59 protein-coding genes are annotated in these 56,108 nt (G+C 68.3%); 46 read left to right on the top strand and 13 right to left on the bottom strand.

The annotated features are described in order from the left end of the window. The coding region (locus CFN17_RS13955) for an HNH endonuclease signature motif containing protein (protein WP_208748371.1) at positions 1-479 on the top strand (479 nt) is incomplete at its 5' end. Positions 480-572: 93 nt separating this feature from the next. On the opposite strand, the gene CFN17_RS13960 is transcribed toward CFN17_RS13955, so the two are convergent. Further along, positions 573-1,037, bottom strand: a complete 465-nt coding sequence (locus CFN17_RS13960) for a hypothetical protein (protein ID WP_208748372.1) — start codon at positions 1,035-1,037, stop codon at positions 573-575. A gap of 133 nt (positions 1,038-1,170) precedes the next feature. Between CFN17_RS13960 and CFN17_RS13965 the strand changes: the two genes are divergently transcribed. The 16 genes from CFN17_RS13965 to CFN17_RS14040 all read left to right on the top strand — a co-directional run bounded on the left by CFN17_RS13965 (position 1,171) and on the right by CFN17_RS14040 (position 18,153). Further along, the gene (locus CFN17_RS13965) at positions 1,171-1,554 is read left to right on the top strand and encodes a hypothetical protein (RefSeq protein WP_208748373.1); all 384 of its coding nucleotides are present in this window, start codon (positions 1,171-1,173) and stop codon (positions 1,552-1,554) included. 207 nt (positions 1,555-1,761) lie between these two features. Further along, complete coding sequence (locus tag CFN17_RS13970; RefSeq protein ID WP_208748374.1) at positions 1,762-2,745, top strand: bifunctional riboflavin kinase/FAD synthetase; 984 nt, start codon at positions 1,762-1,764, stop codon at positions 2,743-2,745. A 56-nt stretch (positions 2,746-2,801) separates the two neighbouring features. Continuing rightward, complete coding sequence (gene kynA / locus CFN17_RS13975) at positions 2,802-3,656, top strand: tryptophan 2,3-dioxygenase (RefSeq protein WP_208748375.1); 855 nt, start codon at positions 2,802-2,804, stop codon at positions 3,654-3,656. After that, a complete protein-coding gene (gene kynU / locus CFN17_RS13980; RefSeq protein ID WP_395925146.1) occupies positions 3,653-4,915 on the top strand; it encodes a kynureninase in 1,263 nt (420 codons plus the stop codon). Before kynA ends, kynU begins: the two co-directional genes overlap by 4 nt. 197 nt (positions 4,916-5,112) lie before the next feature. Beyond that, positions 5,113-5,382 (top strand): 30S ribosomal protein S15, encoded by a 270-nt coding sequence (gene rpsO, locus CFN17_RS13985; RefSeq protein WP_208748376.1) that lies wholly within the window; start codon positions 5,113-5,115, stop codon positions 5,380-5,382. A gap of 248 nt (positions 5,383-5,630) precedes the next feature. Continuing rightward, complete coding sequence (locus tag CFN17_RS13990) at positions 5,631-7,880, top strand: polyribonucleotide nucleotidyltransferase (RefSeq protein ID WP_208751505.1); 2,250 nt, start codon at positions 5,631-5,633, stop codon at positions 7,878-7,880. Between the two features lie 123 nt (positions 7,881-8,003). Further along, positions 8,004-9,347: a pitrilysin family protein gene (locus CFN17_RS13995; protein WP_208748377.1), complete on the top strand. Its 1,344-nt coding sequence runs from the start codon at positions 8,004-8,006 to the stop codon at positions 9,345-9,347. 107 nt (positions 9,348-9,454) lie between these two features. Beyond that, positions 9,455-9,940: a DUF1579 domain-containing protein gene (locus CFN17_RS14000; RefSeq protein WP_208748378.1), complete on the top strand. Its 486-nt coding sequence runs from the start codon at positions 9,455-9,457 to the stop codon at positions 9,938-9,940. A gap of 202 nt (positions 9,941-10,142) precedes the next feature. Then, the gene (locus CFN17_RS14005) at positions 10,143-11,333 is read left to right on the top strand and encodes a substrate-binding domain-containing protein (RefSeq protein WP_208748379.1); all 1,191 of its coding nucleotides are present in this window, start codon (positions 10,143-10,145) and stop codon (positions 11,331-11,333) included. Positions 11,334-11,340: 7 nt separating this feature from the next. Continuing rightward, entirely contained in the window at positions 11,341-12,105 is a 765-nt protein-coding gene (locus CFN17_RS14010; RefSeq protein ID WP_208748380.1) for an ABC transporter ATP-binding protein, read from the top strand. Continuing rightward, entirely contained in the window at positions 12,102-12,899 is a 798-nt protein-coding gene (locus CFN17_RS14015) for an ABC transporter ATP-binding protein (RefSeq protein ID WP_208748381.1), read from the top strand. The genes CFN17_RS14010 and CFN17_RS14015 overlap by 4 nt, the downstream gene beginning before the upstream one ends. Then, entirely contained in the window at positions 12,896-13,771 is an 876-nt protein-coding gene (locus CFN17_RS14020) for a branched-chain amino acid ABC transporter permease (protein WP_208748382.1), read from the top strand. The genes CFN17_RS14015 and CFN17_RS14020 overlap by 4 nt, the downstream gene beginning before the upstream one ends. Continuing rightward, a complete protein-coding gene (locus CFN17_RS14025) occupies positions 13,768-14,958 on the top strand; it encodes a branched-chain amino acid ABC transporter permease (protein WP_208748383.1) in 1,191 nt (396 codons plus the stop codon). The genes CFN17_RS14020 and CFN17_RS14025 overlap by 4 nt, the downstream gene beginning before the upstream one ends. Beyond that, positions 14,955-16,577, top strand: a complete 1,623-nt coding sequence (locus tag CFN17_RS14030) for a class I adenylate-forming enzyme family protein (protein WP_208748384.1) — start codon at positions 14,955-14,957, stop codon at positions 16,575-16,577. Before CFN17_RS14025 ends, CFN17_RS14030 begins: the two co-directional genes overlap by 4 nt. Next, a complete protein-coding gene (locus tag CFN17_RS14035; protein ID WP_208748385.1) occupies positions 16,574-17,251 on the top strand; it encodes a TetR/AcrR family transcriptional regulator in 678 nt (225 codons plus the stop codon). Before CFN17_RS14030 ends, CFN17_RS14035 begins: the two co-directional genes overlap by 4 nt. Then, entirely contained in the window at positions 17,248-18,153 is a 906-nt protein-coding gene (locus CFN17_RS14040; RefSeq protein WP_208748386.1) for an alpha/beta hydrolase, read from the top strand. Before CFN17_RS14035 ends, CFN17_RS14040 begins: the two co-directional genes overlap by 4 nt. Positions 18,154-18,225: 72 nt before the next feature. Here the strand turns inward: CFN17_RS14040 and CFN17_RS14045 are convergent, their stop codons facing one another. Next, complete coding sequence (locus tag CFN17_RS14045) at positions 18,226-18,507, bottom strand: hypothetical protein (protein ID WP_208748387.1); 282 nt, start codon at positions 18,505-18,507, stop codon at positions 18,226-18,228. A gap of 139 nt (positions 18,508-18,646) precedes the next feature. On the opposite strand from CFN17_RS14045, the gene CFN17_RS14050 reads away from it, so the two are divergent. Continuing rightward, positions 18,647-19,756: a helix-turn-helix transcriptional regulator gene (locus tag CFN17_RS14050; RefSeq protein ID WP_208748388.1), complete on the top strand. Its 1,110-nt coding sequence runs from the start codon at positions 18,647-18,649 to the stop codon at positions 19,754-19,756. A 43-nt stretch (positions 19,757-19,799) separates the two neighbouring features. Here the strand turns inward: CFN17_RS14050 and CFN17_RS14055 are convergent, their stop codons facing one another. Further along, positions 19,800-20,066, bottom strand: a complete 267-nt coding sequence (locus CFN17_RS14055) for a MoaD/ThiS family protein (RefSeq protein WP_208748389.1) — start codon at positions 20,064-20,066, stop codon at positions 19,800-19,802. Between the two features lie 7 nt (positions 20,067-20,073). Further along, positions 20,074-21,213, bottom strand: coding sequence for a GTP 3',8-cyclase MoaA (moaA, locus tag CFN17_RS14060; protein ID WP_208748390.1), 1,140 nt, complete (start codon positions 21,211-21,213; stop codon positions 20,074-20,076). A 132-nt stretch (positions 21,214-21,345) separates the two neighbouring features. On the opposite strand from moaA, the gene CFN17_RS14065 reads away from it, so the two are divergent. The 9 genes from CFN17_RS14065 to CFN17_RS14105 all read left to right on the top strand — a co-directional run bounded on the left by CFN17_RS14065 (position 21,346) and on the right by CFN17_RS14105 (position 29,118). Continuing rightward, positions 21,346-22,119, top strand: a complete 774-nt coding sequence (locus CFN17_RS14065; protein ID WP_222612636.1) for a response regulator transcription factor — start codon at positions 21,346-21,348, stop codon at positions 22,117-22,119. Then, complete coding sequence (locus CFN17_RS14070; RefSeq protein ID WP_208748391.1) at positions 22,106-23,359, top strand: cell wall metabolism sensor histidine kinase WalK; 1,254 nt, start codon at positions 22,106-22,108, stop codon at positions 23,357-23,359. The genes CFN17_RS14065 and CFN17_RS14070 overlap by 14 nt, the downstream gene beginning before the upstream one ends. 38 nt (positions 23,360-23,397) lie before the next feature. Beyond that, complete coding sequence (locus CFN17_RS14075; RefSeq protein WP_208748392.1) at positions 23,398-25,017, top strand: molybdopterin-dependent oxidoreductase; 1,620 nt, start codon at positions 23,398-23,400, stop codon at positions 25,015-25,017. Positions 25,018-25,042: 25 nt separating this feature from the next. Continuing rightward, positions 25,043-26,266, top strand: a complete 1,224-nt coding sequence (gene glp, locus CFN17_RS14080) for a gephyrin-like molybdotransferase Glp (RefSeq protein ID WP_208748393.1) — start codon at positions 25,043-25,045, stop codon at positions 26,264-26,266. Then, positions 26,254-26,790, top strand: a complete 537-nt coding sequence (moaC, locus tag CFN17_RS14085; RefSeq protein ID WP_208748394.1) for a cyclic pyranopterin monophosphate synthase MoaC — start codon at positions 26,254-26,256, stop codon at positions 26,788-26,790. Before glp ends, moaC begins: the two co-directional genes overlap by 13 nt. After that, positions 26,787-27,299, top strand: coding sequence for a MogA/MoaB family molybdenum cofactor biosynthesis protein (locus tag CFN17_RS14090; protein ID WP_208748395.1), 513 nt, complete (start codon positions 26,787-26,789; stop codon positions 27,297-27,299). Before moaC ends, CFN17_RS14090 begins: the two co-directional genes overlap by 4 nt. Next, positions 27,289-27,795, top strand: coding sequence for a molybdenum cofactor biosynthesis protein MoaE (locus CFN17_RS14095; RefSeq protein WP_208748396.1), 507 nt, complete (start codon positions 27,289-27,291; stop codon positions 27,793-27,795). The genes CFN17_RS14090 and CFN17_RS14095 overlap by 11 nt, the downstream gene beginning before the upstream one ends. An 82-nt stretch (positions 27,796-27,877) precedes the next feature. Continuing rightward, positions 27,878-28,636, top strand: coding sequence for a 4-hydroxy-tetrahydrodipicolinate reductase (gene dapB / locus CFN17_RS14100; RefSeq protein WP_208748397.1), 759 nt, complete (start codon positions 27,878-27,880; stop codon positions 28,634-28,636). Between the two features lie 5 nt (positions 28,637-28,641). Continuing rightward, complete coding sequence (locus CFN17_RS14105) at positions 28,642-29,118, top strand: hypothetical protein (RefSeq protein ID WP_208748398.1); 477 nt, start codon at positions 28,642-28,644, stop codon at positions 29,116-29,118. A 45-nt stretch (positions 29,119-29,163) separates the two neighbouring features. Here the strand turns inward: CFN17_RS14105 and CFN17_RS14110 are convergent, their stop codons facing one another. The 6 genes from CFN17_RS14110 to CFN17_RS14135 form a co-directional block, all read right to left on the bottom strand. Beyond that, positions 29,164-30,417 (bottom strand): heparan-alpha-glucosaminide N-acetyltransferase domain-containing protein, encoded by a 1,254-nt coding sequence (locus tag CFN17_RS14110; protein WP_208748399.1) that lies wholly within the window; start codon positions 30,415-30,417, stop codon positions 29,164-29,166. Positions 30,418-30,593: 176 nt separating this feature from the next. Continuing rightward, positions 30,594-31,211: a hypothetical protein gene (locus CFN17_RS14115; RefSeq protein ID WP_208748400.1), complete on the bottom strand. Its 618-nt coding sequence runs from the start codon at positions 31,209-31,211 to the stop codon at positions 30,594-30,596. A gap of 48 nt (positions 31,212-31,259) precedes the next feature. Then, positions 31,260-31,850: a DUF6286 domain-containing protein gene (locus tag CFN17_RS14120; RefSeq protein ID WP_208748401.1), complete on the bottom strand. Its 591-nt coding sequence runs from the start codon at positions 31,848-31,850 to the stop codon at positions 31,260-31,262. Further along, positions 31,847-32,263 carry an Asp23/Gls24 family envelope stress response protein gene (locus CFN17_RS14125; RefSeq protein WP_208748402.1) on the bottom strand — a complete coding sequence of 139 codons (417 nt, stop codon included), beginning with the start codon at positions 32,261-32,263 and terminating at the stop codon, positions 31,847-31,849. Before CFN17_RS14125 ends, CFN17_RS14120 begins: the two co-directional genes overlap by 4 nt. Beyond that, positions 32,260-32,439, bottom strand: coding sequence for a hypothetical protein (locus tag CFN17_RS14130; protein WP_208748403.1), 180 nt, complete (start codon positions 32,437-32,439; stop codon positions 32,260-32,262). The genes CFN17_RS14125 and CFN17_RS14130 overlap by 4 nt, the downstream gene beginning before the upstream one ends. 56 nt (positions 32,440-32,495) lie before the next feature. Beyond that, a complete protein-coding gene (locus CFN17_RS14135; RefSeq protein ID WP_208748404.1) occupies positions 32,496-32,999 on the bottom strand; it encodes an Asp23/Gls24 family envelope stress response protein in 504 nt (167 codons plus the stop codon). A 192-nt stretch (positions 33,000-33,191) separates the two neighbouring features. Here CFN17_RS14135 and CFN17_RS14140 point away from each other — a divergent pair, with 192 nt between their 5' ends. The 11 genes from CFN17_RS14140 (at position 33,192) to CFN17_RS14190 (ending at position 43,822) form a co-directional block, all read left to right on the top strand. Further along, on the top strand, positions 33,192-33,788 hold the full coding sequence (locus CFN17_RS14140) for an RNA polymerase sigma factor (RefSeq protein WP_208748405.1): 597 nt from the start codon (positions 33,192-33,194) through the stop codon (positions 33,786-33,788). Beyond that, positions 33,779-34,393, top strand: coding sequence for an Asp23/Gls24 family envelope stress response protein (locus tag CFN17_RS14145; protein ID WP_208748406.1), 615 nt, complete (start codon positions 33,779-33,781; stop codon positions 34,391-34,393). The genes CFN17_RS14140 and CFN17_RS14145 overlap by 10 nt, the downstream gene beginning before the upstream one ends. Next, positions 34,386-34,775 (top strand): Asp23/Gls24 family envelope stress response protein, encoded by a 390-nt coding sequence (locus tag CFN17_RS14150; RefSeq protein WP_208748407.1) that lies wholly within the window; start codon positions 34,386-34,388, stop codon positions 34,773-34,775. Before CFN17_RS14145 ends, CFN17_RS14150 begins: the two co-directional genes overlap by 8 nt. Next, the gene (locus CFN17_RS19985) at positions 34,756-35,346 is read left to right on the top strand and encodes a hypothetical protein (RefSeq protein ID WP_261792210.1); all 591 of its coding nucleotides are present in this window, start codon (positions 34,756-34,758) and stop codon (positions 35,344-35,346) included. The genes CFN17_RS14150 and CFN17_RS19985 overlap by 20 nt, the downstream gene beginning before the upstream one ends. Positions 35,347-35,372: 26 nt before the next feature. After that, complete coding sequence (locus CFN17_RS14160) at positions 35,373-36,137, top strand: carbon-nitrogen hydrolase family protein (protein WP_208748408.1); 765 nt, start codon at positions 35,373-35,375, stop codon at positions 36,135-36,137. Between the two features lie 104 nt (positions 36,138-36,241). Beyond that, entirely contained in the window at positions 36,242-37,150 is a 909-nt protein-coding gene (gene dapA, locus CFN17_RS14165) for a 4-hydroxy-tetrahydrodipicolinate synthase (protein ID WP_208748409.1), read from the top strand. A 60-nt stretch (positions 37,151-37,210) separates the two neighbouring features. Next, a complete protein-coding gene (locus CFN17_RS14170; protein WP_208748410.1) occupies positions 37,211-38,902 on the top strand; it encodes a ribonuclease J in 1,692 nt (563 codons plus the stop codon). A gap of 185 nt (positions 38,903-39,087) precedes the next feature. After that, a complete protein-coding gene (locus tag CFN17_RS14175) occupies positions 39,088-42,036 on the top strand; it encodes a DNA translocase FtsK (RefSeq protein ID WP_208748411.1) in 2,949 nt (982 codons plus the stop codon). A 26-nt stretch (positions 42,037-42,062) separates the two neighbouring features. Next, positions 42,063-42,701, top strand: coding sequence for a CDP-diacylglycerol--glycerol-3-phosphate 3-phosphatidyltransferase (pgsA, locus tag CFN17_RS14180; RefSeq protein WP_208748412.1), 639 nt, complete (start codon positions 42,063-42,065; stop codon positions 42,699-42,701). Then, complete coding sequence (locus tag CFN17_RS14185; RefSeq protein ID WP_208748413.1) at positions 42,698-43,216, top strand: CinA family protein; 519 nt, start codon at positions 42,698-42,700, stop codon at positions 43,214-43,216. Before pgsA ends, CFN17_RS14185 begins: the two co-directional genes overlap by 4 nt. A gap of 153 nt (positions 43,217-43,369) precedes the next feature. After that, positions 43,370-43,822, top strand: coding sequence for a helix-turn-helix domain-containing protein (locus CFN17_RS14190; protein ID WP_066434909.1), 453 nt, complete (start codon positions 43,370-43,372; stop codon positions 43,820-43,822). Positions 43,823-43,878: 56 nt separating this feature from the next. Here CFN17_RS14190 and CFN17_RS14195 read toward each other — a convergent pair whose 3' ends face one another. Beyond that, positions 43,879-44,412, bottom strand: coding sequence for a MarR family winged helix-turn-helix transcriptional regulator (locus CFN17_RS14195; protein WP_208748414.1), 534 nt, complete (start codon positions 44,410-44,412; stop codon positions 43,879-43,881). Between the two features lie 41 nt (positions 44,413-44,453). Between CFN17_RS14195 and CFN17_RS14200 the strand changes: the two genes are divergently transcribed. The 6 genes from CFN17_RS14200 (at position 44,454) to dapF (ending at position 50,323) form a co-directional block, all read left to right on the top strand. Next, a complete protein-coding gene (locus tag CFN17_RS14200; protein WP_208748415.1) occupies positions 44,454-44,690 on the top strand; it encodes a DUF3046 domain-containing protein in 237 nt (78 codons plus the stop codon). 315 nt (positions 44,691-45,005) lie between these two features. After that, a complete protein-coding gene (gene recA / locus CFN17_RS14205) occupies positions 45,006-46,058 on the top strand; it encodes a recombinase RecA (RefSeq protein ID WP_208748416.1) in 1,053 nt (350 codons plus the stop codon). A gap of 121 nt (positions 46,059-46,179) precedes the next feature. Beyond that, complete coding sequence (locus tag CFN17_RS14210) at positions 46,180-46,665, top strand: regulatory protein RecX (RefSeq protein ID WP_208751507.1); 486 nt, start codon at positions 46,180-46,182, stop codon at positions 46,663-46,665. Between the two features lie 83 nt (positions 46,666-46,748). Next, a complete protein-coding gene (gene miaB, locus CFN17_RS14215) occupies positions 46,749-48,347 on the top strand; it encodes a tRNA (N6-isopentenyl adenosine(37)-C2)-methylthiotransferase MiaB (protein WP_208748417.1) in 1,599 nt (532 codons plus the stop codon). Positions 48,348-48,398: 51 nt separating this feature from the next. After that, positions 48,399-49,319, top strand: a complete 921-nt coding sequence (miaA, locus tag CFN17_RS14220; RefSeq protein WP_208751508.1) for a tRNA (adenosine(37)-N6)-dimethylallyltransferase MiaA — start codon at positions 48,399-48,401, stop codon at positions 49,317-49,319. 50 nt (positions 49,320-49,369) lie between these two features. Beyond that, positions 49,370-50,323 (top strand): diaminopimelate epimerase, encoded by a 954-nt coding sequence (gene dapF / locus CFN17_RS14225; RefSeq protein ID WP_208748418.1) that lies wholly within the window; start codon positions 49,370-49,372, stop codon positions 50,321-50,323. Here the strand turns inward: dapF and CFN17_RS14230 are convergent. Further along, positions 50,304-50,918 (bottom strand): class I SAM-dependent methyltransferase, encoded by a 615-nt coding sequence (locus CFN17_RS14230; protein ID WP_208748419.1) that lies wholly within the window; start codon positions 50,916-50,918, stop codon positions 50,304-50,306. The two genes, dapF and CFN17_RS14230, sit on opposite strands and share 20 nt — an antisense overlap. 541 nt (positions 50,919-51,459) lie before the next feature. On the opposite strand from CFN17_RS14230, the gene hflX reads away from it, so the two are divergent. Together hflX and CFN17_RS14240 are read left to right on the top strand one after the other, a co-directional pair. Continuing rightward, the gene (gene hflX, locus CFN17_RS14235; protein ID WP_208748420.1) at positions 51,460-53,070 is read left to right on the top strand and encodes a GTPase HflX; all 1,611 of its coding nucleotides are present in this window, start codon (positions 51,460-51,462) and stop codon (positions 53,068-53,070) included. Then, positions 53,063-55,222, top strand: coding sequence for an ATP-dependent DNA helicase (locus CFN17_RS14240; protein WP_315968636.1), 2,160 nt, complete (start codon positions 53,063-53,065; stop codon positions 55,220-55,222). The genes hflX and CFN17_RS14240 overlap by 8 nt, the downstream gene beginning before the upstream one ends. 7 nt (positions 55,223-55,229) lie before the next feature. On the opposite strand, the gene lexA is transcribed toward CFN17_RS14240, so the two are convergent. Beyond that, on the bottom strand, positions 55,230-55,979 hold the full coding sequence (gene lexA / locus CFN17_RS14245) for a transcriptional repressor LexA (protein ID WP_208748421.1): 750 nt from the start codon (positions 55,977-55,979) through the stop codon (positions 55,230-55,232). Positions 55,980-56,108 lie beyond the last annotated feature (129 nt).

Below are 56,108 nucleotides of genomic sequence, written 5' to 3' on the forward strand. Positions count from 1 at the left end.
GCACCACCGGCACGGACGGCCGGGGCGGCACAGACAGCCCAGGTGGGGCTCTGCCGGGGACCGGTTCGCTGCTGTTCACCGGCCCGGTCACCGCCTCGACCGTCCGGAAGATCGCCTGCGACGCGGACATCATCCCGGTCCTGCTCGGCACCGCAGGACGGGTCCTGGACATCGGCCGGGCCTCCCGGATCTTCCCGCCCCACATCCGCAAGGCCCTGATCGCCCGGGACCAGGGCTGCGCATTCCCCGGCTGCACCATCCCCGCCTCCTGGTGCGAGGCCCACCACATTGACTACTGGTCCCGCGGCGGCAGCACCGGCACCGAAAACGGCACCCTGCTCTGCTCCCACCACCACCACCTGATCCACAAAGAACAGTGGACCATCCAGGTCCGCGCCGGCATCCCCTGGTTCATCCCGCCACCCCACATCGACCCCGCCCAAACACCCCGACGCAACAACTACTTCCGCCTCGAATAGTTGACGGCATGCCCCGGCCAGTCCCGGCGGCGGGGTCAGGAGGAGCGGCGCGGCCGTTATTTCGACAGCGCGGCCGTTAGGCGGACAGGGTCGTCAGGACGGCCTGACCGTCACGAAGGGGAGGGGTGTGCCAGTGCCGAAGGGCACGGCGCCCTGGTCCGGCGTCATGGTAAACCAGTAACCGTTCTGCTTGTTGGCGTAGATCAACATCCGCCGGCCACCGTCCAGCGGATCGCCCTCCGGGTAAGACACGCCCTGGGTGCACGTCGCCGGCATGGAGGCAATGAGGACTGACGTCGGCTGCGGGCCGCCTTTGAAGACGGCTTCGACCTGCACCTCATGAATCTGCGCGCTATAGCCGTAGATGCGGGTTTCGCCATCCCGCCGCACCGGGGTCCCGACAACTACCAGGGCGGCGTCCTCGAACAAGTCCTGCGGCCGGTCGAAATGCACCCAGTCTGCGCAGACCTCGGACGTTGTCCCGGGCGCTTGGCCACAACCGGATACCAGCGCGCAGAAGAGCAACCCCAATCCGGCGAGGTGCAGTTGCTTCCGCATGCTCAGAAACTAGCTGCTCCGGGTGGCCGCGGTCCAGAGCAGCCGCCGGCAAGCGCGGCCCCAGCGGTGTCCCGGCAAGGACCGGCCGAAAGACCCTGAGTGTTCCAGGTGCCCGCGGGCCTAGGCTGGGATCATGGACCAGCGCCGGACGTTACTGCGGGCCGTGAAGTCGTTCCACACCTTTGCCTGGTTCACGATCGAGGCCTGCATGGCCTACGTCCTCTACACCGGCATCAGGGGTCAAACCGACCGCAAGACCGGCGCGGCCGCCGCCGTGGTCGCCGTCGAAACGCTGGTCTTCGCCGCCAACGGCTTCCATTGCCCGCTGACCGCCGTCGCGAAGGATCTCGGCGACGATACCGGCTCCGTCACCGACATCTACCTGCCGCGCTGGTTCGCCCGCAACCTGCCCGGGATCCATGTGCCGCTCCTCATTGCGGCCGTGGTGCTGCACTGGCGGAACCTGCGGATCCGCGCGGTCCGGGACAGCCAGCGCCGGCTGCTGCTCGGACGGTAGCGTCCTTCCCGCCCGCGGTGACGTGCCGCCTCTTGCCGAAGAACCCACCCGTGCCTGCTCCGGGCCCGCTCCGGTGCCGGGCAATCCGCTGGGCGGACCGTCGGGCAAACCGTCCGGGCGCGCCCCCGATAACGGGTAATCTTAGAGAGTTCCGGAGCCGGCACGGTCCCTCCGGGCGTTCATGGCAGGCAGCAAAAGGCGAGGTTGATGGTCCACATCTGGAACGATCTGTCCGAGGTCCCGGCAGGCTTTGGTCCGTCGGTTGTCACGTTCGGCAATTTCGACGGCGTGCACCGCGGCCACCAGCAGGTGCTGTCGCAGCTGATCCGTACCGCCCGCCTGAACCACGCCCGCGCCGTCGCGATCACGTTCGATCCGCACCCCGCGCAGGTGCACCGACCCGAGGCGGCCCCCGAGCTGATTATGGGACTGGAAGACAAGCTCGTGGCCCTGGGCGAACTCGGCCTCGACGCCGTGCTGGTGATGAAGTACTCGCTGGAACTCGCCAGCCTCACCCCGGAAGAATTCGTCACCACGGTCCTGGTCGACGCCCTGAAGGCGAGCCACGTTGTGGTCGGCCACGACGCCCGGTTCGGCCGCGGCAATTCCGGCGACCTGTCCACCATGCAGGAGCTGGGCAGAAAGCTCGGTTTCGAGGTGCTGGTGATCAGCGAGTTCGGCTCTGAAGGCTTCCCCATTCACGACGACGACGGCACGGACCGCCGCTGCTCGTCGACCTGGGTGCGCGAGGCCCTGCGCGCGGGCGACGTCGCCACCGCCGCCGCCGTCCTGGGCCGGCCGCACCGGATGCGAGGCGAGGTGGTACATGGCGCGGCGCGCGGCCGCGATCTCGGATTCCCCACGGCAAACCTGGCCCCGACGGCGACCGGGTACATCCCCGCGGACGGGATCTATGCCGGCTGGCTTGTAGACCAGGCCGGCACCCGCTGGCCGGCGGCCATCTCCGTGGGCTCCAACCCCACGTTCGACGGCGTGAGCCGCCAGGTCGAGGCCCATGTGATCGACCGTCCGGAAGAACCGGTGGAGAACTTCGATCTGTACGACCAGACAGTTGTCGTCGAATTCGTCTCCAGGCTCCGCGGCATGGTGGCGTACCGTGGGCCTGAGGCCCTGGTGCAGCAGATGCGCCTGGACGTCGTCCAGGCCCACAACATCCTGTTCGCCCGCTGACAACAGTCCCGGCCCGGCGCTGAATCACACCTATGTGGCAAGGAAGGCAAATAGACGTGACCATCGAGAAAAACACGAGGGAGCTGGATCGGGACATCGTCCGCGATTTCAGCGAGCGGATGAGCTACGCGTCCTATCTGCAGTTGCCCACCCTGCTCAGCGCCCAGAAGCCGGTCAGCACCCCTGAACACCACGACGAGATGCTGTTCATCATCCAGCACCAGACCACGGAACTGTGGCTGAAGCTGGTGCTCCATGAGCTGCGCAGCGCCGCGGCGTGGCTGCGTTCGGACGACCTCGGCTCGGCCCTGAAGGCGATCGCCCGCGTCAAGCACATCCAGAAGACGCTCACCGAGCAATGGTCGGTGCTCGCCACCCTCACGCCCACGGAGTACTCCCAGTTCCGCGGCTTCCTGGGCAACTCCTCCGGCTTCCAGTCCAGCCAGTACCGCGCCGTTGAGTTCCTCCTCGGCAACAAGAACGCCAAAATGCTCCCGGTGTTCGAATCCGACCCGGAGGCCCACGCGATGCTGCGCGGGCTGCTCGAGGCCCCCAGCATCTACGACGACTTCCTCGCCTACCTGAAGCGCCAGGGCTTCGACGTCCCGGACTCCGTCCTGGAACGCGACGTCACCAAGGCCCACGAGTTCTGCCCGGACCTGGTCCCGGTGTTCAAGCACATCTACGAAAACGCCGCCGACAACTGGGGCGCCTACGAGGCCTGCGAGGAACTCGTGGACCTCGAGGACAACTTCCAGCTGTGGCGGTTCCGCCACCTGCGCACGGTCCAGCGCACCATCGGCATGAAGGCCGGCACCGGCGGATCGAGCGGCGCCGCCTTCCTGCAGAAGGCCCTCGAACTGACATTCTTCCCTGAACTCTTCGCGGTGCGGACGGAGATCGGCCAGTGACCACGATCCAGGCAGGAACCCCGGGCAACAGCACCGACGCCCTGCGGCAGCGCGCCCTCGACCTCGATGCCGCAGACCCCCTGGCGGGCTACCGGGAGCACTTCGTCGGCACTGACACGGACCTGTCCTACCTCGACGGCAACTCCCTCGGCCGGCCCCTCAAACGGACTGTCGCCGACATCGGCGCGTTCATCCAGGACAACTGGGGCGGCCGCCTGATCCGGGGCTGGGACGAGGAATGGCTCAACATGCCCCAGGCCATTGGCGACCAGCTCGGCCGCGCCGTCCTCGGCGCCGCTCCAGGGCAGACCATCATCGCGGACTCCACCACAGTGGTGCTCTACAAGCTGATCCGCGCCGCCCTGGCCGCGGTCACGGACCCGGCCCGGACCGAAATCGTCCTGGACACGGACAATTTCCCCACTGACCGCTATCTGGTCGAAGGGATCGCCCGCGAGGAAGGCCTGACCCTGCGCTGGATCGACGCCGATCCCGCCGCCGGTGTCACCCTCGAACAGGTACGGGCCGCCACCGGGCCGGCCACCGCCGTCGTGGTCCTGAGCCAGATCGCCTACCGCTCCGGCTTCCTTGCCGACCTGCCGGCCATCACCGCCGCGATTCACGACGCCGGCGCCCTGGTGGTGTGGGACCTTTGCCATTCCGCCGGGTCGGTGGAGATCGCTTTGGACGACGCCGACGTCGACTTCGCGGCGGGCTGCACCTACAAATACCTCAACGGGGGACCGGGATCGCCCGCGTTCGCCTACGTCAATGCCCGCCACCTGCCCGGACTGCAGCAGCCGATCTGGGGCTGGATGGGCCGCAAGGACGCCTTTGAAATGGGCCCTGGCTACGATGCCGCCCCGGGCATCCGCGGCTTCCTCAGCGGCACCCCGGCCATCTTCGGGATGCTCGCCATGCGCGGCACGCTGGACCTGATCGAGGCTGTCGGCATGGCGGCGCTCCGGGAGAAGTCACGGCTGCTGACGGCCTTCGCCCTCGAGCTCTACGACGCCTGGCTGGCGCCGGCAGGCGTGCAGCTGTCCACTCCGCGTGACCCGGAACTGCGCGGCAGCCACATCACGATCGACCATGCGGCCTTCCGTGAAATGACGTCAGTGTTGTGGGACCAGGACGTCATCCCGGATTTCCGCGCCCCGCAGGGCATCCGGATCGGACTGTCCCCGCTGAGCACCTCCTTTGAGGAGGTCTACCGAGGCGTCGCCGCGATCCGCGAGCTCCTCGGCCGGGACACCTAAGCGGCGGCGGCCCGCGGCCGGTGGTTTCGACAAGATCGCGGACGTGCGACTAAACTGGACGTTGGATCCGGCTGCAGTCCGTGGCGGCTGGCTCTTGCTGTGTATGGAACACCCCGCTTCGGCGGGGGATTTCCGTGCCGGCATCCCCGGCAGTGAAGTACTGATTCGGGCCTCACGGCACATCTCTAGGAGTTAATGTGGCACTTGACGCCGCTGTAAAGCAGTCCATCATCAAGGAATACGCAACGTCCGAGGGCGACACCGGTTCGCCGGAGGTCCAGGTTGCGGTCCTGACTCAGCGGATCAAGGATCTCACTGAGCACATGAAGGAGCACAAGCACGACTTCCACACCCAGCGCGGTCTGCTGGCCATGGTTGGTCGTCGCAAGCGCATGCTCACCTACCTCAAGAACACTGACATCACCCGCTACCGTCAGCTCATCGAGCGCCTCGGCCTGCGTCGCTAGTCAGCTCTAAGGGGCGGCCCCTTCCGTAACGGAAAGGGCCGCCTTCTTCAGGAAAAAACTCAACAGGAGGATCAACCGCATCACGCATTCGCGGTCCTCGGTAGTGATCTCCGGGAAGGGCTTCAAGGAATTGTTGCCTTCGCCCGTGGGTCTCGATCGATGACCGGGTGCAGTGCAGGCCAGTAGACAGATGCTGGACTGGGTTGATGCGGCTGGACTCCGTTAACCAGGAAACGGAGGTGACTCTCTTGGAGGGTCCCGAAATCCAGTTCTCAGAAGCAGTCATTGACAACGGCCGCTTCGGCAAGCGGGTCATCCGCTTCGAAACCGGCCGCCTTGCCAAGCAGGCAGCCGGCGCAGCCATGGTCTACATCGATGAAGAGACCGCGCTGCTGTCCGCCACCACCGCCGGCAAGCACCCGCGCGAAGGCTTCGACTTCTTCCCGCTGACGGTCGACGTCGAAGAGCGCATGTATGCTGCCGGCCGCATCCCGGGCTCGTTCTTCCGCCGCGAAGGCCGCCCGTCCACCGAAGCGATCCTGGCCTGCCGCCTCATGGACCGCCCGCTGCGCCCCGCGTTCGTCAAGGGCCTGCGCAACGAGGTCCAGATCGTCGTCACCGTGCTCTCCATCAACCCGGACGAGCTCTACGACGTCGTCGCGATCAACGCGTCCTCCATGTCCACCCAGCTCTCCGGCCTGCCCTTCTCGGGCCCGATCGGCGGCGTCCGCGTTGCCCTGGTCGCTGACGAGAACGGCACCCAGTGGGTCGCCTTCCCGAAGCACTCCCAGCTGGAGAACGCCGTCTTCAACATGGTCGTCGCCGGGCGGGTTGCCGGCGATGACGTTGCCATCATGATGGTTGAAGCCGAAGCCACCGACAACTCCTGGAACCTCATCAAGGAACAGGGCGCCACCGCTCCGACCGAAGAGGTTGTCTCCGAGGGCCTCGAGGCCGCCAAGCCGTTCATCAAGGCACTCTGCGACGCCCAGGCCGACCTCGCCGCCCGCGCCGCCAAGCCGACCGTCGAGTTCCCTGTCTTCCTGGACTACGAGGACGACGTTTACGCAGCTGTCGAGGCCGCCGCCGCCGAGAAGCTGGCCGCCGTCTTCCAGATCGCCGACAAGCAGGAACGCGACAACGCCTCCGACGCGCTCAAGGACGAGGTTGTCTCCTCCCTGGCCGGCCAGTTCGAAGGCCGTGAGAAGGAACTCTCCGCAGCCTTCCGCTCCGTCACCAAGCACGTTGTGCGCCAGCGCATCCTCAAGGACCAGGTCCGCATCGACGGCCGTGGCCTGACGGACATCCGCCAGCTCACCGCCGAAGTTGAAGTTCTGCCCCGCGTCCACGGCTCGGCCATCTTCGAGCGCGGCGAGACCCAGATCATGGGTGTCACCACGCTGAACATGCTCAAGATGGAACAGCAGATCGACTCGCTGTCTCCCGTGACGCGCAAGCGCTACATGCACAACTACAACTTCCCGCCGTACTCCACCGGCGAGACCGGCCGCGTCGGTTCGCCGAAGCGCCGCGAAATCGGCCATGGCGCCCTCGCCGAGCGCGCCATCATGCCGGTCCTGCCGACCCGCGAGGAATTCCCCTACGCCATCCGCCAGGTATCCGAGGCCCTCGGCTCCAACGGTTCGACGTCGATGGGTTCCGTCTGCGCCTCCACGCTGTCCCTGCTTAACGCGGGTGTGCCGCTGAAGGCTGCCGTTGCCGGCATCGCCATGGGCCTGGTTTCTGACCAGGTTGACGGCCAGACCCGTTACGCGGCCCTGACCGACATCCTCGGCGCCGAAGACGCCTTCGGCGACATGGACTTCAAGGTCGCCGGTACTTCCGAGTTCGTCACGGCCATCCAGCTCGACACCAAGCTCGACGGCATCCCCGCCTCGGTCCTGGCCGCCGCGCTGAAGCAGGCGCGCGAAGCCCGCCTGCACATCCTGGACGTCCTGAACTCCGCGATCGACACCCCGGACGAGCTCTCCGAGTTCGCGCCGCGCGTCATCGCGGTCAAGATCCCGGTTGACAAGATCGGCGAGGTCATCGGCCCGAAGGGCAAGATGATCAACCAGATCCAGGAAGACACCGGAGCCGACATCTCCATCGAGGACGACGGCACGGTTTACATCGGCGCCACCAACGGCCCGTCTGCCGAGGCAGCACGGTCCGCGATCAACGCCATCGCCAACCCGCAGGTTCCGGAAATCGGTGAGCGCTACCTGGGTACGGTCGTCAAGACCACCACCTTCGGTGCGTTCGTGTCCCTGACCCCGGGCAAGGACGGTCTGCTGCACATCTCCGAGCTGCGCAAGATCGCCGGCGGCAAGCGCGTGGACAACGTCGAGGACGTCGTCTCCGTGGGCCAGAAGATCCAGGTGGAAATCACCAAGATCGACGACCGCGGAAAGCTCTCCCTCTCGCCCGTCGTGGCCGAGGAAGCAGGCGCCGAAGACGCCGACAAGGCTGAGGTCTCCGCGGACTCCGCAGAGTAGTCTTTCCTGACTCGCGCAGCGGGGCCGGTGGATTCGTCCACCGGCCCCGCTGCCGTTAAAGGCAGGTAGGATTGCAGGCAGGTTTGACGCGAATTTTTTCTGAAGTTCTATGGAAAGGCCTTGATGACTGTCGTCCCGCTGCCGCTTGAGCAGAACCAGCACGCAGACACCCTGATCCACGGGGCCGACGGCGGTGCCGAGGTCCGCCGCTCGGTCCTCCCCGGCGGTGTCCGCGTGCTGACCGAGGCCATGCCCGGCCAGAGGTCGGCAACCATCGGGTTCTGGGTCGGGGTGGGCTCACGCGACGAGGCCCCCGGGCAGCACGGCTCAACCCACTTCCTGGAGCACCTGCTGTTCAAGGGCACCAAGCGCCGCACGGCCCTGGAAATTGCCTCGGCGTTCGATGAGGTCGGCGGGGAATCCAACGCCGCCACCGCCAAGGAAAGCACCTGCTACTTCGCCCGTGTGCTGGACACAGACCTCCCGATGGCCATAGACGTCATCGCCGACATGATCACCGGGGCCGTCCTGGACCCGCAGGAGATGGAGCAGGAACGCGACGTCATCCTCGAGGAAATCGCCATGGACAGCGACGACCCCACCGATGTCGCGCATGAGCACTTCGTCGCCGCCGTCCTCGGATCACACCCCCTGGGCCGCCCTATCGGCGGTACCCCGGCCGCCATCCGGGCCGTCGCCCGCGATTCGGTCTGGGACCACTACCGCCGCTACTACCGGCCCGACGAGCTCGTCATCACCGCAGCCGGGGGACTGGACCACGACGTCGTCTGCGGCCTTGTGGTCGACGCCCTCCACGCCGCCGGCTGGAAGCTGGAACCCGCCGCCGCCCCGGTGCAGCGCCGCTCCACCGACCGTGCAGAAATCACCGGCACGGCCGGCCTCCACGTGGTCAAACGTCCTGTGGAACAGGCCAACATCATCATGGGCTGCCCCTCGCTGGTGGCCACCGATGACCGCCGCTTCGTCATGAGCGTGCTCAACGCCGTCCTTGGCGGCGGCATGTCCTCCCGGCTCTTCCAGGAAGTCCGGGAGAAGCGCGGACTCGTCTACTCGACGTACTCCTTCGCCTCCTCCTACGCCGACGCCGGCTACTTCGGCATGTACGCCGGGTGCACCCCGTCGAAGGTCCGGCAGGTCATCGGCCTGCTGGGTGCCGAACTGGACAAGCTGGCCGATGACGGAATCTCGGACGAGGAGCTCCGCAAGGCCGTCGGCCAGCTCTGCGGCGGCATCGTCCTTGCCCTGGAGGACACGGGATCGCGCATGTCCCGGCTGGGCCGCGCGGAACTGGTCTCCGGCGAGTACCAGGACATCGACGAGACCCTGCGCCAGATCAAGGCCGTCACCGCAGCGGAAGTCCAGGAACTGGCCCGCGAGCTCGCGGCATCCCCGCGGACCGTCACGGTGGTCGGCCCCTTCGAGGAAACCGAAACCTTCGGGCTCTGAGCCGGGCCACCCACGCCTCAACCACAGCCCGCACCTTTACAGCCGCAGCCTGCGGCGTGATGATGGTGCCGGGGTCACTCGGGAGGAAACTCCATCAGGGAGGCATTGTGGACCGGCCGCTGCCAGGCAGTGCGTACGAGGCCCTTGAGGCGTTCCTGGGCCGCTGGGCGGGCACTACGCAATGGGAAGCCACCCCGTGGGGACCGGCCCGCACCGCCGCATCCGAGCTGGTCTTCGCCCGCGCGGCCGCCGGACTTGCCGTCACCCACAGCTACCGGCACACGGACGCCGACGGCACCCGGTCCGAGGGCCACGGGGTCTTCACGATGGACCCCGACCGCCCGGACCTCCTGTGGTACCACGTCAACAGCATGGGCCTGCCTCCCGAGCCGCCCGCCCGGGCCAGCTGGCAGCACGGCACCCTGACGGTGGAGCGCCGCAGCGACCGCGGCACCGCACGGCACACTTTCCGCGTGGACGGGGGCGTGCTGACGCACTCGGCCGGCCTCCGCCTGGGCGCGGCCGCCGACTTCACCCCCTTCATGGCGACGGCCTGCCGGCGCGTCGCCGAGGACGCCCCCATCCCGGTCTGACAGATCGACCGGAGGGGCGCCCCGACGGGTCCGGCCACCGATGCCGCGCGCCCAAAACGTTGCCGTTCCGTTATCTAGCAGTCCTTGAATCCCGTTGACACGCTGTGAGCCGCACCATACATTTGCCGTAATCTGAATCACCTTTCAGGTTTTACCCGGATCTCATGCTCAGACTCCGCGGATTCTCAACGAAAGGCATCCCGTGAAGGACACAAAGAAGTTCCTGATGGCCGCCGTGATGGCCACCGGGCTCGCCCTCAGTGCGTGCGCGCCCACGGCGGGCCCGGCCGCCCCGGGCGGCGCAGCCCAGACGGCTGAACCGGTCAACGTCGGCATCATCTATTCGAAGACCGGGCCGCTGGCGGCCTACGGCGCGACGTACTACGAGGGCCTCCAAGCCGGCATCGACTACGCCACCGGCGGGACCGGGGAAGTCAACGGCGCCAAGATCAACCTGACGTACGCCGACGACGGCGGCGACCCGGACAAGGCCGTGACCGCGGCCAAGGACCTGATCGGCAAGGGCTACAAGGTCATCGGCGGTACGGCGTCCTCCGGCATCGCCCTGAAGCTCGCCGAGCAGGCCCAGCAGAACAAGGTGCTGTACATCTCCGGCCCGGCGGCGACGGACGCGATCCAGGGCATCAACAAGTACACCTTCCGCTCCGGCCGGCAGAGCCTGCAGGATGTTGCCACCGCAGGCACATTCATCGACACCAAGGGCAAGAAAGTCGTAGTGTTCGCGCAGGACAACGCGTTCGGCCAGGGCAACGTCGCCGCGGTCAAGGCCGTCCTCGGCGCCAAGGGCGCCACGGTGGAGCCCCTGCTCGTCGCGGAAGGCCAGGAACTCACCCCCTTCGCCCGCCAGCTCGTGGACGCCAAACCGGATATGGTCTTCGTGGCCTGGGCCGGGGCGACGTCCGGCACCATGTGGCAGGCCCTGAGCCAGCAGGGCGTCTTCGACGCCGCCCCCGTCGTGACCGGACTGGGCGATGCGGCAACCTTCGGCGCCTACGGCGCGGCCAGCTCGAAGATCAGCTTCCTCAACCACTACTTCCCGGGCGCTGCCGGCAACGACGTGGAGAAGAAGATGATCGCCGCCGTCGAGAAGGCCGGCAAGAAGGCAGACCTGTTCACCCCGGACGGCTTCGTTGCCGGGCAGATGATCGTCCAGGCCATCAAGGGCGGCGGCTCCGACGCCGATGCCATGGTCAAGGCCCTGGAAGGCTTCAGCTTCGACGGCCCCAAGGGCAAGGAGACCGTCCGTGCCTCGGACCACGCCCTGATCCAGGACATGTACCAGGCCAAGCTCGTGCAAAAGGACGGCAGCTGGACTCCCGAGCTCGTCAAGGTGGTTGCGGGCGATTCCGTCGCCCCGCCGGAAAAGAAGTAGGACCCGTATGAGTACCCCAGCCCTGCCCGCCCTCGCAGTGGACGGTCTTGGCCTGAAGATCGGCGGTGCACGCATCCTCGCGGACGTGGGTTTCACGGTCGGCGCCGGCGAGATGATCGGTGTCATCGGCCCCAACGGTGCCGGCAAGACCACCTTGTTCAACCTGGTTTCCGGTCTGATGCGGCCCACCGCGGGCAGCATCACGTTGAACGGCCGGGACATCACGGCCGCGCCGATTCACCACCGGTCCAGGGCAGGGCTGGGACGGACCTTCCAGACCTCCAACCTGTTTCCCCGGCTGAGCGTGCTGGAAAACGTCCGGCTTGCCGCCCAGGCGAAACTCGGTGGCAACTTCAGCATCCTGCGCTTCCCCGCGGCCTCGGATGAGGCCTCCCGGATCGCGCGCGGCACCATCGCGGAGGTCGGGCTCACGGGCAAGCTGGCGACGGCGGCGGGGGACCTCTCGCACGGCGAGAAACGCAAAGTGGAAATCGCCGTCCTGCTGGCGACGGATCCCGCCGTCGTCCTGCTTGACGAACCGATGGCCGGGGTGGCGTCGGGGGACGTCCCGTCCCTCACCGCGATCATCCGCGACCTGCACCGGGAGCGCGGCTGCACCGTCATGATGGTCGAGCACCACATGGATGTTGTCCTGGGGTTGGTGGACCGGGTGGCTGTGATGCACCACGGCAGCCTCCTGGCCCTGGACAGCCCCGACGCCGTCATGGCCAATCCGGTCGTGCAAAGCGCCTACCTCGGAGAACCCGTATGAACACCGCTGCACCCCACGCCGGCACGCAGGCCCGGCCCATCCTCAGGGTTGAGAACCTCAACGCCTCGATCGCCGGGCAGCAGGTGGTGGAGGATGTGTCCTTCACCGTCCCCGCCACGGGGATCACCGCCCTGCTGGGCCGCAACGGCGTCGGCAAGACCAGCACCCTCAAGGCCATCATCGGCCTGATCGGGCGCACCGGTACCGTGGAACTCGACGGTGAACGGATCGATAAGGACGCCACGTTCAAGATCATCCGCAGCGGTGTGGGGTACGTTCCCGAAGACCGCGAGGTGTTCTCCAAACTCACGGTGGCGGAAAACCTCCGGTTGGCAGAACGCGACACCGCACCCCGCCGGGAACTCGTCGAGGAGCTCTTCCCGGACCTGCTGGCACGCTCCGCGCAGATGGCGGGGACGCTCTCCGGCGGCCAGCAGCAGATGGTGGCACTGGCCCGCGCGCTGCTGAACACGAACAAGATCCTGCTGGTCGATGAACCCACCAAGGGGCTTGCCCCCAAGATCGTGGGCGAAGTCGCCGACACCCTGGCCAAAGCGGCCAAGACCGTGCCCATCCTCCTCGTCGAGCAGAACCTGCAGGTGGTCCGCCAGCTTGCCGGCGGCGCAGTTGTGCTCTCCGGCGGGCGGGTGGTCCACACCGGCGGCGCCCTCGACTTCCTCAACGACGCCGGACTGACCCAGCGCCATCTCGGCGTTTCGACCGACGCCGGCTCCCCGGGGAAACCAGTCGGGAAACCAGCGGGGAATGCCGTCGGGGAAGGGGCCGTCCTGTGAGCACCGTCGTCCTGCTTCTCTTCACGGGTCTCGGCCTGGGTGCGCTCTACTTCCTCGTCGCCGCGGGCCTGTCGCTGATCTACGGGCTGATGGGCGTGCTGAACTTCGCGCACGGCGCGTTCCTGACGCTGGGTGCCTTTACCGGCTGGGAAATCGCCCGCCGCACCGGCGCGGACAACTGGGGCACGTTCCTGCTCTCCCTCGTGATCGGCGCCGCCGCCGGCGCCGTGTTCGCTGCATTCACGGAGTTCGTCCTGATCCGCCGGCTGTACCAGCGGCACATCGAACAGGTGCTTGTCACGGTGGGCCTCTCACTGGCCGCGGTGGCCCTCTTCGACGGCATTTGGGGGACCGACCCGGTGTTCATCCAAGGCCCGGCCTGGTTCAAGGACACTACCGACATCCTCGGCGCCCGGATCCCCAACGACCGCTTTGTCTGCATCATCGCCGCCCTCCTGGTGCTGCTGGCGATGGTGTTCTTCCTGAAGAGGACGCGCTACGGCATGATCATCCGTGCCGGCGTGGAGAACCGCTCCATGGTCACCGCGCTGGGGATCGACGTCCGCAAGGCCTTCACCCTCGTCTTCACCATCGGCGGAGCCGCGGCCGGCCTCGGCGGGGTCCTCGCCTCGCACTATTTCGGCTACGTGTCGCCGCTGCTGGGCGGCTCGCTGCTGATCTTCGCCTTCATCGTCACGGTGATCGGCGGCCTCGGTTCGCTGACCGGGGCGGCGATCGCCGCCGTCGCCGTCGCCGTCCTGCAGCAGTTCGCGAACTTCTACCTTGGCGGCACCGGCGACTTCGTCGTCGTGTTGGCCCTGGCGCTCGTGCTGCTGTTCCGCCCCACCGGCCTCCTCGGGAGAACGTCATGACCACAGACACCGACACCGCCAGCACCGACGGCGGGACAACGCCACAGCCGGGGATCAACAGGTCCCGGAAACCCGACGCCGGGGGAGGACCCCGCTGGCCGCGCGCCGGGTTCCGGGGCCGCGCGGTCGCAGTCCGGGCCGCCGGCGTGGCCGGGGTACTGCTCCTGGTCCTGCTGCCGCTGCTGAACATCTCCCTGCCGGGCGTGCTGCCCGGCCCCACCTACACGCCAGGGTCCTTGCAGCTGCTGGCCATGTGCATGCTGATGGCCGCGGCGGCGCTGACGTACCACCTGCTGCTCGGGGTAGCCGGGCTGTTGTCCTTCGGGCATGCCCTGTACTTCGGCGCCGGCGTCTACGGGCTGGCGATCATCCTGCAGAACCTGGATATCCCGCTGCTGCCGGCGATGGGACTGACCCTGCTGATCGTGGTTGTGCTGGCCCATGTGGTGGGCAGCATCAGCCTGCGGGTCAGCGGCATCCCGTTCGCCATGGTCACGCTCGCGTTCGCGCAGGCCGGCTCGGTGATTGTGGGCCGTAATCCCGAGGGCCGGACCGGCGGCGATGAGGGTCTGACGCTGCGCACCGACAACCTGCCGGAATTCCTGGTGGGCGTGGTCAACACCCCCAACCTGTACTGGCTGGCGCTGGCCGTGCTCGTCGCGGTGTTCGCGATCGTCACCTGGGTGCAGTTCTCGCGCGCCGGGCACGCCGCCGCCGCGGTGCGGGAGAACGAACTCCGCGTCCGCGTCCTGGGCCTGCAGCCCTACCTGGTGAAACTGCTGGTCTTCGTGGTCTCCGCCGTCCTGGTCTGCATCATCGGCATGGTCTTCCTGCTGCTGCAAAGCGGCGCCGTGCCCCGGGCCATGTCCGCGGACCTCACGATCACGCTGTTGGTCATGGTGGTCCTCGGCGGCGTCGGATCCCGCTGGGGGGCCGTGATCGGCGGGGTGTTCTACACACTCCTTGACCAGCGGCTGACGGCGCTCGCCAACTCCGAGGCCGTCAAAGCGCTCCCGGACGTCCTGCGCGTACCATTGTCCGAACCCCTGTTTATTCTCGGCACGCTCTTCGTCCTGGTGGTGCTCTTCCTGCCGGGCGGCCTCACCGGAACCGCCGAGCGGCTGGCGCAGCGCCGCGGGGGCCGGCGTGCCGAACAGTCCCGCGAAATCCTGGAGGAAGCCGCATGAGCACGTCACAGGTCCCCCTCCACGCGGAGGGCCTGCACACCCTGGGCCGCTGGACCACCGACCGCAGCATCGCCACCCCGCACCGGGTTGCCATCGATGACCGCGGCTGCACCCTGCTCTACGGCGAGCTGGAGCGCCGGGCCTCGGCCCTGGCAGCCGGGTTCCGCGCAGCCGGCTACGGCATCGGGGACCGGATCGCCAGCCTGACCGGCAACAGCTCAGACCACGTGGTGGCGTTCTTCGCCTGCGCCAAGGCCGGGCTGGTGCTGGTCCCGCTGTCCTGGCGGCTCTCGCCCCGGGAACTCGCGGCCCAGCTCGAGCTCGCCGAGCCGCAGCTGCTGCTGGTGGAGGGCGACCTCGACACCCTCGCCGCGGCCGCGTGCGCGCTGCTGCCGCACCGGCCGCGGACCGCGGCCCTCGGTCCCGGCGGAGTGGAACGGGTTGTCCCGCCGCCCTCGCGCGTACTGCCGTCAGTGCCCGCTGACGGCGCCGCCCTGCGGCGGGTGGTACGCGACGACGACGCCCTGCTGATGATCTTCACCTCCGGCACCGAGGGCGCCAGCAAGGCTGCCGTCCTGACCCACGCCAACTGCTTCTGGAACAACCTTTCGCTGTCCCGGACCCTGGACATGGGCTCGAACGACGTCGTGCTGGCTGTGCTGCCGCAGTTCCACGTCGGCGGCTGGAACATCCAGCCGCTGCTCGCCTGGTGGGTCGGGGCCACGGTGGTGCTCGAGCGCGGGTTCGATCCGGGCCGCGTCCTGCAGCTCATTGCGGAGCGCGGCGTGACCATGCTGATGGGCGTGCCGACCCAGTACCTGATGCTGGCCGAACACCCGGACTTTGCCCACGCCGAGCTCGGGAGCCTGCGCCACGCGGTGGTGGGCGGGGCGCCGATGCCGGCGCCGCTGCTGCGGATCTGGCACCGCCGGGGAGTGGCCCTGAGCCAGGGGTACGGGCTGACCGAGGCCTCGCCCAACGTGCTGTGCCTGCCCAACGATGACGCCGAACGGATGGTGGGCTACTCCGGCAAACCGTACCCGCACGTTGCCGTCGCCGTGGCGGATCCTGTCACCGGGGAAATCCTCGACGGCGCCGCCAGCGGCGAGCTGCTGGTGGGAGGTCCGGGCGTGTTTGCCGGCTACTTCCGCGACCCTGCCGCCACGGCGGCCGTCCTCACCGGCGGCTGGCTGCGCACCGGCGACCTCGTGGAGCGCGACGCCGACGGGTACATCAAAGTGGTGGACCGGCTCAAGGACATCTACATCTCCGGCGGCGAAAACGTGGCGCCGGCCGAGGTCGAGGCCGCTCTGCTGGCCCATCCCGCGGTGGCGCAGGCCGCCGTCGTCGGGGTGGAGGACCCGCACTGGGGCGAAAGCGGCATGGCGTTCGTGGTGATCCGTCCCGGCATGGCGACCGATGAGCAGGAACTGCTGGAACACTGTTCGTCCCGGCTGGCACGCTTCAAGGTGCCGGCCAGGATTGAGACGGTGGCTGCGCTGCCCCGCACGGCCCTGAACAAGGTGCTCCGCGCCAGGCTGCGCCAGGAACTGGCCGGACGCGAACGGGCCGGGCGGCCTTCGTCAAGGAACGGCTCCCCGGCAGGAGGCCGGGCATGAGCGCCACACCACGCACCGCCCGCGGCACGCGTACCCGTGGCAAGCTGCTCGAAGCCGCAGAGTCGGTTTTCGCCTCGGTGGGCTACCACGAGGCCTCAATCGTCAAGATCACCGAAGCGGCCGGCGTCGGCCTCGGCACCTTCTACCTGTACTTCGACGGCAAGCAGGCCATCTTCGACGAGGTGGTCGAGGACCTGAACCGGCGGGTGCGGCACGCCATGACGGACGCAGCCCGCAGCGCCGGCACCCGGCTGGAAGCGGAGCGGGCCGGTTTCCGGGCCTTCTTCCGCTTCACGGCCCAGCACCCTGCCCTCTACCGGATCATCCGCCAGGCCGAGTTCGTCTCGCCCGGCGCCCTGCGGCTGCACTACACCAGGATCGTCAACGGCTACATCGAGGGCCTGAAAGCGGCCCAGCTCAGCGGCGAAGTCCGCCAGATGGACCCCACCGTGGCCGCCTGGGCCCTGATGGGCATCGGCGAGTTGATCGGCATGCGCTGGGTCCTTTGGGACGAGGAAGGCACCGAACCCGCCGCCGGCGCCCGCCCCGACGTTCCCGAAGAAGTCTTCGAGGAAATGATGCAGTTCATCGAACGGGCCCTGGCGCCCGCGCCCGGCCCTGCGCCGGCAACACCTGCCACCCCCGCCCCGCCCCAGGAAGGGACAGTTCCATGACCCAGACAGCCAGCAAGGACACCTACCGCACCGCCAACGTGCCGGTCCGCGGCGGCACCCTGCACACCGCGATCTGGGGACCTGACGACCCCGGTACCCCGACCATCCTGGCCGTCCACGGGGTCACCGCCTCGCACAAGGCCTGGCCCTACCTGGCCGAGGCGCTGCCGGAGGTCCGGATCATCGCCCCGGACCTGCGCGGCCGGGGCCGCAGCAACTCGCTGCCGGCACCGTACGGCATGCCCTCGCACGCGGAGGACCTTGCGGCGGTGCTCGAGGCCCTGGCGCCGGGGCCCGTCGTCGTTGTCGGGCATTCCATGGGCGCCTTCGCCTCCCTGGTCCTGGCGAACCTGTTCCCCGAACGGGTCAGCTCGCTGGTGCTCGTGGACGGCGGCCTGCCGCTCCAGGTCCCGGCGGGCATCTCCGACGCTGAGGTCATCTCGTCGGTGCTGGGTCCTGCGGCGGAGCGCCTCAACGCGACCTTCCCGAGCCGGGAGGTGTACCGCTCCTTCTGGCGGCAGCACCCGGCCTTCAGCGCGGACTGGGGACCGCTCGTGGAAGCGTACGTGGACTACGACCTCACCGGTGAGGAACCGGAGCTTCGGCCCGCTACGCGCTACCAGGCGATGGCCGAGGACACCGCGGAGCTGCACCGCGGCGCCTCGCTGCTGAAAGCGCTGGACGAACTGGCAGTCGACACCGTGGTCCTCCGGGCGCCGCGGGGCCTGCTCAACGAACCGGCCGCCCTCTACGCGCCAGGCTACCTGGATGAGTGGGCCGCGAAGTTGCTGTCCCTGCGGGTCCGGGAGGTGCCGGACGTCAACCACTACACGATCGTCATGGGCAGCCCGGGCGCCGCCGCGGTCGCAGAGTCCGTCCGTGAGGCCCTCAGAACGCAATGACGGAAAGGCCATGAAGGAAACGCAATGAACGGGCGCAATGAACGGGCGCAGTGAACGCGGCGCAGTGGCTACTCAGACCGCGGCAGCCAGGAGCCGGGTCCTCGGAGTGCCATGGAGGGCGGGCGCCGCGGCGGCGGAGTTCCAGACCGTCGCGTGCAGCCGGGCCAGGAAGGACTCGGCTTGTGGACGGTGCTCGAAATCCAGTTCAACCACAATGTAGTGCGGATCGTCCACCGGAGTGCAGATCCGGCAGGCCCTGACGCCCGACGCCGAGCGTCCGACGGGATCGCGGTCGAACGCCGCCTTCCACACACCGAAGTCCTTGATGCCGTGCTCAATCTGGAGGGTGTACATCGGTCGCTCCTTCCGTCCAGCGCCGGCCTGCTGATTCGGGCCGCTAATCCACGCTAGGCCCGGCCTCACCCGGCCCGGTATCCCAGAAATCTGGTCGGCCGACCGCCCGGATCCGCGCGGTCCGGCGGATACTGGGTCCATGGCCACAAGCTGGGCTCGCACCCGGAGCCTGGACCGGATCCGGCACCTCTGCGCCGGCGCATTGGAAGACCATGAACTGCGCCGCGCCGCACTCGACGAGTTGGCCAAAGTAGTGCCGTTCAGCGCCTTTGTGTGGCCGCTGGCAGATCCGGAATCAGCCACCGGCCTCTCGCCGATGGCCCGGATCCCGTGCCCGGAGGAGCTGCCGGCGCTGATCCGGCTGAAATACCTGACACGGTACGGCCGCTGGACGGCGCTCGCGGGCCCGCCTTGCCTGGCCGTCAGTTTGCTGGCGGCCACGGAGGGAACGCCGGCGTGCAGCCCCCTGTGGGACGGGATGCTGCGCCGCTACGGTGTGACGGACATTCTATCCACGGTGTTTGCCGACAAACATGGCTGCTGGGGCTGGCTGGATCTCTGGCGCGGGGGCGATGAAGGAGTCTTCACCGATGAGGAGACAGCCCACCTTGCTTTGGCGGCGCCGGTCCTGGCAACGGGGCTCCGCCGGAGCCGGGCGGCACAGTGGCGGCGTGACGCCGCACAGCCGGGGCGCGGGCCACTGCCCCAACAAGCAGTCCTGACCTTGGACGAAACAATGACGGTAACGGGGCAGACGGCATCGGCCGGCGAATGGGTGGCGCTTCTGCAGCCGGGGCCGGCGCCCTACCAGGCAGTCCCGGCCGAGGTCTTCAACGTTGCGGCCCAGTTGGCCGCACTGGAAGCCGGGGTGGACGGCCATGAGGCGATGTCGCGTGTGCCGATCGGATCCGGCGACTGGGCCCTGCTGCGCGCCACCCGGATGGAACGCTCCACGCCGGAGCCCGGCCGGACTGTCTCGGCGGATCCGCTGGCCGTCACCATCCAGGAATGCCCGGCCGCCGACCGGCTTGAGGTGTTTGCCCGGTGCTTTGCACTGACCCGGCAGCAGCACCGGTTGCTGGGGCTGACCGCCGGCGGCCTCAGCACGGCCGAACTGGCCGCGGCCCTGCAGATCAGCCCCTACACCGTCCAGGACCTGTTCAAAAGCATCTTTGCCGCGTGCGGTGTCCGCAGCCGGGGCGCGCTCCTGGCAATGGCCCTGGGCACGTCGCCGCGGCTGCCTGGCTGACGAGTCCCGGACAACCCGGTCGTGCCATAACGGCTCCGTGCAACTAGCCGCCGGCGAACGGCGGCAGCACGTCGACGACGTCGGCGGGCTTGAGCGGCGCGGCGTGGTCGCGCACGGCCACCTCGTTGAGCAGGAAACTGGAGCGGGACAGGATCCGGGCGAGCGGTGGCGTCCCGGCCGGCGGTTCGGGGCGCTCGACGGCCAGGATCGCCTCCAGCAGCGAGGCGAGAGTGCCGCCGTCGGCCAGGTCGAAGCGTTCCTCATCCACGCCGGCGGCGGCGCGCGCGGCAGCGAAGTAGCGTACGTTCACGAAAAAGTCAGCCTCCGATGGCGCTCATGCTGCGGTCCGGCTGGACGAAGTCGGGGGCGTCGAGCCCCACGTGGTCCATGCCATGGGCTTTGGGCTTGATCCACATGGCGTCCTGCCAGCGTTCGGCGAGCTCTTCATCGCTCGCTCCCTCGCGCAGCAGTCCCAGCAGATCCACTTCCTCGCGCGAGAACAGGCAGCTCATGATCTTGCCCTCGGCGGTGATGCGGGTGCGGCGGCAGTCCGAGCAGAACGGCTCCGTGACGGAAGCGATGATGCCGACGGTCCCCAGGACCGGGCCGTCTGCAGCGCCGGGGCCGGGGACGCGGGACCGGACCTCGAACCGTTCCGCCGGGGCGCCGTCGCGGTCCCGCGGGTCGGGCGTGAGCACGTAGTCGGCGGACAGCAGTTCGCGGATCTCGGCCGCGGTGATCATGTTCCGCCGGGTCCAGCCGTGGTCCGCGTCCAGGGGCATCTGCTCGATAAAGCGCAGCTCGTAGCCGCGGTCCAGGGCCCAGGCGAGCAGGGCCGGGGATTCGGCGTCGTTGATCCCGCGCATGAGCACGGCGTTGAGCTTCACCGGGCCCAGGCCGGCGGCCCAGGCGGCGTCGACGCCGGCCAGGACCTTGTCCAGGAAGGGGCGTCGGGTCAGCTTCGCGAACGTCTCCTCATGCAGGGAATCCAGCGAGACATTGATCCTGGACAGGCCGGCGGCCTTCAGCCCGGCGGCCTTCTTATCCAGTCCAACGGCGTTGGTGGTCATGGAGATGGGCAGCCCGGGGTGGGCCTGGCGCAGGGCTGCGATGATGTCGAGCAGGTCCGCCCGTACCAGCGGTTCGCCGCCGGTGAGCCGGAGTTCACGTACGCCCAGCATGTCGACGCCGACCCGGACGATCCGCACGATTTCCTCCGCGGACATGACAGCCTGCTTGGCGAGCCACTCCAGGCCCTCGGCCGGCATGCAGTACGTGCACCGCAGATTGCACTTGTCCGTCAGCGACAGGCGCATGTCCGTGGCGCGCCGGCCGTAACGATCCAGCAGACCGGCGGGCAGGCCTTCCGGCCGCCCGGACAGTGCCGCCGCCGCAGGAGCGCCCGTTCCGGGGTTGCCTGCCTCGCGCGGCTGGGGCATACCCAGTTGAACTGTCATAGTGTCAGGCTACGCCACGACGCCGCCCACGTCACAGCCGCGTGACGGCCGGGATATTACGTCTTCGGGAAGGAAGCTCTTCAGGGGTCCGGATGCCTGCCCGCGGCGTGGCCGCGAACCTATGCTGGAAGCGTGAACACTGCCCAGCCGGCCCCGGACGCGACGGCCTCCCGGCGCATCCTGCTCGTCGAGGACGAGCCGACGATCGCCGGGGTAGTCCGTGACTACCTCAGCCAGGCAGGGTTCCAGGTGGTCCTCGCAGCCGACGGGTTCACGGCCCTGCGCCTGGCGTCCGAAAGCCGCCCGGACCTGGTTCTGCTGGACCGGATGCTGCCGGGCCTCGACGGTGTCGAAGTCTGCCGCCGGCTCCGTGCCGCGCACAGCGTCCCGGTCATCATGCTTACGGCCCTTGGCACCGAGGACGACCGGATCCTGGGCCTGGAAGCCGGCGCGGACGACTACGTCACCAAGCCCTTTTCGCCTCGCGAATTGGTGCTGCGCGTCCGCTCGGTCCTGCGCCGGAGCGTTCCTGAGTTCAGTCCGGAGCCCTCCGTTGAAGTGGGCGGCTTCGACCTCAGCCCGGCCGCGCGCACCGTCACCCGCCACGGCCGGCCCCTGACGCTGACGGCCCGGGAGTTCGACCTGCTGGCCTTCCTGCTCCGCCGTCCCCGCCAAGTCTTCAGCCGCGAAGAGCTCATGAAAGCCGTCTGGGGCTGGGACTACGGTGACCTGTCTACCGTGACGGTCCATGTGCGCCGGCTCCGCGAGAAGATCGAAGACGACCCCACCCGGCCCGCCATCCTGAAAACGGTCTGGGGAGTCGGCTACCGGCTGGACCCCGATGACCACCCCGATGAGGACCCCGAAGTGGGAGAGGCAGGGGAACACCGCCGTGCAGACCTCTGAACTCCTGACGATCGTCGGCTGGGCCCTGGCATGGGGAGCCGTGATCGGGGCAGCGTCCCTGCTCATCCTCAAACCGCTGCGCCGGGCCTCCTTCGCCGTCCAGATCTGCGTGGTGGTCCTGGCCGCCGTCGCCGTCTTGATCGCCGGCATGGTCAGCGCCTTCAACGCCATGTTCATCTCGGCACGGGACCTGGAAGTCATGTGGTACGTCCTGGCGGTCGCCTCGGCGGTGGCCGTCGCCATCGCCTTGGTGCTCGGCGCCCGGGTGTCGCGGAACGCCCGGGCACTGGTCGAGGCCGCCCGAAGCATCGGCCGCGGCGAGAACCCGGGGATCCAGTCCCCGGTGATGAGCCATGAGCTTGCCGCCCTTGCGGCCGAGCTCGAGTCCAGCAGCCGGAAGCTGGAGGAGTCCCGGCAGCGCGAGGCCGCCGCCGAGAACGCCCGCCGCGAACTCGTCAGCTGGATCTCCCATGACCTGCGGACCCCGCTGGCGAGCATGCGCGCCATGACGGAGGCGCTGGAAGACGGCATGGCCGCGGACGTGCCCGGCTATTACCGCAAGATCATCGCGCAGACCGACCTCATGGCCGGTATGGTCAACGACCTCCTGGAGTTATCGAAGATCTCTGCCGGCACCCTCCGGCTCAAGGCCGAGCCGCTGGATCTCTACGATCTCGCCAGCGACGCCATCGCCGACCTCGCCGCGCTGGCGCAGCAGCATGGGGTGACGCTCGACGGCGGCGGCCGGCGGGAATGCCTGGCCCTCGCCGACGGCCCCTCGATGGGGCGCGCCGTCCGGAACGTCGTGCTCAACGCCATCGTCCACAGCCCGCCGGGCTCGCACGTCACAGTGGAGGTCGGCCGGGAGGGGGACCGGGCCGTCGTCGCGGTCACGGACGGCTGCGGCGGGATCCCGGCCGAGGACCTGCCGCATGTGTTCGAGGCCGGTTGGCAGAAGGACCCTGCCCGGCGGCGCGCGGTCCGGTGGTCCGCCCCGGACGGCGGACACGGCGCGCCGGGACCGGCAGAATCGCCGGACACCTTGCCCTACAGCGGGGCCGGCCTGGGCCTGAGCATCGTCGCCGGGATCGTGCGCGCCCATGAGGGCGCCGTCACGGTGGAAAATGTCGACGGCGGATGCCGCTTCTCGCTGCTGCTGCCAATTCAGGAACAGCCAGCGCCGGAACTCCCGCGGCCGGAGCCCGCGGACGGCAAGCTTCTTGCCGGAGACACACCGTGAACCGCAACCGCACGGGCCCAGACAGGGAAGGGGCCGACATGGAACACGATGCCCGGCAACAGCGTCCCACGCAACAGCGCTCCCGTGAGCTCTGGGGCGCCGGAGCCGGCCTCGTTGCCGTGGGGACGGCGGTGGTGCTGGGTGAACTTGCCGCCAGCCTGGTGAGCCCCACAGTCTCTCCGGTGACGGCGGTCGGCGGGGCAGTGATCGATGCCGTCCCGCCCGGCGTCAAGGAATGGGTCATCTCGGTGTTCGGTACAGCGGACAAGCTGGCCCTGCTGGGCAGCATGTCGCTGGTGATCGCCGCGCTCGCGGCCCTGTCCGGCGTCCTTGAAGTGCGCCGCCGTTTCGCCGGGGTGGCCGTCATCGCAGTGTTCGGCGCCGCGGGCCTCGTGGCCGTGCTGGGCCGGGCCGACCTCACGGCCAACGCCGTTCCCGTCCCCGTGCTCGTGGCCCTCGTGGCAATAGCCCTGCTGCGCTGGCTGATCCGGAACCTGCTGGCGTGGCAGCCGCCCGTGCCGCAGGCCGCTGCGGAGCAGCCTGCCGCGGCCGAGCAGCCGGCCGGGGCTCCGGCCGGAGACCCGGGACCCGCACGTCGCCGGTTCCTCCTGGCCCTCGGCGGGACCGCGGCGGTGGCCGCCGTCGCCGGGGCGCTCGCGACCACGCTCAGGGGAGCGGCCGCCGTCGTCAGTGAAGTGCGCAGCAAGCTGGCCCTCCCTGCCCCCGCGGCTCCCGCGCCGACCATCCCGGCCGGCGCGGAGATCCGGCTGCCGGGCCTCGGCCCGCTCGTGACCCCGAACAAGGACTTCTACCGGATTGATACCGCCCTGCGCGTACCGGTCGTGGACCCGGAACAATGGACGCTGAAAGTCACCGGCCTGGTGGAGCGGGCAGTCGAACTCGACTTCGCCACGCTCCTGGCCAAGCCCCTGACCGAACGCCATGTGACCATCGCCTGCGTCTCCAACGAGGTAGGCGGGGACCTGATCGGTAACGCCCGCTGGCTGGGCTGGCCGGTCCGCGAACTGCTCGCCATGGCCGGCCCGCAACCCGGGGCGGACATGGTGCTGTCCCGCAGCACTGACGGCTGGACGGCGGGGACCCCGCTTGAGGCCCTCACGGACGGCCGGGACGCGCTGCTGGTTGTGGGCATGAACGGGGAACCGCTCCCGCTGGAGCACGGGTTCCCGGTCCGGATGATCGTGCCCGGGCTGTACGGCTATGTCTCGGCCACTAAATGGCTCACCGAGCTGAAGGTGACCCGGTACGCGGACGACGTCGCCTACTGGACGCCCCGCGGGTGGAGCGAGCGCGGCCCGATTAAGACCTCGTCCAGGATCGACGTGCCGCGGGACGGCGGCAGCGTGGCTGCGGGGAGCGTGGTGTTCGGCGGCGTCGCCTGGGCCCAACATACTGGAATCAGCAAAGTGGAGCTGCGGATAAACCGGGGCGACTGGAAGCAGGCGGAGCTCGCCCCGGGCATCTCCAAGGACACGTGGTACCAGTGGAAACTGGCCCTGCCGCTCACCGCCGGACAGTACGAGGTCCAGGTCCGCGCCACGGCCCTGGACGGCGTTGCTCAAGTGGAAAAGTCCGCACCGGTCGCGCCCAGCGGGGCCACCGGCTATCACACCGTTAGAGTTGACGTGAAATCCTAGCGAGCCGAGCAAAGGGCAAGAACGCATGCACCGCACCGAGACAAGGCACGTCAGCGTCGTAGCGCACCGGGACAAGGTCCGGGCCCTGCTGGCCCCGCTCCGCACCGACGAACGCGTGGAACGGCTCCCGCTGATCGATGCACTGGGCCGCGGACTCGCCGCCGACATCATGGCCCCGCTGGACCTTCCACCCTTTGCCAACTCGCAGATGGACGGCTTCGCGATCCGCAGCGGTGACGTGCCCGACGCCGGCGCGGAACTGCGCGTCGTCGCACCTGTACCGGCCGGCGCGGCACCGGCGGAACTGGCCGCCGGCACGGCTGCGCCGATCATGACCGGAGCCATGATGCCGGCCGGGGCAGACGCCGTCGTCCCGATTGAACAGGCAGTGCCCGACTCGTTTCCCGCCCCCGGCGAACCCGCCACGGTCCGCCTGCCGGCCACCGCCGCCGGAACCTACGTGCGCGGCGCCGGCAGTGACATCCGCTGCGGCGACCTCGCCCTCCGGTCCGGGACGTTCCTCGGCCCGGGGCAGCTGGGCCTCCTCGCGGCCCTGGGCTATGCGGATGTGCACGTCCGGCCCCGCCTCCGGGTCCTGCTGGTCACCACCGGGGACGAAGTGGTGGAACCGGGCAGCCCGCTGGGCCCGGGCAAAATCTTCGACTCCAACGGCACCCTCCTCGCGTCATCGATGGCTCAGGCCGGGCTCGAGGTCACCCGGGCCGGGATCTCGACGGATCGGCCCGAAGAGCTCGCCGGGCTGCTGCGGCGGCACGCCCCGGCCGTGGACCTGATCGTCACCACCGGCGGCGTCAGCAAGGGCGCCTACGAGGTGGTCCGGCAGGCGATGACCGGACACGACGTCGAATTCACCGCCGTGGCGATGCAGCCGGGCGGCCCGCAGGGAATCGGCAGGTTCGACGGCGTCGCCGTGCTGGGCTTCCCCGGCAACCCGGTGAGCTGCCTGGTGTCCTTTGAAATGTTCCTGCGCCCCGTCCTCACGGAGCTTTTCGGCGCCCCGGCACCCCGGCCGGCCGTCCGGGCCCGGCTCGCCGGGCCGCTGACGTCCCCGGCGGCCAAGCACCAGGTCCGGCGCGGCACCCTGGCTCCGGACGGCACGGTACGGCTGGAAGGCGGCGACGGCTCGCACCTGGTCCACGCCCTGGCCCGGTCCAACGCCCTGGTCCACATCCCCGAGGGAACAGCGGCTCTCGCTGCGGGCGATGAAGTGGAAGTATGGATTCTGTGAATGCAGCAGATAATCCAGGATCCGACCCCGCCACGGCGGAACACAGTGCAGGGGACACCGCCCGCCTGACCCACCTCCGCCACGACGGCACGGCCCAGATGGTGGACGTGTCCAACAAGGCCGAATCCACCCGCGAAGCCACGGCCACCGCGACCGTCCGCAGCACGGCCGAGGTCCTGGCCCTCCTCGGCGGCGGCGAGCTGCCGAAGGGCGACGCCCTGGCCGTCGCCCGTATCGCCGGGATCATGGCCGCCAAAAAGACACCGGACCTCATCCCGCTGTGCCACCCGCTGCCGATCGCCAAGGTCACCATCGACTTCGAACTCGACACCGACACCGTGACGGTCTTCGCCACCGTCAAGACCCGCGGCGTCACCGGAGTCGAGATGGAGGCGCTGACAGCCGCGTCCGTCGCGGCCCTCAGCGTCTATGACATGATCAAAGCCGTGGACAAACACGCGGTCCTGACCGACATCAAAGTGCTCGCCAAAAGCGGCGGCAAGAGCGGGGACTGGACGCTATGACCCTGCCCGAACCGCACCGCCACGGCGAGGCCACAGGCCGGAAGGCCGGCGTCGTGATCGCCTCCACCCGCGCGGCGGCCGGCGTTTACGAGGACCTGACGGGACCTGTCATCATCGACTGGCTCACCGAACACGGGTTTGAGCCGTTTCCTGCCCTCGTCGTCCCGGACGGCGCCCCGGTGGGAGCGGCGCTCCGTGCCCTGCTGAGCCAGCAGCCCGCGGTCATCATCACCAGCGGCGGCACCGGCCTGAGCCCTACCGACGCGACCCCGGAAGAGACCCTGCCGCTGCTCGACCGGGAAATTCCGGGCATCATGGAAGGCATCCGGAACGCCGGGGCGGCCAAGACGCCCATGGCGATGCTCAGCCGCGGCCACGCGGGCGCGTCCGGCCGGACGTTCATCGTGAACCTTCCCGGCTCACCGAAGGGCGTCATGGACGGCCTGGGCGTGCTGGATCCCATCCTCGGACATCTTTGCGACCAGCTGGAGGGCAGTCATGGGCACTGACACAGGCTTTGATATCGTGCACGCCGTGCTGAGCGCCGAACCCATCTCGGTGGACCAGGCGATCGCCGCCGTCGAATCGGACACCGCAGGGGCGGTGGTCAGCTTCAGCGGCGTCGTCCGCAACCACGACGGCGGCAAGCCGGTTACCCGGCTCAGTTACAGCGCCCACCCGACCGCGCACCAGGTGATGGCCGACGTCGTCGCCCGGCTCGTGGCGGAGCACTCAGCCCCTGCCGCCGGACAGGAATCCGACGGTGTCGGTGGCGAGGGCGGTGCCGGCCGCGCGCAGCAGCCGGTGCGGATCTGGGCCGCCCACAGGATCGGCATGCTTGAGATCGGCGACCCTGCCCTGGTCTGCGCCGTCTCGGCGGCCCACCGCGGCCAGGCTTTCGCCGTGTGCGCGGAGCTGGTGGACCGGATCAAAGCCGAGGTGCCGATCTGGAAAGAGCAGTTCTTCGCCGACGGCACCGTCGAGTGGGTCGGGGCAGGCGAGTAGGCGCACCGCGGGGACGCTGACCGGGGTGTAACCGAACGCCGCGGTTCCGGAAGGCCGCAGCCGCGGCGGTAGTGTTGAAGGCATGACCGAACAACTCTCCGTCGCCGTGCTGGGCGCCAGCGGGCGCATGGGCGCCGAAGCCGTGAAGGCCATCGACGCCGCCGCGGACCTGACGCTCGTCGCCGCCCTTGGCCGCAACGACCCCCTGGACACGCTCGTCAGCTCCGGCGCGCAGATCGTGGTGGACCTGACCGTCCCCGAAAGCACCGAGGCGAACGTCCGGTTCGCCGTCGAACACGGCATGCACGTCGTGGTCGGCACCACCGGCTGGGACGCCGGCCGGCTCGCGCGGCTTGAGGAACTCCTCGCGGCACGGCCCGGCGTCGGCGTCCTCATCGCCCCCAACTTTGCCCTCGGTTCGGTCCTGGCCTCGGCCTTCGCCGCCAAGGCGTCCCGGTATTTCGAGTCCGTCGAGATCATTGAACTGCACCACCCGGACAAGGTGGATGCCCCCTCCGGCACGGCCGTGCGGACGGCGCAGCTGATCGCGGCCGAGCGCGCCGCCGCCGGCGTGCCGTCCAGCCCGGACGCCACCACCACGGAGCTCGACGGCGCCCGTGGCAGTGACGTGGAGGGCGTCCGGGTCCACAGCGTCAGGCTCAGCGGCCTCGTTGCCCATCAGGAGGTCCTGATGGGCGGGCCGGGGGAGCAGCTGACCATCCGCCACGACTCGTTCGACCGCGCTTCCTTCATGCCCGGGGTGCTGCTGGGAGTGCGCAACGTCGCCGCCCACCCCGGCCTCACCGTCGGGCTCGACGGCTACCTGGACCTGGGGCTCTGAGTCCGGTGGCCACTGCCCTGGGCGCCTTCAAAGCCAACCGCACCAAGATCTGGGTGGGGCTTGTCACGCTGTTGCTTGTCTTCTACCTGGTGGTCTCGCTCGACCGGTCGCTGCTCCTGATGTCGGACCCCAGCGCCGTGGCGAAGGCGATCGGTGTGGCCTACCTCGTGCTCCCGGTTATCGGCGCCTGGGCCCTGGTCCGGGAACTGCTGTTCGGTGCCCGCACCGAACGCCTGGCCAAGATCCTGGAGGCCGAAGGCGGCCTGCCCGAGGACACGCTGCCGCGCACGCCCGGGGGCCGGATCGTCCGTGAAGCCGCCGACCTCGAATTTGAGAAGTACCGCGCCGAGGCCGAGGCCGCCCCGGAGGACTGGCGGTCCTGGTTCCGGCTCAGCTGTGCCTACGACGCCGCCGGGGACCGCAAGCGCGCCCGCGCCGCGATGCGCGACGCCGTCCGGATGTTCCGGGCCGGGAAAAAGTAGCCCTTCGGCCGGAAGCGGGCGGGCCACAGGAAGCGAGCTGGCCGGCTACCGGGAACGGGCGGCCTGGCGCGCCCGGCCGGGCCGGAAGCTGCCCAGGTGGCTGGCGGCGTGGCTGGCCCACTCCAGCGGCCCGCGCCAGGCCAGCGCCGCAAACACTCCGCCGACCGCCAGTGCGCCGGCGGCCTGGGCCCAGTACACGCCCTCCACGGTCCAGCCGGGAGCCAACGGCTGGCCGTGCAGGGCCGCCATGATGCACAAGTGCGCCGTGTAAAGGCTTAGCGTCATGGCTCCGGTGCCGCGAAGCAGGAGCAGCAGGTCAAGCTCCACCCACTCACCGAGCCGGGCCAGCAGGAGGCACACGCCGATCACGGCGGCCGCCACCCCCGAGGTGTGGAGCAGATCCAGCGTGCTGCCGGCGTGCGGTGAGCTGGTGGCAAGCCACCACGCAGAGCCTGACTGGTCGACGCCGGCAAGGTTGACCTGCAGCAGGCTCTCCAGCGGATAAGAGGGGTCACGGATCCGCGCCTCCAGGGCCTGCCTGCCGCCCCAGTCTTCCATCAGGACGGTCCCGAGCCACTTGGCACCGACAGCCACCGCCGTTCCGGCCGCCAGCAGGAGGAACGGCACGGCTGCCTTCGCCAGCGCCATGCGGCCGATCGCGAGCCCCACCAGGAGATAGCCAATCCACTGCAGCACGGGGTAGTACCCGGTCAAAAAGAGGTCGCCGAGGAGCCGTGCCGGCGTGCCGAGGTCCTCCCAGCCGGGATTGTGCCCCAGCCGCAGCGGCGGATCCGCGGACAGCAGCCAGGGCCGCAGCAGGTAGGCCAGGACAGGCGCCGCCAGGATCCACGCGGCCGCGAACGCGAGCAGGCGCCTCAGCCCGAGCCCGACAAACGGCAGCACGCACAGGAACAGCAGCGCATAGTGGACCAGGATGACGGCGATGTTCACTTCCAGCCCGCCCAGGGACAGCCCGACGGTGGCCACCACGAGGGCACGGAGCGCTATGCCCCGGCGTGCCGCCCACAGCGCCGGCCCCTCGAGCGGTTGCTGCTTTCCGGTAGACAGGGCAAGGCCGACGCCGGCCAGCACGGCGAACAGCGCGGCCGCCCGCCCCGAAAACGCGAGCCCGGTCCAGGTGGGTGTGAGCTGCGCGTCCGGCCCGAAGGTCGGCAACACGTGCGTGGCCATCATGGCCAGCAGCGCCAGCCCGCGGGCTGCGTCAATGCCGGCCAGCCGGGCACCTGCGGAAGTGCCCTTGGCCGACCGGGAAGCAGTAGTGGTTCCGCGTGCGGTCATGCCCTGATCGTCTCACGGTGGCACGACCGGTACTAACCCCTGGCCGAGGGGATCGCGCCGGTTGATGAGCTGTCCAGCCGCCTCACCGCCGCCACACCGCCGCCTCACCGGGCCTTGTCCGGGGCCGCCGTGCCTGAAAACGATACTGGCGCTGCTTCGCGTGGAAGGCTCAGTCGCTAGTGGACGACGGTGCCGGTGGAACGCACGACGTTTCCGGTGCTTTGGCTTCGTCCGCTGATCTCGATCTGCAGCCGGCTGCGCTGAAGGGGAGCCTCAAGTGCATAGGAGAGCTCCGGTTGGGCGGATGTTTGGATGCTGCGGATGAGGTCCAGGACGTCGGCCCTGTCATTGACTGTCACCTTCAGGGTCAGGTCGGGGGCGCGGGCTGTTCCTCGCAGCAGGGCCGCGGAAGTGACGACACCCGGCAGGGTGTTGATCCGGTTTTCGACGGCGGCGGCTAGGACGGACGGGTCGCAGAAGGTGAATTCCCTACTGCCGTCGTCATGGAGGCGATAGGCGCGTGCCCTGTTTTTCCTTGGGATTTGGGCGATAATCCACAGCAGCCCCAGCACGCCGACGACGACGCCGATGATCAGTATGATGGCCGCCACCCACTGCGGTGCGAAGAGCGCGGACAGGTCGCCGGTGGCGACCCTCTGCCCGGCGGGGGCAGTGCTGAAAAGAGCCTGCAGTGTCCCGTTGGCCTGCAGGAGCTGTGCGGTTCCGGCGGCCAGGAGAAGGATGCCGAGAACTGCCAGCCAGATGCGGTTCAGGGTTCCTGCGTTCTGTCGCATCGGAAACCATCCTTCTAGTAGTCGCTACGGTCGTGCGCATGAATGGTCTTAGTCCTTGGACCGGACCTTGGCGGTAACCTGAGGAACCGGGGAGAGCCCGGATTCTTGCAGGCGTGCCCGGACAGCGTCGGTGATTGTGACGCGCAGGTCGCCCGGCTCGTGCAGGTAAGTCTTCACGCTCAGGCGTACGTGCCGGGTGGTGGCTGTCGCTGCGGCTGTGTCCACTCCGTCGATCTGCAGGCACCGCGCCTTCGCCAAGCGGGCTACGGCACGGCGGCTGATCACGGTTTCCTCCTCCTGCGCCGGCCGCACCTCATCCCCGGCACCGGTTGTGTCGGAATCATCGATTGTGAAGGCACTGAACTCCCCGGGAATGATGGCGCACAGTAACAGGATCACCCCTGCGGCAATGGCGGCTATCGCAATCTGCCGCAGGGCGGGGTCGTTCCATGCCAGCGCGGCGAGCCGGTCGCGTGGTTCCTGCAGCAGGGGAGGCCATGTACCGTTGACCAGCAGGCTGATGGCCAGCCAGACCAGGGCCGCGCCGACGGCCAGGAGCAGGAGACCGGCGATGAGTGCCGGGATGGCGCGGCTGGGCCGGTGCCGCAGGCGCTGGGACCGTCGCTCGTGCCTGCTCACAGCAACCTCCTCCGTCCGTTGGTGTCGGCGCCGGTGCTTAGCGATGAGATCCTGATATCGATTTGTCGGACGTCGACTCCGGTCAGCTCGTTCAGCCTGGTCCTGATCCGGCGGCGCAGGGCCTCGGTGGCCTGGCGTAACGGCACCGGATACAGCATGCCGACTTCCACGCTTAGGGTCGCAATGTTCCCGGAGAGTTCCACGGAGACCTTCGGCCGGGGGGAGAAACCAGCCCGGGGTCCGATGCCCAGGAATCCGCCGGCGGAAGATTCGTCGCTGACCACCTGGGTGGCGATTTTCTCGATCACCTTGGCTGCCATGACGGTCTGCCCGCGGGCGCCCGTTTCGCCGACGTCCCCGTCCCCGTCTCCGGCACCGGGCAAGGGCAAGGCGTTCACTCCTTGCGGGTTCATCGGCTCGATGCTCTACCGAACAGGGCCTGCAAATCGAGTTTTCCTTCCGCGACCCGACCGACCAGCAGTCCGGCGAATCCGAGGATCACCGTGGCCAGCAGCGCCAGCCAACCGCCAAAGCCCAGAACGATTCCCAGAACCAGACCTATCGTCACGCACCAACGTGTAGTAGACATAGCCATCCTCTTCCTCATCGTCCCGTTCCCCTTGCGAAGGATACTGGGGCGCGTGGTTACTGCAGTTGGGTCTTCTGGACCTGCTGGTCGCTGCGGTCGTCGTCGGGCAGGTGGACATCGGTGACATTGATGTTCACCTCGAGCACTTCCAATCCGGTGGCGCGCTCAACGGACTGAATGATGTTGCGGCGGATAGCCTGGCTGACCTCCACCACGGAGAACCCGTACTCGATGATGATGGACACATCGACGGCTGCCTGGCGTTCGCCCTTTTCCACACTGACGCCGCCGCTGACATTGGTCTGGGACCCGGGAATGCGCTCGGTCAGGGCGCTGAACGCGCGCCGGCCGGCACTGCCCATGGCGAACACGCCGGGAACCTCGCGGGTGGCCATGCCGGCCAGCTTCTGCACGACGGTTTCCTCGATCGTCGTGTCGCCGCGATCGGTGTGCAGTGCGTCCCGCGCCTTCGGATGTTCCACCGCGCTGCCGTGCACCTGCTCGTCGGGTGTGGTCGCGACGCCGCTGGAAACCCCGGGCGTCCTGGGTGTCTCTGTCATGGGAAACAACTCCTCGTGGGACTGGTGATCGTGCTTACACCGATAAGGACGAAGCCCGAGGGGAATCGTCACGCGATGGCGCAGGATATTTTCAGCCCGGGGCAGCAGAGGCCGCTATCCGGTTCCCGGCTTTACCCGGCTGTGGCATATTAGGGCCACGGGCGGGTGCATAACCGGACGGATGGACAGCGCATGGGTGAGCATGGCCCCGGCTTCGAACCGGATCTGGACGAGGGCAGTATCGTCGCCCGTGCCCAGGACGGCGATCTGGCAGCCTTCGAACACCTCGTGCTCACCTATCAGTACAGACTCTTTAGGCTGGCGTATCGGATGGTCAACGACCGCGGCGAAGCCGAAGACATCGTGCAGGAGACTCTGACAACGAGCTGGCGCGGTCTTCCCATGCTCGCTGACGTCGATGCTTTCGGCGGCTGGATCTACCGGCTGGCAACGAACAAATGCCTGGACCTGCTGCGCAAACGATCCGCCCATGCCGAGAACATCATCGACGTGGAGGAAATGGAAACCATTGCCGAAAGTGGCTGCCGCGCGGTGTCGGCCGCAATGGATCCAGCCCGAGAGGCTGAATGGTCTGCCGAACAGGATGGCCTGACCGCAGTCCTGAACACTCTTCCCCCGGCACAGAGGGCATGCTGGCTGCTGCGGGAACTGCACGGACGCAGTTACGCCGAGATTGGTGTAACACTGAAGATAAGCCCGGCAGTAGTCCGGGGCACACTCGCGCGGGCACGGCACCAGATAGCAGACGGGATGAGCCAATGGCGCTAGAAGATATTCCCCGGCTCGACTGCGGCCGTAGCATCGATCTCATCTGGGACACGATCTACCGGCCACCCACCGCACACGAAGAACAATGTGACCAGTGCCAAACTGCCAGAACCCGGCTGCAAAAACTCAGCAAGGCAACCCGCTCGCTGCGCGAAAGCGATCTTCACAACCCCACGCTGAAACCCCGTCCCGGGATCAAAGACGCCATCATGGATGAGGCCCGCTTGAAAGTCTCCCGCGGCAGCAGAATCCTCCTGCGCAGCGCAGGCGACGGCTCCACTGAGATCAGCGAACAGGCCCTGCGCTCCCTTATCCGGTCGGCGGCGGCAGCGATCCCCGGTGTCCACTCACGACGCTGCCGCGTCGAAATCGGCTCAGCGGCAACCAGCTCCGACGCTGAATTCCGTCCGACCGGAGCGACCGGTCCCGCAATCAATGTCGGTCCTGGCCTCATAATCAATCTTCGGGTTGCCGCCGCCCCGGGCATCGTCATCCCCCGAACAGTGGAGGCACTGCGACGCGAGATCAGCGACGCGATTCTGGCCAGCGTCGGCATTGGCGCCGGAACAGTCAACATTACGGTGGAGGACCTTTACGATGTCTGACCAATTCCTCCAAGGCGCCATCGTCAGCAGTCGGCTCGTCTGCTCCATCGCCACGCGCACCGCGCTGGAAACACCCGGGGTCCTCAGACTTGAACCCGCCATCCAAGGCTTTCCGGCCCGGCTCGCCGCCCTGCAGGACCTTCGCCATCCCGGCAGTCAAAACGACACTTACCAGCACGACGGCGTCACCGCCACAATCAGCGACGGCACCGTAAGCGTCCACCTCTATATCGCCACCGACATCGGCTACACCGCCCTGGACGTTGCCGAAAACGTGCGGCAACGCCTTCGTGAAAGCATCCGGTATACCGGCCTCACCCCAGGCAGGATCGACGTCACCATCCTCACCATAGAACCACGGCGTGGCACAACAATCAGGTAACTCCGGCGACATCTACGGCGGCACGCCACCCGCACAATACCGCAGGTCTTTGCCATCTGCGGATCTTGTTTTCGAATATATGTTCGAATACGATGGGTGCATGACCAACAGCCCGGAGCCCGCCTTCCTCAATCCGAAATTCAGGAGCCCCGAATTCGCAAGCCGGGAACCTGCGGGCCGCCCGCCGGGCGCAGATCATTCGGGCGCAGATCATTCGGGCCCTGACCACCCCCGCACCCCGCCCGGTGGGTGGCCGGGCGGGGGCGGATCGGGGGCCGGTGTCCGCAAAGCCATGAGCCCGGGCGTCGTGGACTTCCTCTTTCGGCGCTTGGTCGCCGGGGAGTCGGCCGAGGACGTCCAGTGGAGCAAAGAAGGCACGGTGCTGGCTGCGCAGTCGCCGGGAGCAGAGTTGGCCCGCCGGCTGGCTGAGACGGACCTCGATGCCCTCACCCCAACCGAATTGTTCCACTATGTGCGGGCGGCCCAGCGGCTCGCCGCCTGGGCGGAATCTTTGCGCGAGGCGGCCGTCGGCCGATACTGCTCGGCTCCGTCGGAAAATGCTGATCGTTGAGCGATGCAGGTGCCTAGGATGGCAGGGTGACCATAGGCTCAATCACCGATCTGACGCTCTCCGCCGTTCAATACGAAGCCCTGGACGGCGGTGTGGCCGCCAACGTGGACGAACATATCCGGCTCATCGAGGATGCCGAGTCCCACGGCTCGCGACTGGTCATCTTCCCCGAACTTTCGCTCACGGGATACCGGCTCGACCTCCTGGCCGGCCCGGGGGAGTGGGTGAGCGCGACCGACACCCGCTTGGACGGCATCCGTGAAATCTGCCGGCGCACCGGCATCACCGCGGTCGTCGGAGCCGCTTTCAGGGACGGCAACGGCACGCCCCGGCTGGCCTCCCTCGCCCTGCATCCCGACGGCACCGTCGAAACCAGCTTCAAAACCTGGCTGCACGGTCCGGAGCAGAGCCTGTTCGTCGCCGGAAGCCATCCCGGCGTCCTCGGGATCGACGGCTGGAAGGTCGCCCTGGCCGTTTGCTTCGACGCGGCCCGGCCCGGCCATGCCGAATGGGCGGCCGGGGCGGGCGCGGACGTTTATGCCGTCTCCGCCGTCTACACGGCAGGCGAGGACCACCGGCTCGGGCTGCACCTCGGTGCCCGGGCCATGGACAACCGGATGTTCTCCGTCCTGGCGAACCTGGCCGGGACCACGCCGCTGGGCCCCTCGTGCGGGTTGAGCGGTTTCTGGGGCCCGGACGGGCTCCCGTTCCGGCAGGCCGCGGGGACAGGGGCCGAGGTGCTGACCGCAAGCCTCCAGCACAGTGTCCTGGAGCGGTTTCGGCGTCCCTGAGCCCGGCCGGCCGGGCGGAACGTGACGCACGGCCCGTCAAGTTTGACGCTCGTCACACCGCCGCCATTGTCCTTACAAGCGCGGGACAAGGTAACGTTTTTCATATGGCTGACTCTGACATTCGCTCTTACACGTTCGGGACCCTCGTGACTGCCATGGTCACACCTTTCACGACGGACGGTGAGGTCGACTACAAGCAGTCGGCGGAACTGGCGAGCAAGCTCGTCGACGACGGCAACGATGCCCTCGTGATCTCCGGCACCACGGGGGAGACCTCTACCCTGGAGGACGACGAAAAAGAGAAGCTTTTCCGCGTCATTGTGGAGGCCGTCGGTGACCGCGCCAAGGTCATTGCCGGAACCGGAACCAACCACACCTCGCACTCCATCGAGATGGCCAAGCGCGCTGCCAAGGCCGGAGCCCACGGCCAGCTGATCGTCACCCCGTACTACAACAAGCCCAGCCAGGCCGGCATCCAGGCGCACGTCGAGGCCGTGGCCGACGCCGCCGACCTCCCCGTCATGGTGTACGACATCCCCGGCCGCGCGGGCGTGCCCATCCTTCCCGAAACCATGATCCGGCTCGCCGACCACCCAAGGATCGTCGCCCTCAAGGACGCCAAGGCCGATTTCGCGGCCGTCACGCAGGTCCTGGCGAACACGGACATCGACGTCTACTCCGGCGATGACGGACTCACGCTGCCGTGGATGGCCGCGGGCGCCGTCGGCCTGGTCAGTGTCTCTGCGCACGTCGCGACGCGGCAGTACCGCGCGCTGATCGATGCCGCCCTTGCAGGCGATTTTGCCACCGCCCGCACCCTACATTTCGAACTGGACCCCGTGGTCCGCGCAGTGATGACCCACATTCAGGGTGCTGTCGCTGCCAAGCAGGTTCTTAAGTGGCAGGGAGTCCTGCCCAACTCGGTTGTCCGTTTGCCCCTCGTGGAGCCGGGCGAGGCCGAGATCGCAACCATCCGCGAGGATTTGGCGGAAGCGGGGATGGTCTTTTCCTGATCCGTTCACGATCGTGATCAGCAAAAGCCAGCCCGGTTTCCGCCTGGAAAGTAGTGCACTATGACCCAAACCGCCCTTCCCGGCCTTGTCACGCCGCCCCGGCTGCCGAACAACACCCTGCGGATCGTCCCGCTCGGCGGACTCGGGGAAATCGGCCGCAACATGACCGTTTTCGAAATCGGGGGCAAGCTCCTCATCGTTGACTGCGGCGTCCTCTTCCCCGAAGAGACCCAGCCCGGCGTCGACCTCATCCTGCCGGACTTCGCGTACATCGAAAACCGTCTCGAGGACATCGTCGCGGTCATCCTGACGCACGGTCACGAAGACCACATCGGTGCCGTACCCTACCTCCTGCGCCTGCGCGCCGACATCCCCATCGTCGGTTCGCAGCTCACACTGGCCCTGATCGAGGCCAAGCTGCAGGAACACCGGATCAAGCCCTACACCATGACGGTTGTCGAGGGCCAGGTCGAGAAGTTCGGGCCGTTCGAATGCGAATTCGTTGCCGTCAACCACTCCATTCCGGACGCCCTCGCCGTGTTCCTGCGCACCGCGGGCGGCACTGTCCTGCACACCGGTGACTTCAAGATGGACCAGCTGCCGCTGGACGGCCGCATTACCGACCTCCGGCACTTCGCCAAGCTCGGCGAAGAAGGCGTGGACCTCTTCATGTCGGACTCGACCAATGCCGACGTCCCCGGATTCACCACGGCCGAGAAAGAAATCGGTCCCACCCTGGACCGGCTGTTCGGCCAGGCCTCCAAGCGCATCATCGTCGCCTCCTTCTCCTCCCACGTGCACCGCGTCCAGCAGGTCCTTGACGCCGCCGCCAACCACAACCGCAAGGTTGCCTTCGTGGGCCGCTCCATGGTCCGCAACATGGCCATCGCCGCGAAACTGGGCTACCTGGAAGTGCCGGCCGGGATCCTGGTCGACATCAAGAACATCGACAACCTGCCGGACAACCGCGTGGTCCTCATGTCCACCGGGTCCCAGGGCGAGCCCATGGCGGCCCTGTCCCGCATGGCCAACGGTGACCACCGCGTCGTCGTCGGCGAAGGCGACACTGTCATCCTCGCCTCGAGCCTGATCCCGGGCAACGAGAACGCCGTCTTCCGCATCATCAACGGACTGCTCAAGCTCGGCGCCGACGTCATCCACAAGGGCAACGCGAAGGTGCACGTCTCCGGCCACGCCGCCGCCGGCGAGCTGCTGTACTGCTACAACATCCTCGAGCCGCTCAATGCCATGCCGGTGCACGGCGAAACGCGCCACCTCATCGCCAACGGCAAGATCGCCCTGGAATCCGGCGTGCCGGAGGAAAGCATCCTGCTCGCGGACAACGGCACGGTGATCGATCTGCGCGACCACCAGGCCGATATCGTCGGCCAGGTCGAGGTCGGATTCGTCTACGTTGACGGCTCCAGCGTTGGAGAAATCACCGACGCCGACCTCAAGGACCGCCAGGTCCTCGGCGACGAAGGCTTCATCTCCATCATCACCGTCATCCACCGCGCCACCGGCAAAGTGGTGTCCGGGCCCGAGATCCACGCCCGCGGCGTGGCCGAGGACGATTCCGTGTTCGACGAGATCATCCCCAAGATCAACCAGGCCCTCGAAGAAGCCGTGCAGAACCGCACCGACCACACGACGCACCAGCTCCAGCAGGTGGTCCGCAGGGTCGTGGGCACCTGGGTCAACCGCAAACTGCGCCGCAAGCCCATGATCATCCCGGTGGTCCTCGAGGCCTAGGCCTCAGTGGTTCACCGGGCGTAAGCCTTAGAGCGAGCACCCGTAAACGGCCTTCCCGGCCCGTCCGCAGCCTCAGCGCTGCGGCGGGCGGGGGAGGCCGTTTTGCGTTGCCGCCAGGGGCAACGCGATCCCGGGCGGCCCGGAAATTCGGGGAATCCGGGCCGGAGTCCGGTACCGTGGCGGGTATGGCGACTCGTACTTCTTCCGCGCCTAGAGGAAACTCAAGCGGCAAATCAGGCAGTTCTCCCGGCCGGGGGTCCAGTCCCGCCGCATCCAAATCCGGCCGACCGCGGGGCACCGCGGGCGGAACCACAGGCACCGCCCGTACCCGCCAACTGGCCGCCGTCGAACCCCAGCAGCCCTGGGCCGTGCGCGTGCTGGCCGGCGCTTGGCTCGGAATCGGCCATGTCGTGGGCGCCGGCATCCGCCGGGTCGGACACGACGTCAGCGACCTCGCCCCCGAGGACCGCCGCGACGGCGCGGCCCTGTTCAACCTGGCCCTCGGCGTCTTCGTCGCCACCTTTGCCTGGTGGGGCTTCCATGGCTGGCTGCCCGACCTCGTCTTCGCGATCGTCAACGGCACCTTCGGCTGGATGGCCCTGCTGCTGCCGCTCATGCTGTTCGTTTGCGCCTTCCGCCTGTTCCGCCAGCCCGACGACGGCCGCGGCAACAACCGGATCGGCATCGGCTTCCTCGTCATGACCCTTGCCGGGTCCGGACTGGCCCACGTCATCGGCGGCCAGCCGACGGTGGCCGACGGCTTTGACGGCCTGCGCCGGGCCGGGGGCATGCTCGGCTACCTCGCCGCCGCCCCGCTGGCCGCGCTCCACCCCGCAGTCCCCGTGGCGGTGTACAGCCTCCTCGCCTTCACCTCGGTGCTGATCGTCACTGCCACCCCGTTCGGCGCCATCCCCGGCCGCTTGCGGGGCGCCTACGAACACCTCATGGGCATCGACCTCCAGGACCACGACGCCGGCGATCCCCACGACCGCAGCTACCTGTACGAGAACGACGCACCCGCCCCGAAGAAGAAGCGCAGGCGCCTCTTCGGGAAGGACCAGGAGGACGACGCCGGCCTGGAAGGCTACGTCGGCGACGAAGCGTTCGAACGGGCGGTCATCGGCGACGAAGAGGCAGAGGGTGCGCCCGCCAAGGGCGGAAAGGCCGCCAAGGCACAGGCCAACGCCGCGGCAGCTGTCGCCCCCGGTGTCCGGCGCCCCACCCAGGCGGAGATCGCCGTCGAAAAGATCAAGGCGGCCCAGGGCCTCGGCGCGGCAAGCGCCGCCAGTGCAGCCGCAGGGGCCGCGGGCGAGACCGCCACCGAGGCCATCCCCGTGGTGACGCCGGGGATGGTGGCGGCAGGTTCGCCGCACGCGGCCGCCGCCCCGCAGGTCCCCGCCAACCCGGTGGCGCCGGCGCCCCTGCCCACCCCGATTCCGCAGCGCACCGAGCAGCTCTCCCTGGCCGGTGACGTCACCTACACCCTGCCGGCGTCGGACATGCTCACCCCCGGGTCCATTCCGAAGGAACGCACCGAGGCCAACGACGCCATCGTCGCCTCGCTCACCGAGACCCTCACCCAGTTCAACGTCGACGCCCAGGTGACCGGCTTCAGCCGCGGCCCCACCGTGACCCGCTACGAAATCGAGCTGTCCCCGGGCACCAAGGTGGAGCGGGTCACTGCCCTGTCCAAGAACATCTCCTACGCCGTCGCGAGCTCGGACGTGCGCATCCTGAGCCCCATCCCGGGCAAATCGGCCATCGGCATCGAGATCCCGAACACGGACCGCGAGACCGTGTCCCTGGGCGATGTCCTCCGCAGCCAGAACGCCCGCCGCACAGACCACCCCATGGTCATGGGCGTCGGCAAGGACGTCGAGGGCGGCTACGTCGTGGCCAACCTCGCCAAGATGCCGCACCTGCTGGTGGCCGGTGCCACCGGTGCCGGTAAGTCCTCGTTCGTGAACTCGATGATCACCTCGATCCTCATGCGGGCCACCCCGGACGAGGTCCGCATGGTCATGGTGGACCCCAAACGCGTCGAACTCACCGCCTACGAGGGCGTCCCGCACCTGATCACCCCCATCATCACGAACCCGAAGAAGGCGGCCGAGGCCCTGCAGTGGGTGGTCCGGGAAATGGACGCCCGCTACGACGACCTCGCCAACTACGGCTTCAAGCACATCGACGACTTCAACAAGGCTGTCCGGGCCGGCAAGGTCCACCCGCCGGTGGACTCCAAGCGCGTCATCAAGCCGTACCCGTACCTGTTGGTGATCGTCGACGAACTCGCCGACCTCATGATGGTGGCCCCCCGCGACGTCGAAGACTCGATTGTCCGCATCACCCAGCTGGCCCGTGCCGCCGGCATCCACCTGGTCCTCGCCACGCAGCGCCCGTCCGTCGACGTTGTGACCGGCCTGATCAAGGCGAACGTGCCGTCCCGCATGGCGTTCGCGACCTCCTCCGTCACCGACTCCCGCGTGGTCCTGGACCAGCCGGGTGCCGAAAAACTCATCGGCCAGGGCGATGCCCTCTTCCTGCCGATGGGCGCCTCCAAGGCGATGCGCGTCCAGGGTGCCTGGGTCACCGAATCCGAGATCCACAAGGTGGTCGAGCACGTCAAGGGCCAGCTCAAGGCCGTCTACCGCGACGACGTCGCGCCCGAGGCGCAGAAGAAGCAGATCGACGACGACATCGGGGACGACCTTGAGGTCCTGCTGCAGGCGACCGAGCTCGTGGTCACCACGCAGTTCGGCTCCACCTCGATGCTGCAGCGCAAGCTTCGGGTCGGTTTCGCGAAGGCCGGCCGCCTCATGGACCTGCTGGAGTCCCGGGGAGTGGTGGGCCCCTCCGAGGGATCCAAGGCCCGCGACGTGCTGGTCAAGCCCGATGACCTCGCCGCGGTGCTCGCCGCGATGAAGGGCCTGGAGGCGCCCGCCGCCGCCGATTCCCAGACGGCGGCGCTGAGCGATAACGCCAACGCAAACATCGCCCAGGGCGGATACGCCGAGGACCTCGTGGCGGCCGACCTCGACAACCGGACGCAGGCCGTTGACTACTACGACGGCGCCGACGGCGGCTCTGACGACGAGGACGGCTCCGAGGACGCCTGGTCGCTCACCGGACGCTAGCCCGGGAACCCGGGTAGCCTAGGAAGGTGAATAGCGCCGAAGCCAACGCCGGATCCGCCTCGCGGATCTGGAACCTGCCGAATGTCCTGACGATGCTGCGGATCGTGCTGGTGCCATTCTTCGTCTGGTTCCTCATCCTCGACGCCCCCGGGCTGCAGGCCCAGAACGGCATCTGGCGCTGGGCGGCCGCGCTCGTGTTCGCGGTCGCCATCTACACGGACAAGCTCGACGGCGACATCGCCCGGTCCCGGGGGCTGGTCACCGACTTCGGCAAGATCGCGGACCCGATCGCCGACAAGCTGCTCACCGGCTCCGCGCTGGTCATGCTCTCGCTGCTCCAGGAACTTCCGTGGTGGGTCACCATCCTGATCCTGCTCCGGGAGTGGGGCATCACCGCGCTGCGGTTCTTCGTGATCCGTTACGGCGTCATCCCGGCCTCGCGCGGCGGCAAGCTCAAGACGGTGGTGCAGACGGTCGCCATCTTCCTGTACGTCCTGCCGCTGGCATCCCTCGCCCCATGGCTCGGCATCGTGGCGTTCGTCGTCATGATGGCGGCGCTGGCCATCACGCTGTGGACCGGTGGCGAATACGTCATCGAGGCCCTCAAGCTGCGGGCCGCCGGCATCCGGGCAGAGAAGGAACGGGTAGGGGAGAAGAAGCCATGACTGATCCGAACACCCATCAGCCGCACCCCGGCCTGCACCCCAACCTTCACCGGCTGGCTGAGCGGGCTGTCAGCGGAGCCATCGACCGCGGCGTGACTGCCGCCACCGCTGAATCCCTGACGGCCGGGATGGTCGCGGCGGTGCTGGCCGACACGCCCGGCGCCTCCGCGATGCTGCAGGGCGGCGTGGTGTCCTACGCCAACTCGGTCAAGTCCGGCGTCCTGGGCGTTCCCGGCGAATTGCTCGACGCCGTCGGCTCCGTCGACGGGCAGGTCGCCGCCGCCATGGCCGACGGGGCCCGCCGGGTCTGCGGTGCAGATATCGGCGTCTCCACCACCGGGGTGGCGGGGCCGGAACCTCACGACGGCAAAGCGGTGGGCACGGTCTTCATCGGGATCGCCACGGCGGAGGGCTCGACGTCGTTCCCCTATTTCTTTGCAGGGAGTCGCGCCGAGATCCGCGCACTCGCCTGCGGTGCTGCCCTGGAACGCCTGCTTGCGGCCCTACCATCGTGAGGCTACCCGGCGTAAAGTTGCCGGGAACAAAAGTTGATTCCGAATAGTTGTTACATTGTGTCGCTTCCAAATGAAGGAGGCGCCTAGGATGAAAACATCAGCAGAGTCCGCCCCACAGGCGGACTCGACAGTACGAGGAGCAAGGCGATACAGATGGTAAAGCAGCCCGTATCCGTAAACGGCGTTGTCCGCTGGAAGGATGTGGGCCTCGCCGATCAGGCAAAGAGCGAACAGAAGGAGCGCAAGATGGTTGTACTTCGTCACGAAATCGGTGATGTCCTGCGCGATGTCCGCCAGCGCCAAGGCCGTACCCTCCGCGAAGTCTCGCACAGTGCCCGTGTTTCGCTGGGCTACCTGAGCGAAGTGGAACGCGGCCAGAAGGAAGCTTCCTCGGAGTTGCTTTCCTCGATCTGCTCGGCCCTCGATGTTCCGCTCTCGAGCATGCTCCGCGAAGTCAGCGACCGCGTCGCTGTCGCCGAGGGTGTCGCAGTTCCGGACACCGTCCCGCAGGAGTTCGCGCAGCGCTATGGCCGCGACCTCGACCGCGAACTTAACTCCGACCTCAACGACGAGCTGGCCAAGGGCCTCCTGTCCGGAGCCCGTTAGAGGCCAACCCGCACGGCATAAGAAAAGGACCCCCGGCCGGGGGTCCTTTTCGCGTCTCAGGCGTGCTCGTCGCGGGGGAAGCCGTCGCGTTCATAGGTGGCATTGAGTTTCGCCATGTACATGGCCAGCGCCTGCAGTTCCTCGGCGGGCCACTCCGCCAGGCGCTCCCGGAACACCTCGCGCCGGGCATCCTGGACCTGGTGCATGCGCGCCTCGCCCTCAGGCGTCAGCAGGATCGACTGCGCCCGGCCGTCGAGGGGGTCCGCTTCTTTCGAGACCAGGCCGAGGCCTTCGAGGAAGGCAACCTGCCGGCTCACCGAGGGCTTGCCGACGCCGATGCACGAGGCGAGATCGGTCAGCCGAATGGGCCCCTGCTTGCGGATCACGCTGAGCAGGCCGTAGGCGGCTGGTTCCATGTCCGGGTGGACCTGGCGGGAGAGCTGATGCGAGATGGACCGGGCACGGCGCCAGAGGAGGCTCAGCTGATTCTCGACGGCGTTGAGGGCTGCATCGGCATCTGCATCTGCGGCGGGGTTTCCGGGTGAGGTTCCGGGGAGGGATTCGCCGGCGGCCTCGGAGGGGTTGCTCATGGCAACCATTCTAGAGTCCCGGGCCGTGAGAGACTTTACTCGTGCGAATCAGTGACTTTTGGCGGCTCATGGACGACGAATTCGGTGCCGGCTATTCCCGTGTCCTGGGTAATTCCCTGGTCCTGGCAGGGGTCGGCGGCCGCACGGCGGACCAGGCCCTCAGCGCCGGCGTCCCGCCCCGCCAGGTGTGGCTCGCCCTGTGCGATGTGCAGGACGTCCCGCCGGAACGCCGGCTCGGCCGGGACATCAAACCCCGCGACAACGCCGGGCCGGAGTAAGCGCCCGAGCCTATGCCCGTATGCCGGCGGCACGCCAACCGGCGGGCATTCGGCATGTGCCGGCGCGGGCCGGACCCTGACACGCCGCCGGCATTGTTCGAATATCTGTTCGGATAGGGATATGCTTTTTTCAGAGCGTTTTCCACGTAAGGTGTCTTCCCGTCGGTGGATTCCACAACAGCATTTTCCATAAGTGGTTTTCCACATAGGCGGTTCCCTCGGCAACTTTGTCGGAGGGGGCCGGTAGCGTCAGGGATGACAGACGAAGGGCCTAAACGGCCACTCCACAGCGAGAAAGCATTAGAGGTGTGAACCATGGCCGCAGCCCCGGATCGCCAGAAGGCGCTTGAAGCAGCGCTTGCCCAGATTGACAAGCAGTTCGGCAAGGGATCGATCATGCGCCTGGGCGATGAAACGCGCGCCCCGATCGAGGTCATCCCGACCGGCTCCATTGCCCTGGACGTCGCGCTCGGCATTGGCGGCCTTCCCCGGGGCCGTGTCGTCGAGATCTACGGCCCTGAGTCCTCCGGTAAGACCACGGTTGCCCTGCATGCCGTGGCCAACGCGCAGCGCAACGGCGGCATCGCGGCGTTCATTGACGCCGAGCACGCCCTGGACCCGGAGTACGCAGCCAAGCTGGGTGTCGACACCGACGCCCTGCTCGTCTCACAGCCGGATACCGGCGAACAGGCCCTGGAAATCATGGACATGCTGGTCGGCTCCGGCTCGCTGGACATCGTCGTCATCGACTCCGTGGCAGCCCTCGTCCCGCGCGCCGAAATCGAAGGCGACATGGGTGACAGCCACGTCGGCCTCCAAGCACGCCTCATGAGCCAGGCGCTGCGTAAGATCACCGGCCGGCTGAGCCAGACCAAGACCACGGCCATCTTCATCAACCAGTTGCGCGAAAAGATCGGCGTGTTCTTCGGCTCTCCGGAAACCACTACCGGTGGTAAGGCGCTGAAGTTCTACGCCTCCGTCCGCATCGACGTCCGCCGCATCCAGACCCTCAAAGAGGGCGCGGACTCGGTCGGTAACCGCACCAAGGCCAAGATCGTCAAGAACAAGATGGCGCCGCCCTTCAAGGTTGCCGAGTTCGACATCATCTACGGCCAGGGCATTTCCCGTGAGGGCGGCATCATCGACATGGGTGTGGAGCACGGCCTGATCAAGAAGTCCGGCTCGTGGTTCACCTACGACGGTGACCAGCTGGGCCAGGGCATGGAGAACTCCCGCCGCTTCCTGCGTGATAACCCGGAGCTGGCTGCCGAACTTGAGCGCCTCATCAAGGAAAAGCTCGGCGTCGGGGTCAAGGCCCCGGCCGAGACCGAGGCGTCACCGAAGCTCAAGGCCGTTGACGGCTTCTAACGCCGGAGCCGCCCGCGGGCCGGGGGTCCGCCGGCGGACCCCCGGCCCGGGCACCAACCCGGGCGCGTCCGGACCGGACCCGCGCACTCCGGAAGTGGATCCGGACGCTGATCCGGCGGCGGTGGCCCGTGCCATCGTGCTGCGGCAGCTGACGAGTTCACCCAAGAGCCGGATGCAGCTCTCGCGCAAGCTCGCGGAGCGGAACGTCCCCGAGGACGTCGCCGAGGCCGTGCTGGACCGCTTCGAGGAAGTGCGGCTCGTCGACGACGCCGACTTCGCCGAAATGTGGGTCCGCAGCAGGTCCCAGACGCGCAAGCTCGCCAAAGGGGCCTTGCGACGCGAACTCGCCGACAAGGGCATCGACCCGGACACGGCGGCCGGGGCGCTGGAACAGCTCAGCGACGCGGACGAGGAAGCCGCCGCCCGCGACCTCGTGGAGCGGAAGCTGCGGGGATTCACCGGCGGCGAAGACCGCGCCGAACGCGACAAGACCACCCGCCGCCTGGCGTCGATGCTTGCCCGCAAGGGATACCAGCCCTCGCTCGCCTTCCGGATCGTTGGCGAAGCGCTCGATGCCGTCGGCGGCCATGCGGGGGACGAGGACTAGGTCTGCTGTCCCCGCCGCAGGTCCGCGCAGGCCGCGCACCCCTGCCATCAATCGGGCACCTGCAAACCCGGTACCCTTAACAGGTGAGTTTTACCATTCCCTCCCCAGCAGCCGGCTCCACCTCTCCGACGCACGCTCCGGCAGCCGGTACTGATGCCGCTGGCGTCGGCCCCGGGCCGGAGCTGGCCCGCACCTACCAGGTGCGTACCTTCGGCTGCCAGATGAACGTGCACGACTCCGAGCGGATGTCAGGCATGTTGGAGGCCGCCGGCTACGTCCGGTCCACCGGGGAACTGGCCGACGTCGTGGTGTTCAACACCTGCGCGGTCCGGGAGAACGCCGACAACAAGCTGTACGGCAACCTTGGCATCCTGGCCCCGGTCAAGGCGGCCAACCCCGGCATGCAGATCGCCGTCGGCGGATGCCTTGCACAAAAGGACCGGGAGGCCATCCTGAAGAAGGCACCCTGGGTGGACGCCGTCTTCGGCACCCACAACGTCGGCGCCCTGCCCGCGCTGCTGGACCGGGCCCGCCACAACAACGAGGCCCAGTTGGAGATCCTCGAATCGCTGGACGTCTTCCCGTCGACCCTCCCCACCAAGCGCGACTCCGTCTATTCCGGCTGGGTGTCCATCTCGGTCGGCTGCAACAACACGTGCACCTTCTGCATCGTCCCTGCCCTGCGCGGCAAGGAAAAGGATCGCCGCCCAGGCGAGATCCTGGCCGAAATCCAGGCCCTGGTGGACGACGGCGCCATCGAAGTGACCCTCCTGGGGCAGAACGTAAACTCCTACGGCGTCGAGTTCGGTGATCGGCAGGCGTTTTCCAAGCTCCTGCGCGCCTGCGGCGACATCGAGGGCCTCGAGCGCGTCCGCTTCACGAGCCCGCACCCCGCAGCCTTCACAGACGACGTCATCGAGGCCATGGCCGAGACCCCCAACGTCATGCCGCAGCTGCACATGCCCCTTCAGTCCGGCTCGGACAAAGTCCTCAAAGACATGAAACGTTCCTACCGCTCTGCCAAGTTCCTCGGCATCCTGGACAAAGTCCGCGACAAGATCCCGCACGCGGCCATCTCCACGGACATCATCGTCGGCTTCCCCGGCGAAACCGAGGAAGATTTCCAGGCCACGCTCGACGTCGTCGAAAAGTCCCGCTTTGCCACTGCCTTCACGTTCCAGTACTCCAAGCGGCCCGGCACCCCCGCCGCGGACCTGCCGGACCAGCTCCCGAAGGCCGTGGTCCAGGAACGCTTCGAGCGGCTCACGGCGCTGCAGGACCGGATTGCGGCCGAGGAAAACGCCCGCCAGCTCGGCCGCCGCGTCGAGGTCATGGTCACCGCCCAGTCCGGTCGGAAGGCCGGGGAAACCCACCGCCTCTCCGGCCGTTCCCAGGACCAGCGGCTCGTGCACTTCTCCGTGCCGGCAGGGGCCGAGGTGCCCCGGCCGGGCGACCTCGTGACGGTCACCATCACGGAGGCGGCCGCGTTCCACCTCATCGCCGACCCCGCCTCGGCGGAGGACTACATCCTGCGACGGTCCCGCGCCGGCGACGCCTGGGACCGCTCGCAGGCCGATTCCTGCGGTGCTCCCGCCCCGTCCGACCGGTCGGGCAAGTCCGGCGGATCGGGCCAGTCCGGGGTCTCCCTGGGCATGCCCGCCCTCCCGGTCCGCGGCCGCTAGCCCGTGCCGGGACAGCAGGACACCCCGCCGGCGCCGGCAGTGCCGGCAGTGCTGGAAGCGCCGCCGGTAATAGCCGTCGTAGGGCCGACCGGCTCGGGTAAATCCGATCTTGCCGTGTCGCTCGCCCTGGAGCTCGACGGCGAAGTCATCAACGCCGATTCCATGCAGTTCTACCGCGGCATGGACATCGGCACCGCCAAGATCACCGAGGCCGAGCGCCGGGGCGTGCCGCACCACCTCCTGGACATCCTGGACGTGACCGAGGAAGCGAGCGTCTCGGACTTCCAGCAGCAGGCCCGCGCCCTGATCGCCGATATCCACGGCCGCGGCAAGCGGGCCATCCTGGCCGGCGGCTCCGGCCTCTACGTCCGCGCCGCGCTAGACGTCCTCGAGTTTCCCGGCACGGATCCGCAAATCCGGCGCCGCCTGGAGGCCGAACTGGAGGCGGCGGGTCCGGCGCCGCTGCGGCAGCGGCTGGAAGCCGTGGACCCGGTGTCGGCCGGCCGGCTGGGCGATGCCCGCAGGATCATCCGCGCCCTGGAGGTCTTCGAACTCACCGGACGGACGTTCAGTTCCTTCATGCCGGCCCGCGAGTACTACCAGCCCGCCGTCCAGATCGGACTCGACGTGGACCGGGAGCTGCTCCGGGAGCGCCTCGCGCGGCGCGTCCATGCAATGGTGGACCGCGGGCTGCTGGAGGAAGCCCGGCGCCTGGACGCCGCAGGGCTCCGCAAAGGCCGGACTGCGCCGCGGGCCCTGGGCTACGCGCAGTTCCTCAAAGTGCTCGACGGCACCGCCAGCGTGGCAGAGGCCGCGGAGGAAACCGTCGTGGCCACCCGGCAGTTCGCGCGGCGGCAACTGACCTGGTTCCGGGCCGACCCCCGGGTCAGCTGGCTGGACTGGCAGGATCCCGGGCTCGTGGCCCGGGCTACCGGGTTGTGCCGCACGGTGCCGGTTCAGCCGCTGGCTTAGCGTGCGGTCACGGTGCCTGAGCTGACCGGGCGGAACGGTAACCTTGGAGCATGGACTCAACCCACGCCGTGACCGCTGACCGTACTGCCGGCGACACCGCCGCCCTCAGCGGCCTGAAGTTTTCCAAAGGCCACGGAACGGGAAATGACTTTGTCCTGATCGCCGACCCCAACGGCACCCTGTCGCTTGACCCCGAACACGTGGCCGGCCTCTGCGACCGGCACCGCGGCATCGGCGGCGACGGCCTGATCCGCGCCGTGCCGTCCCGGTTCCTGCCCGAGGGGCAGGAACTGCTGGCCGTCCACCCCGACGCCGAGTGGTTCATGGACTACCGTAACGGCGACGGCTCGCTGTCCGAGATGTGCGGCAACGGCGTCCGGGTTTTCGTGCACTTCCTCATCGCCGAAGGCCTCGTGGACCTTCCGGCCGGCGAGTCCCTGGTCATCGGCACCCGGGGCGGCGTCAAGACGATCGTCCGGACCGCTGCCGGCTACGCGGTGGACATGGGCCCGTGGGAGTTCATCTATCCCGGCGAGGCGACCGCACGGGCCATGGACTCGCTGGTCAGCGCCGACGGGCTGGAGGTGGCCAGGCCTGCGCTTTCGGTCAGCATGGGCAACCCGCACACGGTCGTGGCTTTGGCCGAGGCCGCCGAACTTGCGGCCACCATGCTGTTCACGGCACCGCGCGTGGACCCGACGCCGCCAAACGGCACCAACGTCGAATTCGTGGTGCCGGCCGAGCCGCTGGTCCACGAAGGGACCGGAACCATCACCATGCGGGTCCACGAACGGGGAGTGGGGGAGACCCAGTCCTGCGGCACCGGCGCCTGCGCCGCCGCCGTCGCGATCCGTCACTGGGCCGGCCAAGGCGCCCCGGACGCCTGGAACGTGAACGTACCCGGCGGCGTCGTCGGGGTGAAGTTCTTCGTCGGCCCGGAGGGGCACGAACACGTCGAGCTCAGCGGCCCGGCCGTGATCGTCGCTACCGGGACGCTTTCCTGACCCGGAGGATCCTGAACGACTTCGACGTGCTCTCCCGGGTGACGGCGTAGCTGGAATCAAGTTCCGCCGCCAGCCAGCGCTGCAGCGAATCCGAGCCCAAATTCTTCTGCACCACGAGCCACGCCGATCCGCCCGGCGCCAGCCGGGGAAGCCACAGCAGCAGCAAAGCATGGAGCTCGTCCTTGCCGATCCGGATCGGCGGGTTGGACCAGATGGTGTCAAAACGCAGCTCCGGGTCCACGGCCTCAGGTGCGCTGGCGGTGACGTTGTCCAGCCCCAGCAGCGCGGCGTTTTCATTCGTCAGCGCCACACAGCGTTCGTTCACGTCCACGGCGTAGACCCGGGCATGCGGCGCCCGCAACGCCATGGTCAGGGCGATCGGACCCCAGCCGCAGCCGATATCCAGCAGGTTGCCCTGCGGAGCCGGTGACGGGACATCGGCGAGAAGGACCGCAGTTCCCTTATCGATCCCGTCCGGGCTGAAGATCCCTGTGGAGGTCTGCAGCCGCCGCGTCTCACCGGCCAGTTCCACGGTGAGCGGTTTGCGGGTGAAGGGCCCGGAGGGTTGGGCGCTGAAATAGTGTGCAGACTCCATAATGGGCCAGATTAGTTCGCAGCCGGGTGGAATGGGAAACCGGACAGAACTGTCTGCTAGGCTTAAAACCATGATCTTGATTTTCAAGTAACTGGCACCGCAGTAGCCAGTGCGGGTCCGAATGCGGTCTGACCGCGCCCCGCAGCGACGCAGGTAAATACCTTCCGCCCGTACGCCGAACCGAGTGAACGCGCCATCACAGCTGGTGCCCTCGCATTCCCAGGCGCACGAACCACTTGGAATCAAGCCCCGGCATCCGTCCCTCCGCGACGGTGCGTTTTCGCGGTCTGCCTCCAAGCCCGGCGGAAGCCACGACCTCACTGTGCCCCACTTTTTTACGGTGGCCCCCACAGCCAGACGCCCCCGGCGCCTCTCTCCTCACCCAGACACCGCTCCGCACGGAGCACGCCCCGCCCCGGCACCGCTGCCGCGGGCACTCCAGGAGGCCTGCATGACCCCGCCCCGTCAGCCCAGCGCGAATACCGCCCCACAGGGCAGCAATCGGCACTATTCTGAAAGAGCCGAACCCCTAAAGGAGACCATGACCAGCCAGCCCAACACCGGACCCGATTCAGCCGCCCAGGACATGAGCCCTGAGGAGATTCAGGCTGTCATCGACCGGATCCTCTCCAAGGACACCCCCGCCTCCGGAGCAGGTCGCAGCACCGGTTCCCGAACCGGCAGCAGCGACGCAGCCGGTGACAGTACCGGTGGCCCCAAGCCGCTGCTCGGCAAGGCGCAGGCAATCTCCCGCCTCGACGAGGTGTACACGAACTTCGACGGCGACCAGCAGGACCTTGAGGAGCGGCACGCGCTGCGCCGCAAGGCCGGGCTGTCCACCGAACTCGAAGACGTCACCGAGGTCGAATACCGGCAGTTGCGCCTAGAACGCGTCGTCCTGGCCGGCCTCTGGACCGAAGGCACCCTCGCCGACGCCGAGAACTCCCTGCGGGAACTTGCAGCCCTCGCCGAGACGGCCGGCTCCGAAGTCCTCGACGGGATCGTGCAGCGCCGGACCAAACCGGACCCCGGAACGTTCCTGGGCTCGGGCAAGGCACAGGAACTGAAGTCGATCGTGATGTCCACCGGCGCCGACACCGTGGTGGTTGACGCCGAGCTGGCCCCGTCGCAGCGGCGCGGGCTGGAAGACATCGTGAAAGTCAAAGTCATCGACCGCACGGCGCTGATCCTGGACATCTTCGCGCAGCACGCCAAGAGCCGTGAAGGCAAGGCCCAGGTTGAACTGGCCCAGCTGGAATACCTGCTTCCGCGCCTGCGCGGCTGGGGCGAGTCGATGTCCCGGCAGGCCGGTGGCCAAGTGGGCGGTGCCGGTGCCGGCATGGGTTCGCGCGGTCCTGGTGAAACCAAGATCGAACTGGACCGCCGCCGCATCCGCACCCGGATGGCGAAGCTGCGGCGCGAAATCGCCGCCATGAAGCCGGCCCGGGAAACGAAGCGGGCCAACCGCCGCCGCAACGCCGTTCCGTCGGTGGCGATCGCCGGGTACACCAACGCCGGCAAGTCCTCGCTGCTGAACCGGCTGACCGACGCGGGGGTCCTGGTGGAGAACGCGCTGTTCGCCACCCTGGACCCCACCGTCCGCAAGGCGGAGACCGCCGACGGCCTGGGCTACACCCTGGCCGACACCGTGGGATTCGTCCGTTCCCTGCCCACCCAGCTCGTGGAGGCGTTCCGCTCCACCCTGGAGGAAGTGGCGGACTCGGACCTGATCCTGCATGTCGTGGACGTCTCGCACCCGGATCCGGAGGGCCAGATCGCCGCCGTCCGGACGGTGTTCAGCGAAGTCGACGCCCGCAAGGTGCCGGAAATCATTGTCCTGAACAAGGCCGACGCCGCCGACCCGTTCGTGGTCGAACGGCTCAAGCAGCGCGAACCGCGCCACGTGGTGGTCTCGGCCCGCACGGGTGAAGGCATCCCGGAGCTGCTGAGGGCCATCAGCGAGGGCATCCCGCGTCCCAGCGTGAAGCTTGAGCTGCTGATTCCGTATAACCGCGGCGACCTGCTCAGCAAGCTCCACGAGTCCGACGCCGAGATCCTCAGCCTCGACCACGAGGAAACCGGAACCCGTGCCGTCGTGATGGTGCGCGAAGGACTCGCCGCCGAGCTGGATCCCTTCATCAGCAATGACTGAGGCCGCGGTGACCGGGGCGGGCGCTGATTCAGCCGACCCGGAAGCGGCCGGCGCCGACCCGGATGCAGCCGGCGCCGACCCGGATGCGGCCGGCGAGGAGTTCGTCATTGAGCTCCTCGACCGTGCCGTGTCCGGGATGGGCGGCCAGAGCCGCGCCGGCCAGCACGAAATGGCCCGGCAGGTGGCGCGCGCAATCGAGAGCGGCGACCACCTGCTGGTCCAGGCCGGCACCGGCACCGGCAAGTCCCTGGCCTACCTGATTCCGCTGATCGCCCACTCGCTGACCAGCAACAAGCCCACCCTGGTCTCCACGGCCACGCTGGCGCTGCAGACCCAGATTGTCGGCCGGGACCTGCCCAGGCTCCTCAAGACCCTCACGCCAGCCCTGAAGCGTCCCGTGAGGGTGGCCCTGGTGAAGGGCCGGGCCAACTATGTCTGCCGGCACAAGCTCGAAGGCGGCTTCCCGTCCGAGGAGCCCTCCGAGGGGCAGCTGTTCTCCCTGGGCGAGGACACGTCCGTGCCGCACTTTGCCGCCGCGCTCGGCGGACCGTCGTCGCAGCTCGGCAAGGAAGTGGTGCGGCTGCGCGAGTGGGCCGAGGACACGGCCACCGGGGACCGCGACGAGCTCATGCCCGGCGTCACGGACCGCGCCTGGCGCCAGGTCTCTGTTACGTCCATGGAGTGCCTCGGCGCGCAGAAGTGCCCGCACGCGGCCGAATGCTTCAGCGAACTGGCCCGGCAGAACGCCGCCGATGCCGACGTCGTGGTCACCAACCATGCCATGCTTGCCGTCAGCGCGTTCGAAGGCCTGGCAGTCCTGCCCGAATATGACGTCGTGGTGGTGGACGAGGCCCACGAACTGCAGGACCGCGTCACCGGCGCCGTCTCCGGCCAGCTCTCCGTGGCGATGGTGCACGCCGCCGCGTCCGGGGCCCGCAAGCACACCGGCATCACCGTGGACGCGCTGAACAACGCCGCTTCGCACCTCGAGCTGGCCATCGCCGGCGTCCCCAGCGGCCTGATGCCCAACGGCCTGAACAGCGACCAGCTGGACTGTGTCGACCAGCTGCGCGACGCCTGCCGTGCCGCGCTCTCAGACTCCAAGGGGGACAGTTCCACCACGGCCGACGGCGGCCGGCAACTGGCCCGCTCACGCCTCATGGTGATACTGGAACTCTGCGAACGACTCCTGGCCGCGCGGGAAAACGGTGAAGTGGTGTGGTTTTCCCGCAACAGCAGCTTCGACCCGGCCCAGGGCTACTCCCAGCCGGACGAGTCCGCGCCTGCCCTGATCAACGTCGCACCCCTGAGTGTCGCGGGGCGCCTCCGGGAGGGGCTGTTCGCGGACCACACCGTGATCCTGACATCGGCCACCCTGGCCATCGGAGCGGCTTTCGAGCCCGCGGCCGGCGGCCTCGGACTGGTCGGCAACGGCGCGCCGAGCTGGACCGGCGTCGACGTCGGATCCCCGTTCGACTATCCGAAGCAGGGCATCCTGTACGTCGCGCGGCATCTGCCCAAGCCGGGCCGGGGGCTGTCCGCAGAGGCCCTGGACGAACTCGAGAAGCTGATCCGGGCCTCCGGCGGCGGTGCCCTGTGCCTTTTCTCGTCCCGGCGCGCGGCGGAGGAGGCCGCCGACGCGTTGCGGCCCCGGTTGGGCCTGAGCATCCTGTGCCAGGGCGAGTCGAGCATGACGGCGCTGGTGCGCCAGTTCGCCGACGAACCTAACACCTGTTTGTTCGGCACGATGTCCCTGTGGCAGGGCGTTGATGTTCCCGGCGTGTCCTGCCGGCTGGTGGTCATTGACCGGATTCCGTTCCCGCGGCCGGACGACCCCCTCATGACGGCGCGATCACGGGCCGTGGCGCAGGCCGGCGGCAACGGCTTCATGTCTGTCTCGGCCACGCACGCGGCAATCCGGCTCGCGCAGGGGGCCGGGCGCCTCATCCGCTCCACATCGGACAAGGGGGTGGTGGCGGTGCTTGATTCGAGGCTGTCCACGGAGCGCTACGGCGGATTCCTCCGCGCCGCGCTCCCGCCCTTCTGGCCCACCACCGATCCGTCGATCGCCGTGGCCGCGCTGACGCGCCTCGCGAAGGAGTCCGCCACGGAATCCGGAAACGAATCCGGCACCGGGTCCGGCCAAGGCTAAGGCCGGGCTAGAGGGAACGCAGTACCGAGACGACCTTGCCCATGATGACGGCGTGGTCGCCGAGGATGGGCTCGTACTGGGTGTTCTGCGGCAGCAGCCACGTGTGGCCGTCGCGCTGGCGGAACGTCTTGACCGTTGCCTCGTCATCCAGCAGTGCGGCCACGATGTCGCCGTTCACGGCGTCGCCCTGGCGGCGGACCACTACCCAGTCGCCGTCGCAGATGGCGGCATCGATCATCGAGTCGCCAGCGACCTTGAGCATGAAGAGTTCGCCGTGTCCGACCAGCTGCCGGGGCAGGGGCATGACGTCCTCCACCACCTGGTCCGCGAGGATCGGGCCGCCGGCGGCGATGCGCCCCACAAACGGCACCATAGCTGTGTCCGTGGCGCTGGCGAGCTCGGTCACGGACAGGCCTCCGACGGCGCGGAGTCCGCTGGACTTTTCGACGCCGGAAATCGCAGTGGTCCCCTCATCGAGGGTCAGCGGCATGAGTACTTCCATGGCCCGCGGCCGCTTCGGGTCCCGCCGCAGGTAGCCGAGCTTCTCCAGTTGGGAGAGCTGGTGCGTGACGCTGGACAGGCTGGCCAGGCCGACCGTATCGCCGATTTCGCGCATGGACGGCGGGTAGCCGTTGTCCGTGACGGACCGCTGGATGGTTTCCAGGATCTTTTTCTGCCGGACGGTGAGGCTCTTGGGTGCCCGGGCAGGCTGGGAGTTCCGTGGGGTGGCCCTGCCGCCGGTGGCTTGTGCTGCCATGTTCGCCAACGCCTTTCCTTGCCGCGCGGCTGCCGTGGCGGCTGCGGCGCGGGAACTTCCGGCCTGAAATGTCAGACCCTCCTGATCGACTACCGGTGAACAAGTTCACAGGTGGTCCTTTCCCTCAAA

This window comes from Arthrobacter sp. PM3, from assembly GCF_003352915.1.
Taxonomy (GTDB): domain Bacteria; phylum Actinomycetota; class Actinomycetes; order Actinomycetales; family Micrococcaceae; genus Arthrobacter.

Bases quoted from the DNA above. Each gene is read 5' to 3' on its own strand.
- CFN17_RS14045 (WP_208748387.1), bottom strand. From the start codon at position 18,507: ATGTACACCCTCCAGATTGAGCACGGCATCAAGGACTTCGGTGTGTGG.
- CFN17_RS13995 (WP_208748377.1), top strand. From the start codon at position 8,004: ATGACTGTCGTCCCGCTGCCGCTTGAGCAGAACCAGCACGCAGACACC.
- moaA (WP_208748390.1), bottom strand. From the start codon at position 21,213: ATGACAGTTCAACTGGGTATGCCCCAGCCGCGCGAGGCAGGCAACCCC.
- CFN17_RS14230 (WP_208748419.1), bottom strand. From the start codon at position 50,918: ATGGAGTCTGCACACTATTTCAGCGCCCAACCCTCCGGGCCCTTCACC.
- CFN17_RS14140 (WP_208748405.1), top strand. From the start codon at position 33,192: ATGGGTGAGCATGGCCCCGGCTTCGAACCGGATCTGGACGAGGGCAGT.
- CFN17_RS14185 (WP_208748413.1), top strand. From the start codon at position 42,698: ATGACTGATCCGAACACCCATCAGCCGCACCCCGGCCTGCACCCCAAC.
- lexA (WP_208748421.1), bottom strand. From the start codon at position 55,979: ATGGCAGCACAAGCCACCGGCGGCAGGGCCACCCCACGGAACTCCCAG.
- CFN17_RS14170 (WP_208748410.1), top strand. From the start codon at position 37,211: ATGACCCAAACCGCCCTTCCCGGCCTTGTCACGCCGCCCCGGCTGCCG.
- glp (WP_208748393.1), top strand. From the start codon at position 25,043: ATGCACCGCACCGAGACAAGGCACGTCAGCGTCGTAGCGCACCGGGAC.
- CFN17_RS14130 (WP_208748403.1), bottom strand. From the start codon at position 32,439: ATGTCTACTACACGTTGGTGCGTGACGATAGGTCTGGTTCTGGGAATC.
- CFN17_RS14110 (WP_208748399.1), bottom strand. From the start codon at position 30,417: ATGACCGCACGCGGAACCACTACTGCTTCCCGGTCGGCCAAGGGCACT.
- CFN17_RS14090 (WP_208748395.1), top strand. From the start codon at position 26,787: ATGACCCTGCCCGAACCGCACCGCCACGGCGAGGCCACAGGCCGGAAG.
- moaC (WP_208748394.1), top strand. From the start codon at position 26,254: ATGGATTCTGTGAATGCAGCAGATAATCCAGGATCCGACCCCGCCACG.
- CFN17_RS13960 (WP_208748372.1), bottom strand. From the start codon at position 1,037: ATGCGGAAGCAACTGCACCTCGCCGGATTGGGGTTGCTCTTCTGCGCG.
- CFN17_RS14145 (WP_208748406.1), top strand. From the start codon at position 33,779: ATGGCGCTAGAAGATATTCCCCGGCTCGACTGCGGCCGTAGCATCGAT.
- CFN17_RS14025 (WP_208748383.1), top strand. From the start codon at position 13,768: ATGACCACAGACACCGACACCGCCAGCACCGACGGCGGGACAACGCCA.
- CFN17_RS14095 (WP_208748396.1), top strand. From the start codon at position 27,289: ATGGGCACTGACACAGGCTTTGATATCGTGCACGCCGTGCTGAGCGCC.
- CFN17_RS14050 (WP_208748388.1), top strand. From the start codon at position 18,647: ATGGCCACAAGCTGGGCTCGCACCCGGAGCCTGGACCGGATCCGGCAC.
- CFN17_RS14075 (WP_208748392.1), top strand. From the start codon at position 23,398: ATGGAACACGATGCCCGGCAACAGCGTCCCACGCAACAGCGCTCCCGT.
- CFN17_RS14190 (WP_066434909.1), top strand. From the start codon at position 43,370: ATGGTAAAGCAGCCCGTATCCGTAAACGGCGTTGTCCGCTGGAAGGAT.
- dapB (WP_208748397.1), top strand. From the start codon at position 27,878: ATGACCGAACAACTCTCCGTCGCCGTGCTGGGCGCCAGCGGGCGCATG.
- CFN17_RS14115 (WP_208748400.1), bottom strand. From the start codon at position 31,211: ATGCGACAGAACGCAGGAACCCTGAACCGCATCTGGCTGGCAGTTCTC.
- CFN17_RS14030 (WP_208748384.1), top strand. From the start codon at position 14,955: ATGAGCACGTCACAGGTCCCCCTCCACGCGGAGGGCCTGCACACCCTG.
- CFN17_RS14015 (WP_208748381.1), top strand. From the start codon at position 12,102: ATGAACACCGCTGCACCCCACGCCGGCACGCAGGCCCGGCCCATCCTC.
- dapF (WP_208748418.1), top strand. From the start codon at position 49,370: ATGGACTCAACCCACGCCGTGACCGCTGACCGTACTGCCGGCGACACC.
- CFN17_RS14175 (WP_208748411.1), top strand. From the start codon at position 39,088: ATGGCGACTCGTACTTCTTCCGCGCCTAGAGGAAACTCAAGCGGCAAA.
- CFN17_RS13970 (WP_208748374.1), top strand. From the start codon at position 1,762: ATGGTCCACATCTGGAACGATCTGTCCGAGGTCCCGGCAGGCTTTGGT.
- hflX (WP_208748420.1), top strand. From the start codon at position 51,460: ATGACCAGCCAGCCCAACACCGGACCCGATTCAGCCGCCCAGGACATG.
- CFN17_RS14125 (WP_208748402.1), bottom strand. From the start codon at position 32,263: ATGAACCCGCAAGGAGTGAACGCCTTGCCCTTGCCCGGTGCCGGAGAC.
- dapA (WP_208748409.1), top strand. From the start codon at position 36,242: ATGGCTGACTCTGACATTCGCTCTTACACGTTCGGGACCCTCGTGACT.
- CFN17_RS14240 (WP_315968636.1), top strand. From the start codon at position 53,063: ATGACTGAGGCCGCGGTGACCGGGGCGGGCGCTGATTCAGCCGACCCG.
- CFN17_RS14135 (WP_208748404.1), bottom strand. From the start codon at position 32,999: ATGACAGAGACACCCAGGACGCCCGGGGTTTCCAGCGGCGTCGCGACC.
- recA (WP_208748416.1), top strand. From the start codon at position 45,006: ATGGCCGCAGCCCCGGATCGCCAGAAGGCGCTTGAAGCAGCGCTTGCC.
- CFN17_RS14040 (WP_208748386.1), top strand. From the start codon at position 17,248: ATGACCCAGACAGCCAGCAAGGACACCTACCGCACCGCCAACGTGCCG.
- CFN17_RS14195 (WP_208748414.1), bottom strand. From the start codon at position 44,412: ATGAGCAACCCCTCCGAGGCCGCCGGCGAATCCCTCCCCGGAACCTCA.
- CFN17_RS14010 (WP_208748380.1), top strand. From the start codon at position 11,341: ATGAGTACCCCAGCCCTGCCCGCCCTCGCAGTGGACGGTCTTGGCCTG.
- CFN17_RS14150 (WP_208748407.1), top strand. From the start codon at position 34,386: ATGTCTGACCAATTCCTCCAAGGCGCCATCGTCAGCAGTCGGCTCGTC.
- CFN17_RS14035 (WP_208748385.1), top strand. From the start codon at position 16,574: ATGAGCGCCACACCACGCACCGCCCGCGGCACGCGTACCCGTGGCAAG.
- CFN17_RS13965 (WP_208748373.1), top strand. From the start codon at position 1,171: ATGGACCAGCGCCGGACGTTACTGCGGGCCGTGAAGTCGTTCCACACC.